A 53566-nucleotide genomic window follows, 5' to 3' on the forward strand; every position below is an offset into this window, starting at 1 on the left:
TCGCTTCCGGGTCACCGGAACGATCGACGCTTGCCGCCGTCGTCCTTCGATCACGTCCACGACGGCGGCCACCGTCCGAGGCGCGGGAAAGTCGAACGGTCTCAGTCGGCCCGTAGTTGGTCGCGGATCTCCTCGGGCACGCTCGGGTCGGCGAGCGTGCTCGTGTTGCCCAACTCGTCGTCGTTGGAGATGTCTTCGAGCAGGCGGCGCATGATCTTGCCAGAGCGCGTCTTCGGGAGGTCGTCGACGAACAGCACGTTCGCGGGACGGGCGAACTTGCCGATGCCGTCCTCGACGGCTCCGACGATGCGCTCGCGCACCGCCTCGCTCTCCTCGACGCCCTCCCTGACGGTGACGTAGACGTCGGGCACCTCGCCCTTCTCGGCGTCGTCGCGTGCGGCGACCGCCGCCTCGGCGACGTCGTCGACCTCCGCGACCGCGCTTTCGAGTTCCATCGTTCCGAGGCGGTGGCCGGCGACGTTCATCACGTCGTCGAGCCGACCGAGGATGCGGTAGTAGCCGTCGGTTCCCTTCACGGCGGCGTCGCCCGCCTCGTAGACCCAGTCCTCCGAGTCGTCCGAATCGGTGTCCGAAAAGCGCTCCCAGTACTCGGCGATGAATCGCTCGTCGTTGCCGTACACGGTTTGCAGCATGCCGGGCCACGGCCGCGTGATGGCGAGGTTGCCCGCCTCGCCGGCTTCGGCTCCGATCTCGTTACCCTCGTCGTCGAGGATAGCCGGCTCGATACCGGGCGCGGGACGGCCGGCGCTGCCGGGTTTCATGTCCTGGATCGCCGGCAGGTTGGTGATGAGGTGGCCGCCGTTCTCGGTCTGCCACCACGTGTCGACGATAGCGGCGTCCTCGCCACCGATGTGTTTGTAGTACCAGAGCCACGCCTCGGGCTGGATCGGCTCTCCCACCGTGGTCATGTGCCGGAAGTCGAAGTCGTAGCCCTCCAACTCCTCTTCGCCCCACTTCATGAACTGTCGGACTGCCGTCGGCGAGGTGTGGAAGATGTCGACGTCGTACTTCTCGGCGATATCCCACGTCCGGCCCTTGTGCGGGTAGTCGGGCGTCCCCTCGTACATGACAGTGGTAGTACCGAGCGCGAGCGGGCCGTAGACGATGTAGCTGTGGCCGGTGATCCAGCCGATGTCGGCCATACACCAGTAAGTGTCCTCGGGCTTGATGTCCTCGACGTACTTCGAAGTGCCCGTCGCGTAGGCGAGATAGCCGCCCGTCCGGTGCTGACAGCCTTTCGGCTCGCCGGTCGTCCCCGAGGTGTACATCAAGAAGAGGGGGTCTTCGGCGTCGCGGCTCACCGGTTCGACCGTCTCCCCGTGATGGTCGTCGAGGAGGTCCGCAACCATCGTGTAGTCGTCGCTGACGTCCACTTGCGGCTCGTCGTGGCGCGTCCACGCGAGCACCTCGGGGTCGCCGTCGACGGCCGCCATCGCCTCGTCGGCCTTCTCGATGTGGTCGAGGAAATCGCCCCGGCGGTAGTAGCCGTCGATGGTGACGACGTGGTCCGAATCGGCGCTGTCGACGCGGTTTGCGAGCGCGCTCGCCGAAAAACCCGCAAAGACGACGCTGTGGGGTGCGCCGATGCGCGCGCACGCGAGCATCGTGATGGGTAGTGCCGGCACCATCGGCAGGTGAATCGTCACCACGTCGTCCTCTTCGACACCCATCGAGCGCAGCGCGGCGGCCATCGCGTTGACCTCCCGATAGAGGTCCTGATAGCTGACGTTGCGCTGCTCGCCGTCCTCGCCCTCCCACAACAGTGCGGTCTGGTTCTTGCGCTCGTCGAGGTGACGGTCGATGCAGTTGTGGCTGGCGTTCAGTTTGCCGCCGACGAACCACTCGTAGAAGGGTGGGTTCGAGTCGTCGAGCACTTCGTCCCACTGCTCGTCCCAGTCGAGCATTTCGGCGTACTCTTCGAACCCCTCGGGGAACTCGTCGAAACGGTCGTAGACCGCCGGGTCGGCCATGTTCGCCTGCTCGACGAACTCCTCGGGTGGACTGAAATACTCCTGTTCGGCCAGCCGTGACTCGATAGTGATGTCTTCGTCTACCATTGTCGTTCGGCGTGCACTTCGGTGGAACGCCACATAGTAGTAACGGTGAGAAACCTCCGTCCGGTTTATCCAACCGACCGACGGCTCGCTACCGATCGATGTCAAGTGTGCCGAGAATCTCCGCTCGACCGCTCGGCGACCGATTGCAGCCGTGTGGGACGAATCAGGCCACGCCGACGGTCTCGCGGTAGGAGCCGTGGCGGCGCTCGAACAGTTCCATGATCTCGCCCATCGTCGTCCCGACCTTGACCGCATCGACGATGGCCGGCATGGCGTTGTCGCCGCTCTCGACGGCGCTCCCCAGTTCGTCGAGCGCGTCCTCGACGGCCGCGTCGTCGCGTTCGTCCTTCACCTCGGCGAGGCGCTCGCGCTGGCGATTCTGGACTTCGTCGTCGACGTGGAGCATCTCCGGTTTGGTGTCCTCGTCGGACTCGTACTTGTTGACCCCCACAACTGTTTCCTCGCCCGTCTCGACGCGCTCTTGGTACTCGAAGGAGGCGTCCTGGATCTCGCGGTGGAAGTAGCCCTGCTCGATACCGGCCAGAACGCCGTCCCGAACCGAACCGTCGCCCATCTCGCGGATCTCCTCGATGTACGCCATCGCCTTCTCCTCGGTTTCGTCGGTGAGGCTCTCGACGGCGAAACTCCCGCCGAGGGGGTCGACGATGTCGGCCGCACCCGACTCCTCGGCGATGATCTGCTGGGTTCTGAGTGCGACTCGCACGGCCTTCTCGGAGGGGAGCGCGAGCGCCTCGTCGTAGCTGTTGGTGTGGAGGCTCTGTGTGCCCCCGAGGACGCCGGCGAGCGCCTGGACCGTCACGCGCGCGACGTTGTTCAGGGGCTGTTGGGCGGTGAGGCTCTGGCCGGCGGTCTGGGTGTGGAACTTCAACTGCTTCGAGCGCTCGTCATCGGCGTCGTACCACTCGTCCATCACGGTCGCATAGATGCGCCGCGCGGCTCGGAACTTGGCGACCTCTTCGAACAGCGAGTTGTGCGAGTTGAAGAAGAAGGAGAGTTGGGGCGCGAATGCGTCGATATCGAGTCCCCGATCGAGCGCGTCCTCAACGTAGGCGAACCCGTCGGCGAGCGTGAAGGCGAGTTCCTGAATCGCCGTCGAACCGGCTTCACGGATGTGATAGCCAGAGATCGAGACGGGCTTGATGTTCGGCGTCTCCCCGACGGCGAACTCGATGGTGTCGGTCACGAGTTTCAGGGACGGGTCGGGCGGGATGACCCACTCCTTCTGGGCGATGAACTCCTTCAGCATATCGTTCTGCATGGTTCCCCGGAGCTTCTCGCGGGAGACTCCCCGCTGGTCGGCGAGCGCGACGTACATCGCGAATATCACGGGCGCGCTCGGGTTGATGGTGAACGAGGTCGAGACGTCCTCCAGATCGATGCCGTCGAACAGTATCTCCATGTCCCGGAGGGTATCGACCGCGACGCCCTCCTTGCCGACTTCGCCGTCGGCCATCGCGTCGTCCGAATCGATGCCCATCAGCGTCGGCATGTCGAACGCCGTCGACAATCCTGTCTGTCCCTCGTCGACGAGGTAGTGAAAGCGCTCGTTGGTCTCCTCCGCAGTACCAAAACCGGCGAACTGGCGCATCGTCCACGTCCGCCCGCGGTACATCGTCGGATAGACACCTCTGGTATAGGGTTCCTCGCCGGGGAGTCCCAGATCCTCGTCGTAGTCGACGTCGGCCACGTCGTCGGGCGTATATACCCTATCGACTTCGAGGTTCGAGACCGTGGCGAAGCGGTCCTGTCGTTCGCCGTGACGGTCGAGCACAGGGTCGAGGGTCTCGTCGGCCCAGCGCTCCTTGTCTTCCCGAATGGCTTCGAGGTCCTCGTCGTCGTACATGCGCACAGCGTTTGCGGGGGTCGTCAATGAAGGTTCCGGGCCGGGGGTGACTCGACGGCCATCGAGCGGTCGACGGCTTCACTCGTGGTTTTGCAGGCGCTCGACGCTTTCGATGAGCGGATGGTGGGCGTAGTCGACCACCGTGATGTCGTCGATGGTCGAGAGCCCCTCGTTGCGGGCGGTCTCGGCCATGCCGAGTTCGACCTGCTCGTCGACCACGATGACGTAGGCGTCCATCTCGTCGATGCCCGACTGGGCGGCGGCCTTGACTCTGTGATGACCGTCGGCGAGCAGCAGTTTTTCGCCCCCGTTGTCGATCACCACGAGGGGTTCGGTCAGTCCGTGTTCGAGTTCGTAGCTCCGGCCGTCGAGTTCGTCGCCGTAGACCTTCGACTGGGTGGGCGTCAGGTCGTCGAGCGAGACGCGCCGTCGCTCCTCGCGCGTCGCGACGCCGTGGATGTTCTCGAGCGTGCGCGAGAGTTTCCCGACTTTTTCCGGCGTGGCGCGCTCGATCTGGCTGCGCACGACGTCGGTGTTGGCGATGATGCCGATGAGGTTGCCGGCGTCGTCGACCACGGGGAGTTTCTGGATGCCCGAGCGCAGGATGACGCGCGCGGCGTCCGAGAGCGCCATCTCCGGGTGCGCGACCACGAGGTCGTCGGACATCACGGTGAAGACGAGCGCGTCGGCGTCGGCGAGCAGGAGGTCGCGGGCGCTGACGAACCCGATGCAGTTCCGGCCGTCACAGACCGGCAGGCCGCTGTGTGCTTCGCTCTCGGCGATACGGCGTGCGACCGCCGCGACCGTGTCGTCGGGCGAGACGGTGGCGACCTCGCGGGTCATGTAGTCTTCGACCCGTGGCTTCTCGCTTCCTTCGGCCATTGGTGAGCACTCGCCGTCGGTGGACAAAAGCCTCCCGCTCGGATGCCGGTTGGAAGCGCGCCCGTTCGTCGACGAAATCGCCCGACAGCGAAGCGATCGTGGGTCGTTCGTCACGCATCGTCCACAGCCGACGTATCAGCCGCGCGCCGACCCCGAGCCGTCGCCGTCGTCCTCGGCGAACGGGCCGGCCGAGCGCACGCTCGGGCGTGCCTCGATGGCGGCGAAGAACCGCTCGACGATGAGGTCGTGGACGATGTCGGTGAGTTCGTCCTCGTCGCTCTCGCCGAGCAACCCCAACGGGATCTGTGCGCCGGCCATGTCGGCGTGGCCGCCGCCGCTGCCGATCTGGTCGAAGGCATCTCGCAGAGTCTCGCCGATGTCGAGGTTCGCCCCGCGCGTTCGTCCCGAACAGTAGACCGTGCCGTCGATGATGCCGTAGACGAGCGTCGTCCGCACGCCCTCGATGTCGAGCAACTGGTCGGCCGACTGCGCGAGCGCGTCGCGCTCGTGGAGGTCCGCGATGTGGCTCACGAGCACCGACCCGCGAACTTCACGGTTGGAGATGGCTCGCGCCATCGTTTGCAGTGTCTCGGCGCTCATGCTCGGCGTCGCGATCCGTTCGAGTACCGATTCGTCCGTATACGGCATGAGGAAGGCCGCAGCCTCGAAGTCCACGGTCGAGACCTCGCGCCGGAAGTCGTCCGTGTCGACGCGGATCCCGTACAGCAGCGCGGTCGCAACGGTCTCCTCGACGTCGATACCCAACTGGCGGAGGTACTCCACGAGCAGCGTGCTCGTCGCCCCGACGTCGCTACGGAGGTCGACGAAGCGTGCCTCGACCGGCGCGCGCGGAGGATGGTGGTCGATGAGCACGTCCACGGGCGTGTCCTCGGGCAGTTGGTCGTTGACGCCCGGCCGCGAGTGGTCGACGAGTGCGATGCCCCCGTAGTCGTCGATATCGCCCGGTTCGAGCTTGCGGAGGTCGACGTCGAGGACGTTGACCAGCGCACGGTTCTCCTGATGGGTGATGTCGCCGAAGTAGCAGATGTCCGCCTCGCGGCCGGTCGTGCGTGCGATCTCACAGAGCGCGAGCGCGCTCGCTATCGCGTCGGGATCCGGGTTGTCGTGGGTGACGACCGCGAGCGACCCGTCGACCGAGCGCAACACCCGGCGGAGTCGCCGGGGCCGCATGCTCGCCTCGCCGATGCGCTCCATGAGGTCGCCGGCGACGGTCGCCTCCCCGTCAATGGTGCGGTCGGCGAGCGTCTCGATTTCCATCCTGACCTCGGCCGACGGCTCCTTGCCCGCGTACGCGAGCACGAAGGCGTCGGGATAGTGCTCGCGGACGAGGTCGGTAGCTGCTCGATTCACCGCGGGGTCGTCGGCGGCCACGACGACGATGTCGACCGGTCGCGCCACTCCATCGAAGGTTTCGGGGTCGGTCGGGTCGGCTCGTCTGGCGGCGACGCGGTCGCTGCGGAGGGTCTCGATGCGGTGTTCGTTCTCACAACAGACCAACACCGACCCCCGGCGGTCGGCGAGCGCGCTCACGAGCGCCCGCCCGACCGATCCACATCCCAGCACGAGCCGCGAGACCATGCGAACGGCTGGATCCCGCGACGGTTAAAACCCCCCACAAGCGGGATGACGACCCGTCCACCGTCGGGGTCGTTTCAAAGCCTTTGTAACGGCTGCCCGCCCAGAGACGATATGACCGAAACCGTCGTCGTCCTCGGCGCTGGCTATGCTGGTGCCGGCGCGATCATGAGTCTCGAAGACGCCCTCGGCGAGGGCACCGACCTCGTCTGGGTCTCCGACAACGACTACCACCTCGTGCTCCACGAGGCCCATCGCTGCATCCGCGACCCGAATGTCCAGCAGGACGTCACGATACCCGTCGAGGCGATCAAATCGCCGAGTACCCGCTTCATCGAGGGCGAAGTCACCGGTCTCGACTGTGACGAGCGCGAGATCTCCCTGGGAGACGGCTCGACGGTAGCCTACGACTACGCGCTCGTCACGCTCGGTTCGCAAACTGCCTACTACGGCATCGACGGGCTGAAAGAGCACTCGCTCACCCTCAAGGGTCTCGACGACGCCTTCGAGATCCACGACCAGATAAAGGAAGCCGCCCGCGACGCGACCGACGACGATCCCGCACGGGTCGTCGTCGGCGGTGCCGGTCTCTCCGGGATCCAGACCGCCGGCGAGGTCGCGGAGTTCCGCGACATGCACCACGCACCGATCGAGATCACGCTCGTCGAAGCGCTCGAAGAGATATTCCCGGGCAACGACCCCGAACTACAGGGTGCGCTCAGAAAGCGCCTGCTGGAGCGTGACGTCGAGATCTCGACCGACGATCCCATCACCGAAGCCGACGAAGAGGAGATCCACTTCCAGTCCGACGAGTCGCTCGCCCACGACGTGTTCGTCTGGACCGGGGGCATCACGGGCCGGGAGGCGATGAGCGACGCAAACTTGGAGAACGAACACAACCGAGTGAACGCCGACGCGACCTTCGAGACGAGCGACGATCGGGTGTTCGCGCTGGGCGATTCGGCCATCGTCGACCAGCCGGGAGGACCCTGCCCGCCGACCGCACAGGCCGCCTGGCAGGCCGCAGAAGTCGCCGGCGAGAACGTCGCCCGCGCGCTCCACGGCCAGCCCCTCGCCGAGTGGACCCACGAGGACAAGGGTACGGTGGTGTCGGTCGGCGACAAGGCCGTCGCCCACGACGTCGTCGGCGTCCCGGTCAACACCTTCGGCGGCCCGGCGGCGGAGTTCCTGAAGAAGGCTATCGCCGCGCGCTGGATCCGTGACGTCGGCGGGACGACACGGGCGGCGCGCGCGTGGTCGGACCTCTGAGAGCGCCTTCGACAGGACCTACGGGTTTTTCCGCGCTCGGCACCCACCGTCGAGCATGCGCGTCGCGCTGCTGTCGGTCGGTGACGAACTGCTGGCCGGCGACACGGTGAACACCAACGCCACGTGGCTCGGCACGCGTCTCACCGAACGGGGCGCGGACGTCGAGCGCGCGGTCGTCGTCCCCGACCGTATCGACGAGATCGCCGCCACCATCTCGACCCTCCACGACCGCTACGACGCCGTGCTCGTGACTGGGGGTCTCGGTCCGACCCACGACGATTTGACGATGGACGCCGTCGCGCGGGCGTTCGACCGCGACCTCGAAGAAAGCGACGAGGCGGTCGAGTGGCTCGAAGCACACGGTGGCTACGAGCGCGACGACCTCGCGGCCGGCACGACCGATCTCCCGAGCGGGGCGCGTGTCCTCCACAACGAGGCGGGCGTCGCGCCTGGCTGCGTCGTCGAAGGGGTGTATGTGTTCCCGGGTGTGCCAGACGAGATGAAGGCGATGTTCGAATCGGTTGCCGAGGAGTTTTCAGGGACTGTCAACACCGTCGAGTTCGTCTACGCCGACGAACCCGAGAGCGCACTGCTCGACAGAATAAAAGAAGTCCGCGAGCGCTTCGACGTTTCTGTGGGGAGCTATCCCGGCGAGCACGTCCGTCTCAAGGTCCAGAGCGCGGAGCAAGAGGAGGTCGCGGCGGCGGCCGACTGGCTCAGAGAGCACGTCACGCTCGTCGAGGAGTAGTCAGCGGTAGAGATACGCCCACCACACGGCGACGATGGCTAGTCCCGCGACGGTGACGGCGATACCGGCTCCGTTGATGATGCCCGTCTGCACGCCCTCCTGGAGGAGAACACCCGTGTCCATACGCGCCCTTGCCCGCCCGCCCCTTTAGGTCGTTCGAGTCGGACGGCTTTTGCCGGTGATAGTCGTACGGGAGATATGCGACGCCTCGGCTTCGTGGTGAATCCCATCGCCGGGATGGGCGGTCGCGTCGGACTGAAGGGTACCGATGGGAAGGTCACCGAGGCGCGCGAACGCGGGGCGGAACCGCGCGCACCCGAGCGCGCCCGCGAGGCACTCGAATCGCTGACCACCCACGAGGACGTCGAACTGCTCGCCGCGGGCGGCGCGATGGGCGAATCGGTCGCCACCGCGGTCGGTTTCGAGTGCGAGGTCGTCACCCATCCCTCCGAAGAGACGAGCGCCGAAGACACCCGCGACGCTGTTCGCGCGTTCGCGGAGGCGGGCGTCGACCTCGTGCTGTTCGTCGGTGGCGACGGCACCGCGGTCGACGTCGCCGAAACGCTCGCCGAACACGGTGAGGAGATACCGATATTGGGCGTGCCGGCCGGCGTGAAGATTTATTCCTCCGTCTTCGCGGTCTCGCCGCGCGCGGCCGGCCACATTGCGGCGACCTTCGAGCGCACCGCAACCCGCGAGGTCAACGACATCGACGAGGACGCCTACCGCTCGGGCGAGGTCCATACGGAGCTGAAGGCGCTCGCGGCGGTTCCCGTCGCCGAGGAGGTCCAATCGAGCAAGCAGCTCTCGGGCGGGAACGTCGAAACGCTCGCCGCGGGCGTCGCCGCCGACGCCGAGGCGGGCGTGACGTACGTGCTCGGACCCGGAAGCACGCTCGGCGCGATAAAACGCGAACTCGGGTTCGATGGCACACCACTCGGCGTCGACGTCTGGCGCGCTACGGACGAGGGTGGCGAACTGCTCGTCCGCGACGGCAGCGCCGACGAGATCGACGAGAGTCTCGGTGAGCACAACGTCGTGATGGTCTCGCCCATCGGCGGACAGGGGTTCGTCTTCGGGCGGGGCAACCAACAGATTTCCCCAGCCGTTCTCCGGGAAAGCGAAGTCGAAATCGTCGCCTCGCGGGCCAAACTCGACGATATCGGCGTGTTGCGAGTGGATACCGGCGACTCAGCCCTCGACGAGGACCTCCGTGGCTGGCGGCAGGTGCGCATCGGTCGCGTCGAGCGGCGGCTGCTGAAGGTCGTCTGACTCCGTCGCTAGTAGAAGGGGGAGGTACTTTAGTGGCGTATAGTGAAGATTAAGGCAACAGGGGGTCTCCGTGCCCGCATGGTCGAAACGCGAAAGGTCCAGCGGCTCGGTCCCTCGACGCTGGCGATGACGCTGCCCGCCGAGTGGGCGCGCGCACACGGCGTCGAGAAGGGCGACGAGGTGTCGCTGCGCTCGGGCGGGAAGGGTACTCTCACAGTGCTGCCCGAATCCGCTCAGACCGAGGAGTCACGGGCGACCATCCACGCCGCAAACATGGACGCGAGCGTGCTCGAACGCGCCATCGTCGCCCAGTACGTCCTCGGCCGTCGGGTCATCCACGTCGAGGTCGACGAGGGGACGCTCGACTCCTCGCACATCAACGCCGTCTACAACGCCGAAACCCAGTTGATGGGCCTCGGCGTCATCGAAGAAACTCCGGAGCGGATCGCCATCCGGTGTTCGGTCGATCCGGAGGACTTCACGCTCGACAACCTGCTCGAACGGCTCGAATCGACGGGTTCGACGATGCGCGACGAGGCGATGAAGGCGCTCGCGCTCGGCAACCCCGACTTCGCCGAGCGGGCGCTGAATCGCGAACGACAGGCGAACAAGATCTTCGTCCTCCTTCTGCGGCTGATCTTCACGGCCTACCAGAACCCCACCCTCGCGCGGGCGGTGGGTCTCGACGACGGCTTCCCGCTCATCGGCTACCGCTCGATCGCCAAGAACCTCGAACTCACCGCCGACAACGCCGAAGACATCGCCACGATCGCCATGGAGTCGCCGGGTCACACCCTCGACGTCGACGACGCGACGATGCGACGCATCAGGGAGTTCACCGACGCCGTCGACGAGATCTCCGAACTCGCGGTGCGGGCCGCCGTCGAGCGAGATTTCGGGATGACCGTCGAGGTGCGCGAGCGCTTCGCCGAGATCAACGACCGCGAGAGCGAGATCCTCGACGACCTGCCCGAGATGGGCAACGAGGCGCTGTTGCGGGTGCGCGAAGTGCTCGTCAGCCTCGCTCAAACGGCTCAGTACGCCGTCCGCAACGCCGAAATCGCCACGAACCTCGCGCTCAACGAGGAGTCGGTTCACACGACCATCACGTAGCCCGCCCCTATGTCCGATCGCGTCCCGTCATCGGTTTAGGCTCCCACCCCCTATCGCGACCGATGGACGACAGCGTGCTCGACGCCATTGGGTCGCCGCTGGTGCGAGTGGATTCGCCGCCGGGAACGACCGTCGCCGCGAAGGTCGAATCGAAGAACCCGGGCGGATCGGCGAAGGACCGGCCCGCGAAGGCGATGGTCGAGGCCGCAGAGCACGAGGGGCTCCTCGAACCGGGCGCACACATCGTGGAGCCGACCAGCGGCAACACGGGGATCGGACTCGCCGTGGTCGCGGCGGCGAAGGGCTACGACCTCACGGTCGTGATGCCCGCCTCGAAATCAGAGGAACGCAGGAACATCATGGCCGCCTACGGCGCGGACCTCGAACTCGTCGACGGGGAGATGGATAGCGCGAGAGAGCGCGCCGACGAGTTGGAAAGTCAGGGAATGGTCCAGCTCCGCCAGTTCGAGAACCCCGCGAACGCCCGCGCGCACTACGAGACGACCGCCGAGGAGATCCTGGAGCAGATCGACGGACGAAGCGTCGATGCGCTCGTCGCCGCGGTCGGTACCGGGGGAACGATCACCGGCATCGGCAGCCGGTTGCGCGAGGCGTTTCCCGAGATGGAGGTCGTGGCCGTCGAACCCGACACCAACGCCGTGCTCTCGACCGGCGAGGCGGGTGCGGACGACTTCGAGGGGATGGGACCAGGCTTCGTGAGCGACGTTCTCGATACCGACCTGCTCGATACGATCGAAACGGTGAGTCTCGACGCCGCCGAGGACGAGTGTCGACGACTCGCCGAGGAGGAGGGGATTCTGGTGGGCCAATCGAGCGGCGCGTCAAACGTCGTCGCCCGCCGGGTCGCCGACCGCCTCGCTGACGATGTCAGTAGTGGCGATACGGTCGATACCGACGACCCGCTCGTCGTGACCGTCTTCTGGGACAGCGGCGAGCGCTACATGTCGACGGGAATGTTCGAGCGGTAATCAGCCCGGACCTATCGGGTATATCGAAGGGAAACGGGTCCGATTCGCCGGTTTCCGAACGGCTTTTCGGCCGTCGACCCTTCGATTCGATGTATGTCTCAAGAGCAGTTCAGTCCCGACAGCGTCGAGCGCGCGAACGGCATGCCGATGCTCGGTCTCGGCACGTGGGAGAACGAAGACCCCGAACAGTGCGTCGAGAGCGTCCGGAGCGCCCTCGAAACGGGCTATCGCCACGTCGACACCGCACAGGCCTACGGCAACGAGGAGAGCGTCGGCGAGGGCATCGCACAGGCCGACGTCCCGCGCGAGGAAATCTTCCTCGCCACGAAGGTCTGGACGTCGAACCTGAACTACGACGACGTGATTCACTCCACGACCGAGAGCCTCGACAAACTCGGCGTCGAGTCGGTGGACCTGCTCTACACCCACTGGCCGGCCGAGGAGTACGACCCCGAGGACACGCTGGCGGCCTTCGCCGAACTCAAAAGTCAGGGAAAAATCGACCGCATCGGCGTCTCGAACTTCGAGCCCGAACACCTCGACAAGGCTCGGGAAGTGCTCGACGAGCCGATCTTCGCCAATCAGGTCGAGTGTCATCCGTTGCTGCCCCAGCAGGAACTCCGCGAGTACTGCGACGACCACGACATCGAACTCGTCGCGTACTCGCCGCTCGCGCGCGGGAAGGTCTTCGAGATCGACGAACTCTCCGAAATCGCCGACAAACACGACGCCAGCGAGGCACAGGTCAGTCTCGCGTGGCTCCGCGCGAAGGGCGTCACCGTGATCCCGAAGGCCACGAGCGACGACCACATCGAAGACAACTGGGCCTCCCTTGGCGTCGACCTCGACGACGAGGACATCGAGACCATCGACGACATCGACGAGCGAGAACGGCAGGTCGACCCCGACTTCGCGCCGTGGTAAGAACCGCTCGCGGCGACTGACCGGTTTACCAACCCTTATTCTCACAGCACTCCGAGGATGAGCATGGAGTTCGACCTCGGAAAGACGGTCGGGGCGTTCGTGGTGCTGTTCGCCATCATCGCCATCGGCACGTTCATGAGTCCGATGGCGAGTAGCACCGTGATGATGGTGCTCGGCGGTCTGCTCGTCTTCGGCGTCCTCACACTGTTCATCGGCATCCAGCACGGCGAGTACCGCGCGATGCGATAGCCGAACGGGCCAGCGGTCGCGGTCTTTGTATTGTCCACCAAGCCATCCTGATTCCGTGTTTTCCGTGCCAATAGAGTGCAATAGAAGGTTATTAGGATCCCGCCCGGACCGACCCTATGGAATACACGACCCTCGGCGACACGGGCATGGAGGTCAGTCGGATCTGTCTCGGCTGTATGGGCTTCGGCGGGGACGGCGGCGGCGAGATGTTCGACTGGACCGTCGACGAACCCGAAGCTACCGAGGTCATCGAGCGCGCCATCGACCTGGGTATCAACTTCTTCGATACCGCGAACATCTATTCGTACGGCGAGAGCGAAGAAATCCTCGGCAACGCGCTCGACGGATACGACCGCGACGAACAGGTCGTCGCCACCAAAGTCCACGGCCAGATGCGCGACGACGACCCCAATTCTGGAGGACTCTCCCGGAAGACCATCGAACAGGAACTCGACAACTCGCTCGACAGGCTGGGAATGGACACCATCGACCTCTACCAGATTCACCGCTGGGATTACGATACGCCCATCGACGAGACCCTCGGCGCGCTCGACGACGCGGTGCGCCGCGGCATGATCAGATACATTGGTGCAAGTTCGATGTGGGCCCGTCAGTTCGCCGACGCGCTCCATACGAGCGACAGGGAGAGCCTCGAACGGTTCGTGACGATGCAAAATCATTATAATTTTGTCTATCGCGAGGAAGAACGCGAGATGCTGCCGCTCACAGACGAGGAAGGCGTCGGCGTCATCCCGTGGAGTCCGCTGGCGGGTGGCTATCTCGCCCGCCCGCACGACCAGAGCGACGCGATGCGCGAGATGACCGCCGAGCGCTACGGCTCGCCCCAGAGCGAGGAGATCAACGAGCGCACCCAAGAAATCGCCGACGAAAAGGGCGTCTCGATGGCCCAGATCGGTCTCGCGTGGCTACTCCACAAAGACGTCACCGCGCCGATATACGGCACGACGAGCGTCGAGCACTTGGAGGATGCCGTCGAGGCGCTCGACATCGACCTTTCGGACAGCGACATGGAGTACCTCGAAGAGCCCTACGAACCGATGGCCGTGCTCGGCCACGAGTAGCGACCCCGACTCGAACGCCAAAACGACACGCTCGCCGTGTCGCCGGTTCACACGGCGGCGTGAAGTCACAAACTCTTTTAGCCCGCTAATTATATCTCATTACGCCATGTCAGCTCAGTTCCCCGAGTACCTCAACGTCGATTACGACGACGGCGAGGGCGATGATCCCGAAGACTACCCGACCATCGAGGACAAAATCGAGAAGGCCATCGCCGTCACCAAGCAGGGTCTCGAACAGTACGACAACCCCGCGGTGATGTGGACCGGCGGTAAGGACTCGACGCTCGTGCTCTACTTCATCAAGGAAGTCGCCGAGCGCTTCGACCTCGAAACCCCGCCCGCCATCTTCATCGACCACTACCAGCACTTCGACGAGATCCACGACTTCGTCGAGAAATGGGCCGACGAGTGGGACCTCGACGTGCGCTACGCGCGCAACGAGGACATCGGTAGCTACGTCGACGAACACGGTCTCGAACCGGGCGACGACATCGACATCAACGATCTCTCGGAGCACAACCAACACCACGTCCGGAACATCCTCGAATACGAGGAGGACACATTCCCGTTCCTGCTCGACACCTACGTCGGCAACCACCTGCTCAAGACGGTGGCGCTCAACGACGCCCTCGAAGAGTACGACGTCGACGGCATTCTCTCGGGGATTCGCTGGGACGAACAGGAAGCGCGCGCCAACGAGACGTTCTTCAGCCCGCGCCACGACCCCGACATCTACCCGCCCCACGACCGCGTCCAGCCGATCCTCCAGTTCGAGGAGCGCGACGTCTGGGACGCCTTCTGGAACTTCGTCGTGCCCGAGACCGTCGAGAACTTCCCCGACGAGGGCTACGTGCCACAGAGCGCCGACGACCTTCCCGAGGGTGTTTCTCACGAGGATATCCCCATCAGCCCGAAGTACTTCGCCGGCTTCCGCTCGCTGGGTAGCGAGATAAGTACGGAAAAGTCCGACGAGGAACCCGCATGGCTGCAGGACCTCGAAGGCACGACCGAGCGCGCGGGCCGCGCCCAGGACAAAGAAGACCTGATGGAGCGCCTGCGCGACCTCGGCTACATGTAGCACTTTTGCTACGCTCGCGGCCTTCGGCCGCTCACTCGCAAAACCTGCACTAAAAGCCTCGTCGTTCCCTGCGGTCACTCCTCGGCCCGCTCGCTCGTTTCACTCGCTCGCGGTCTGACGACTTCGCTTCCCGCACCCGCACAGCACCGCAGAAGCCCTCACTCACTTCGTTCGCTCGCCCTTCATCCGCCAGGAACCGCCCCACAACCGCGCAGCGACCGCGACCGCACCGCTCGGCGGCCGATGGCCGCTCCGCCGACCGCCACTGCCGGCCGCTCAGTAGAGGTCGTCGAGGTCCGCTTCGACGTGGCTGTGTTCGTCGGCCGGAAACTCGTCGTTCTCGACGGCTCCGACGTAGTCCGAGATCGCGCGCTCCATCTCGCCGCGCACGTCACCGAAGGATGCGGCAAACGGCGGGATGCGCTCGCCGAGTCCGAGCACGTCGTTGGCGACGAGTACCTGCCCGTCACAGTCCTGTCCCGCACCGATGCCGATGGTCGGAATCGAGAGCTGGTCGGTGATCTGGGTGGCGAGGTTCGCCGGCACGTGTTCGAGCACGAGCGCAAACGCGCCAGCATCCTCGTGGGCGTCGGCAAGCGCCGCAATCTCCTCGGCGGCCTCACGGCTGGTTCCCTGCCGCGCGTAGCCCAGTTGGTTGACCTTCTGGGGAGTGAGTCCGAGGTGGGCCATCACGGGAATCCCGAGGTTCGCGAGGCGTTCGGTCAACTCGATAGTATGCGGGCCACTTTCGAGTTTGACGGCGTGTGCACCTGCCTCCTTGAGCATCCGTCCGGCGTTTTTGATGCTCTCGGCTTCGTCGACGCCGAAACTGAGGAACGGCATGTCCGCGATGACGAGCGTCTCGTCGGTCGCACGCGCGACCGCGCCAGTCCGACTGGCGATTTCGTCTACCGTCACGGGAAGCGTCGAGTCGTACCCGAGGGATGCGTTGCCCATGCTGTCGCCGACGAGGATCGCGTCGACGCCCGCCCGCTCGCAGGCCGCCGCCGTCGGCGTGTCGTAGGCGGTCAGCATCGTCAGCGGCGCGTCGCCGGGACGGAACTCACCGACTGTCGTTGGCATGAACACATCTCACGCCCGGTGGGGGTTAAACGTATCCGAAACCCCCGACCACACGACTTATCGCCGCGCGCGCGGACTTCCCACCGTGCCCGACCCAGTCGAGACCTCAGACCCAGAGGGCGTCGACTACGGCTGGGTGATGCAGGTCACGTTCGTCCTCACCATCGTCGTCGGCGCGCCCGTGGTCGCCGTCCTCTCGACGGGCACGCCGCTCGACTCGTGGAACGCGCGCGTCTCGTTTGCAGTGCGCGTCGGCGCGGTCGTCTGGATTCTCGTCGCACTCTGCGTCTACGGCTACGCACGCCGAACCCAGACTCAGTAGCTCGTCGGCCCGTCGCCAACGTACGAAAACTGCGTGCCGGCACGCTCTGCGGCCTCCTCGTCGCCCGCCGAATCACCGACGAAAAGGGTATGCTCGGGCGTCGCGCCGAGTTCCTCGACGGCGGCCAGCAGCGGTTCTGGCGCGGGCTTTCGCTCGGGAACCGAATCGCGGCCGACGACGCTTTGCATCACTCCGTCGAGGTCGTGCTTTGCGAGCGCGATGCGACAGGCCTCCTCGCAGTTGAGCGAGCAGACCCCAATTGGAAGGCGGGTCTCGATCTCATCGGCGAAAGCCAGTCGGCGCGACTCGTGTGCGCCGTCGCGCTCGGCCGCGGCAATGAGCGACTCGACCTCGCTCTCGACACCCACTCCCTCGGCGGCGTCGAGCATGGCCCACGCATCGAGACCGGCGGGGTCGACGTCCTCGGTTTGCAGGACCTCGGCGATGTCCGCCTCGACGGCCTGCCAATCGACGGTGAGACGCACGAGCGTGCCGTCGAGGTCGTAGACCACGGCTTCGACGTCGTCGGGGACGGTGACGGTCATACCGGAGCGAGGATAGGACGCGGGAAGTCGGCTTCGATTAGTCGAGCAGTTCGCGCGCGATGACGTTCTTCTGGATGTCGGTCGTCCCCTCGTAGATGGTGGTGATCTTCGCATCGCGGTAGAGGCGCTCGACACCGCCCTCAGTGGTGTAGCCGTAGCCACCGTGGATCTGGACGGCCTCGTTGGCCACCTCGACGGCGCTCTCGCTGGCGAACCACTTCGCCATGCTCGCGGCCTCGCGGTACCCCTCGCCCCCGTCGGCCCGCCGGGCCGCATCCCGCGTCAGCAGCCGCGCGGCCTGCGCCTTCGTCCGCATCTCGGCGAGTTTGTGGCGAATCGTCTGAATCTCACTGATAGAATCGCCGAACTGCTCGCGCTCCTGGGAATAGGCGAGCGACTCGTCGAGTGCGTGCTGGGCGAGACCCACGGCTTGGGAGGCGATGGCAATGCGTCCCCCAGTCAGAATCGACAGCGCCGCCGACAGCCCTCGACCCTCCTCAGTCAGTCGGTTCTCGGCCGGAATCCGTGCGTCGTCGAAGGTCAGGCTCGTCGTGTCGCTCGCGCGCAGGCCGAGTTTGTCCTCCCTGGGACCGACCTCCAAGCCTTCGGTATCCTTCGGAACGAGGAACTGCGTGATGCTTCGGTCGTCCTCGCGGTCGGTCTTCGCGAAGAGGATGATGACTCCGGAGCGCTCGCCGTTGGTGATCCACTGTTTGTCGCCGTTGATGACGTACTCGTCGCCATCGCGCCGTGCCTCGGTGCTCATCGCGGCGGGGTTCGAGCCGGCATGCGGCTCGGAGAGCGCGAACGCGCCCACTGGGCGGCCATCTACCATCTCGGGCAGCCAGCGCTCGCGGTGGTGTTCGTCGCCGAACTCGGCGATACAGGAGGTGGCGAGACAGTGGACCGACAGCGCCGTCGCCACGGCGAGCATTCCGCCGGCGAGTTCCTCGTTGACGATGCTGTAGGTGAGCGAATCGGCATCGAAGCCGCCATACTCTTCGGGCGTCGTCAACCCCGTCATGTCCAGTTCGGCGAGCCCGTCCCAGACGTCCTCAGGAAAGCGCTCCTCGCGGTCGGCCGCCTCGGCTTCCGGTCGGATCTCCTCGCGGGCGAACTCCCGCACCGTGTCACGAATCGCGCGCTGTTCGGCGGTGAGGTCCATATCCCCGAATACGAGCGGGCGGGCAAAAGCCGTCCGCTCCACAGACCCGTTCAGGAATCGACGAGCGTCACGTCGAGACGGTCTTCGAGCGCTTCGACCAGCGACCCACCGACATCGGCGCGGGCGGCCCGCCCGTCCTCGATCGCGTCGAGGCTCTGCGGGTCGGCGTCGAGTTCCGCGGCCAGCTCTTCGGTAGAGAGGCCCGCCTTCTCGCGCGCGCCCCGTGCCCGGTCGCCGTAGCCCGAGACGAGATACGGCAACTGGTCGCGGTCGTAGTTCGTCCCCTCGCGCTCCCAGTGGCTCGAATCACCCGTTTGGGAATCCGCGAGTTTGGCGACGTTTCTGGCCGCCCGCTGTCGGCTGTTACGTTCGCGGCCGCCGGAACCTCCGCCTCCACCACTTCCGCCTCCGCCGCTTCCGCCACCCCCGCGCTGCGACCGGCGATCCCCTTCACCGTGGGGTACGCAGTCGGGGCAGAGATCGAGTTCCGCCCCAGCGACCGTCGCCGCCGTCAGGTCGTCGGTCGTCTTTCCACAGAGTTCACAGCTCCCGCCACCACCCGCCGAATCGCCGGTGGAGTATTTTGCCATACCGCGTCTTGGTGGGTGAGCGGTATAATTCGTCCGCCCCACTTTTTTACTCCTCGGGTGGCCTCCCTGCGGTCGGCCACCACTCGTCGCAAAAACCTGGACTAAAAACTCCCGCTCGCTCCCGTCGGTCGCTCGCGGTTCGATATCTATCCCTCCGCTACCGCCACCGCAACAGCCCACATACCTCTCCAACCGATTCGCTTCGCTCGTTGCACTCGTTCGCTCATCCACCGTCAGAGCTTTGCTCTGACGAGCCTGCACTCGCTTTGCTCGTACAGACCTCGCGCGAGTCGTGTGCTTCGCACACTCCCGCGCGCCACCGCTACCGACTCATCTGGCCCGGAGTTACTGCTCGGCTTGCCACTCCTCGATACACTCCTCGTCACAGAAATGGAGATCCTCGTTTGCCTCGGCATCGTCGTCGAGCGTTTCCCATTCGAGCGGGTCGAGACGCGCGCCACAGTTTTCGCACGTCGCGCGCTCGGTCTCTCTACCGGGATTCGGCGTCGTGTCGCTTGGCTCGTCCATCGGTCGTGGAACGCTCTCGACACACTCCAGTCCATCGACTGCCGCGCCCACTCATAAACAGCCACTCATTCCGGGAGCAACGGATTTCACGGCGGCCCGCGAGCGTCCATGCGCACATGGATTTCGGACTCGACGACAAGACGGCACTCGTCACCGGCGGCGGCGGACGCATCGGCAGCGAGGACTGTGAGGTTCTCGCCGAGGAAGGCGCGGAGGTCGTCGTCCTCGACGTGGACGAAGAGGGTGCGGAGACCATCGCCGACGGCATCGAAGACGACGGTGGCACGGCCCACGCCGTCGAGTGCGACCTGACCGACCACGACGAGGTCGCCTCGACTATCGACGCCATCCGCGAGGAGACGGGTGGAATCGACGTGCTCGTGAACAACGCCGGGATGGTCGACGCCCGCGCACGGGTCGGGGACTTCGAGGACGACATCTGGGAGCGCGATCTGGCCGTGAACCTCACCGGCTCGTACAACGTCACCCGCGAGGTCTTCCCGGCGATGTGCGAGCGCGGCTGGGGGCGCATCATCACCATGTCCTCGATGGCGGGCTGGCAGGGCGGCTTTGGCCAACTTTCCTATTCGGCAACCAAGGCGGCACTCATCGGCTTCGGCAAGACGCTCGCGCTCGAAGGCGCTCAATCCGGTGTGACCTCGAACGTCGTCGCGCCGAGCATCGTGGTGGGTGCGCTCGCCGACCTCCCACCAGACCAGTTGGAGGAGGTCGACGAACACTTCGCGCGCATCGCCAAGGCAACTCCCATGCGCCAGCTCGGCCGCGAGGCGGACGTCGCCAATCTGGTCGCCTATCTCGCGAGCGAGCAGTCGAGCTACATCACCGGCCAAGTGGTCGGCGTCACCGGCGGTATCGACCTCTTCACGTTCTGAGCGGCGCTCCGGGTTCGTTTCGCAAAAATCGTGGTCGAGGTTCAGTTCGCGTATTTCTCGTCGGCGAACTCGGCGTCGGGGTTGCCCGCGAGGTCGGTCAGCTTGACGGCGGCGTCGGAGTACTGGAGGATCTTCTGCATGTCGCCGTCGAGTTCGAAATCGCCGCCCATCAGCCCGTCGATGACACCCATCTCCTGTTTCAGCAGTGCTTTCCAGTTGTCGGTGGTCGCCGACAGGAGAAAGCCCTCGTCGACCTCGTCGGGGTCGTCGATGAGTCTCGCGCCAGTACATTTGCCGTCTTCGAGACCCAAGAACGCGTGGCCGACGTGGCCGTCGCCGCCGTCTTCTTCGACGTACTGGTCGAGTTCCTCTTGGAGGTACGCGGGCATCTCGTCGGTGTTCATCTCGTCGATGGGCATCTCGGTCATCTTGAAGACGAAGTCGCCGTTGAAATCGGTGCCCCAGCCCTCGCTCACCTCCGCGTACTCGTCGTCTCCATTGATCTGGTCTTCGTACTCGGCGAACCACGCCTGACTCGGGAACAACAGCGGGTCCGGATCGTAGTCGACATCAGTCATTGAATGACACCGGTTGACGATTCGCAGCCACACCAATGAAGATTCCTCGGTGCATTCGCGGCCATTTATATACTTGACGAGCGTACCGCGCGAAAGCTATATGCACTCGGTGTGCCCACTCGTGGTATGCGGTACGTCACCTTCGTTCTCATCCCGCCCGACGGCGGCCTCCACCCCTCCGACCGACGACTGGCCGAGGACGGGGACGTGACGCGCACGGCGCTGCACAACATCAATCGCCTCGACGACGGGACCGCCGTCACGCTCTACCAACTCGACGGTACTGTCGAGCGCGTCGACGAAATCCTCGCCGACTGTCCGGAGGTGCTCGCCTACAACGTCTCGGCGACCGGCGACAGCGTCCACGCCTACATCCACTTCGAGACGAACGCCACCGTCGCCGGCCTGCTCGCCGTGCCCCAATCGCACGAGATCGTCCTCGACACGCCCATCGAGTACACCCCACGGGGTGGACTCCGCATGACCGTCATCGGCGAGGAGGCGACGATCCGGGAGACGATAGCGACCGTTCCCGACGACGTGCGGCTCAAACTCGAAGAAACAGGGGAATACGAACCGAGCGCCAGACGGCTGTTCGACCGGCTCACCACCCGCCAACAGGAGACCCTTCGAGTCGCCATCGAGGCGGGCTACTACGAGGTCCCGCGCCGGGCGACACACGCCGACGTCGCCGAGGAACTCGATAGGACTGGGGGCACCGTCGGCGAACACCTCCGCAAGATCGAGGCGGCGGTGCTCACCGCCATCGTCCCATAACCACTTTTTTACTTGCTACGAGACGGCGAAGCCGTCTCGGCATCACGAGAGGCGCTTCGCGCCTCTCGAACGACTTCGCGCTCGTTCGCAGTGAACTGCGCTCACTCCGTTCGCGCGGATGCTACACTCACCACACCGAACCGCCGCCGCACAGCACCGCCGAAGCCCGCACCGCCGCACATCGCCCCAGCAGATTTATGCTCACCACCGGAGCAGTTCACACCGTTACCATGACCGACCCGACGGAGCCACCGGAACTCGCCCGCGAGGACGTGCTGAGGCTCGACGACCCACAGTTCACGGACGACAACGTCGCGCTCGTCACCGGTGCTGGCTCGGGCATCGGCCGGGCGACCACACTCGCGCTCGCCCACAATGGCTTGACCGTCGCGGCGACCGACGTCGACGAAGACGGTCTCGACGAGACGGTCACCAAACACGACGAACTCGATCTCGACGGGGCGGTCGAGACGGTCGCCGGCGACCTGACCGACGATGGAGACATCGAGCGTGCCGTCGAGCGGGCGGCCGACTGCGGGCAGATTCGCTTTCTAGCGAATATCGCTGGCCTGCAAACGGTGGCTCCAATCGAGGAGTTCCCGATGGAGAAATATGACATGATGCAGGAGGCGATGCTCCGCGCGCCGCTGGCCCTGACGAAGGGCTGTCTCCCCCACATGCGCGACGGTGGCGGCGGCGCAGTGGGGAACATGTGCTCGATTCACGGTCACTACGTCACCCGCGACAAGGTCGCCTACAACATGGCGAAGTTCGGCCTCCGGGGTCTCACCCAGTCCATCGCCGCCGAGGGCGACGGCGACGTCCGCGCCTTTTCCTTCTCGACGGCCTACGTGAAGACGCCGCTCGTCACGGACCAGATCGCTGACACGGCTGAGGAGCGGGGCATTAGCGAACAGGAAGTCGTCGAGGACGTCATGCTCGGCGAAGCGAGAGTCAAGGAGATGATGGACCCCATCGAGGTGGCGAACGTCTTCACGATGGGCTTTTCCGAGCACGCGAGCCACCTCGACGGTGGCGACCTCCTCTTCGACGGCGGCTACACGCTGACCTACTGACTACGCCTCTACCGCCAGCAACTCCGCCGCCACACGCACCATCTCGCTGGCGTCGGCCTCGCGGAGGCGCTCGTCGCCGAGCAGGAGGCGCAGGCGCGGGCGGCCGACGTCGATGGGCACTTTCTCGGTCTCGACGAGACCTGCCTCTTCGAGGCGCGTCTTCTTGCGCGAGAAGGTCGCCCGGCTGGCGACGCCGACGTTCTCGCCCCACGTGCTGATGTCGTACAGCAGCGCCTCGTTTCTGGCGGCGGCGAGCAGGCTGACGTCCACCACGTCGAGGTCGCCCGCCGACTCGGCGAGCGCGACGCGCATCGCCTCGAAATCCGCGGCCAGTTCCGCACCGAACTCGGTTTCGAGCGTCTCCCGGACCCGCGACAGCGGCGGCGTGCGCAGGGTGAACGGCTCGGCATCCGTCCAGCGGTTGGCGTACTCGTTGCGCGCAGCACCGACGAACTCGGCGTCCTCGGTGGCGAGTCCGGCGGTCCGTTCGTCGGTGACGACGAGCGAGACGACCCGCTCGTCGGTGAGCAACAGCGGCCCGCCGAGGCGCTCGGCGCTCGTTCGCAGCGACAGCACCTCGTCGGCGACCAGATCGGCGACGGTGCTGGCGTCGGTGAACCCGCTCACCGTCTCCTTGAGCACCGACTCCGTGGCCAGCAGGCGAACGGTCGACGCGCTCTCGGGCTCGGAGAGTACCGCTACCAGTCCGTCGATGACCGTCGGCGACGGGCCGACGATGAGCAGTTCCTCGGTATCGCCGTCGAGAACCGCACGGCAGACGTCGGCGACGTTCTTTTCTATCCGGGTGGGCTGCATTGTGGTGTTCATCCGAATAGGACAATGGACGGCGCTCACGTAACGAATCGGTCTAGCTGTTTAAAACGAGTGTTCGGCGGGAGTGCGAGCGCCCCGTGCTCTCGGTCAGTGGAGTTTGAGTTCGATGCGCCGGTCGTCGGGGTCGCGGACGTAGGCCGCCCAGTCGCGGCCGTACACGCCAAGTCGTTCGCGCGGCTCGCCTTCCTCGACCTCGATGCCCGCCTCCCGGAGGTCGTCGAGCAGCGTCGTCATCGTCTCCCGCGTATCGGTCTCGTTCGAGCGCAGCAAGATACAGACGTGCTCGCCGTCGACGTCGAACGGTTCCTCCGTAGGGACGAGATGGAGGTGTCGACCGCCGGCGGCCACAGCGACGAACGGCAGTTCGTCGCGCTCGAAGCGCTCGCGGTCGCGGACTGGGAGTCCGAGCAGGTCGTGGTAGAACCCGAGCGCCCTGTCGATGTCGCCGACGCGGATGGCGACGTGGTCGAGGTCGACCGGTTCGAACGTCATACATAGAAGTGAGTCTCGGCGGGACAAAAGCCCGCGGGCCGGTAAGTGCGACCCGGCAATTCATGGCCGCCGAGCGCGACCGCACGGTATGACTTCCGCATCACCCGAGCGGTTCGCGCCGGCCATCGACGGGCACACGCACCTGATGCCCGAGCGCCTGATGGGCGCGATTCGTGGCGCGCTCGCCGAACAAGCCGGCTGGCAGTTCGACCATCCGACCACTCGGGAGGGGATGGAAGCGCAGTTCCGGGAAGCGGGCGTCGAACGCTACATCGCGCTGCCGTACGCCCACAAGCCGGGTATGGCCGCCGACCTGAACGAGTGGGTGCTCGACCGCGCCGCCGGCTCCGAGATGACCATCCCGTTCGCCACCGTCCACGGCGACGACGACGTCGAAACCGTCGTGAAAGAGGCGTTCGCGGCCGGCGCACGCGGGCTGAAGTTCCAGTGTCCGGTCCAGAAGAGCGGACCGGCCGACCCGCGCCTCGATCCGGCCTTCGAACTCGCTGCCGAGTACGACAAACCGATCCTCTTTCACGCCGGTACCGCACCCCTATACGAGGACAGCCCGCATGTCGGCATCGAGGCGTTCACGGAATTCACCGAATCCTACCCCTCGGTGCGTGCGGCCTGTGCCCACATGGGAGCCTTCGAAACTGACGAATTCCTCGCGCTCGCCGAAGACCACGACAACGCCTTCCTCGACACCTCCTTCGTCATGTCGACCGAAGCCGAGCAATACGTCGGCTCGGCGATCGAGGTTCCGAACGAGCGGCTTGAAGCGCTCTCGGAGTCGATCTTCTATGGGTCGGACTACCCGAACATCCCCTATCCCTACAAGTGCGAGCGCGCCGAGCTGTTGGACCGGAACCTCTCCGAGAGCGCGTTTCGGGACCTCTTCGCCCACACGGCCGAGCGCTTCCTCGGCGAGCGCTGAGAGCGGGCGACGAAACGGCTTTCACCGGTCCGGCTGTCCCTCTGCTGTGACGCAGGTCTGTCTCGTCGGCGGCGATTGTGATGTCCGCTACGAACTGCTCTCCCGGGAGACCGCCCGGCGAGCGCTCTCGACGTACGATCTTTCCGAACCTTACACGAACACGCTACAACTCACGACCGTGAGCCTCGGCGCGGCGGTCTCCCTTCTGAACGACCTAAACTGGTATCTCGTCCGCTTTGCGAGCGACGCGCTCGTTCTCGAACCCTCGATCACCGAGGATGAATGGCTCTCGCGCCCGTTCGCCGAGGCAGTGCGCGACGGTCACATCGACCCCGACGAGACCGGCCATGCATACAGAATCTATCCTATCGAGGACGGGGCGCTCGCCGAGCCGACGGTTTCGACCGAACCGAACCACGAAGACGGACTCGTCGTCCGCATCACCGACGACGAATTCGACGGCTGAGAATCAGTCGGCCTGAGTGGGGTTTTCGAGCGCGCTCTCGATCGGCTCGTCGCCGGCCAGAATCTCGAACGTCTCGCCGTGGGTGCTCGCCATGTCGAGGGCAGCGACCAGTGTGTGAGCAACGTTGGCACGAGTGATTTCGCCGCGGTCGAGTTTCCGTGCCGCCCGGATTTCGTCGGTCGCGGGGTCGTCGGTCAGCGCACCGGGCCGGACGATGGTGTACGTCAGATCGGATTCTTGGAGACGGGCGTCGGCCGCCTGTTTTGCGAGCAAGTAGTCGTAGAGCGCGTCGGGACTGTCGTCCGGACTGTCGGCGTTCATCGAACTGAGCATGACGAACCTATCGACACCTTCGGCTTCGGCGGCCTCGATCATCCCGATCGCGCCGTCGCGGTCGACGCCCTCGACGTCCTCGCCACCCGACCCGGCCGCGAAGACGATGGCGTCGTGGCCGGCCACCGCGTGCGTGACGTCCTCGGTCAGGTCCGCGACGACCGTCTCGACGCCGAAATCCGCCATCTCTCCTGTCTGTGACTCTTTGCGAACCATCGCCGTCGCTGCGTGGTCGCTCTCGCTCAGAAGTTCAGTAATGTGCTTGCCGACCCCGCCGTGTGCGCCCGCGATGAGTACGTTCACACCATCCATTCGGTCGGGAGCGCCCTAAACCGTCGGTTTCGGCCGTCAGTAACCGCGCTCGACGAGATACTCCGCCAGCCCGCAGAGCAGTTCGCGCGCCTCGTTTTCGGGGAGGACGTCCAGGTGGGATTTCCCCCGTTCGACGAGGTCGCGGCTCAGCGTGCGCGCGTACTCGATGCTGCCCGCCTCCTCCAGGACGGCGACGGCAGCGTCGATCTCCGCTTCGGTCACCGCTTCCGGGTCGTCGGTTTCGACGAGCGCCTCGACGTCGACACCCTGTTCGCGGGCGTGGAGCGTGACCGCCGTGCGTTTGCCCTCGACGAGGTCGCTGCCGCGCTGTTTGCCCAACCGTTCGCTCGGCACCGTGAGGTCGAGCACGTCGTCGCGGATCTGGAAGGCACGGCCGACGTCGAGACCGTACGCCCCGAGCGCGTCGGCGGTCTCCTGATCCGCGCCGAGCAGGAGGGCAGGGATCCGTGCGGCCGCCGCGTAGAGGACGGCGGTTTTCTGCTCGACCATGTGGATGTACTCGTCGGTCGTGACGCCAGCGCGGCGCTCGAACTCGACGTCGAGCGACTGACCCTCACAGATACGCGTACAGGTCTGTGCGAGTTCGGAGAGCGCCTGCACCGTGCGCTCGGCCGGTGCGCCGGTTTCGAGCATGAACTCGAAGGCCTTCGCGTAGAGCGTGTCGCCAGCGAGGATCGCCGTTTCGTTGTCGAAGGCCCGATGAACGGAGGGCACGCCCCGTCGGAGGTCGTCGGCGTCCATGATGTCGTCGTGAATCAGCGTAAACGACTGGATGGTCTCGATGCTCACCGCCGCCGCCATCACGTCGATGTCGCGTTCCCCGTCGAGCGTCGGGACGGTCTCGTACGACTCGCTCGCCGCGCCGTCGACGAGCGCCTCGGCGACCAGCAGCGTCAGCGCGGGCCGGAGGCGTTTGCCACCGGCGTCGAGCAGGTGCCGCGAGGCTCGGTAGAGCCGTTCGGGGTCCTCGATGGGCAGGCGCTCGTCGAGCGCCGCGTTGACCAGTTCTCGTCGGGTCTCGATGGCCGCCTCGACCGCCGACGCGCTCATTCGACCAGCGAGATGACGTTGCCGTTGCGCGTCGCGTGGAGGTCCCGACCCATCCGGTAGCCCTGACTCTCGGCGAGGTCGATGTACCGCGCGAGATGCTCCATGTCGTTGTGGGCGGGAATCACGTGGTGGGGCTGAATGGCGTTCAGCATCTCGTAGTGGCCCTCTTGGGACATGTGTCCCGAGACGTGGACGTCGTCGTAGATGCGTGCGCCCTGCATTCTGAGCAGTTGTTCGGACTGGTAGCGCTGGCCCTCGTTGGTCGGCTCGGGGATGACGCGCGCGCTGAAGATTACCTTATCGCCCTCGTCGAGCTGGTAGGGCGTCTCGCCCCGCCCCATTCGGGTCAGCATTGCGCGCGGCTCGCCCTGGTGGCCCGTGACGATGGGCAGGAAGTTCTCCTTGCCCTCGTTCATGATTCGTTTGAATGTCCTGTCGACGGACTGGCGATGGCCGAACATGCCGAGGTCGTCGGGGAAGTCCACGAAGTCCAGCCGCTCGGCCGTGCCGGAGTACTTCTCCATCGAACGTCCGAGGAGCACGGGCTGACGGCCGATGTCCTTGGCGAACTCGACGATGGAGGTCACGCGGGCGATCTGGCTCGAGAAGGTGGTGGCGACGATACCGCCATCGTAGTCCTCCATGCTGTACAGCACGTCCTTGACGTGGTTGCGTGCGTGTTGCTCGCTCGGCGTGCGGCCCTTGCGCCCGGCGTTCGTACAGTCCTCGATGTAACAGAGCACACCCTCGCCCTCGCGACCGATCTCGCGGAAGCGGTCCATGTCGATGGGGTCGCCGATGACGGGCGTGTGGTCCATCCGTTTGTCCAGCCCGTAGATGATCGAGCCCTCTGGCGTGTGGAGCACGGGGTTGATGGCGTCGATGATGGAGTGAGTGACGTTGACGAACTCGAGTTCGAGTCCCTCGCCGATCTCCATCGTCTCGCCGGCATCCATCTTCACGAGGTCGTTGCCCACCCCGAACTTCTCCTCGCTTTCGACCTGCTGTTGGACGAGTTCGATGGTAAACGGCGTCGCCACCACCGGTGCGTCGTAGCGATGGGCCAGTTTCGAAATGGCCCCGATGTGGTCGAGGTGGCCGTGAGTCGGGACGATGGCCTGCACTTCGCCATCCAAATCGGACATGACCCTGTCGTCGGGAATCGCGCCCATGTCGATGAGGTCGAGGCTGTGCATCCGTTCGGTCTCGACGTTGTCGTGGATGAGAACCTTCGAGAGGTTCAACCCCATGTCGAAGACGACGATGTCCTCGCCCGCCCGCACGGCCGTCATCTGCCGGCCCACTTCCTCGTAGCCGCCGATTGTCGCAATATCGATTTCCATAGTTGTTGCTCCCGAGCCGCCCGCGCGCACGAAGGACTGGCTGGCCGGTCGCGTGACCCGCCCGCCCGCCCCGAACCGCACCCGGGGCGGTCTCTCGGATACGCGACGCTATGGGCAGGGGTGGTATAAACCCCGTGGCTCGCCCCGCACCCAACCTCAGCCGACCCGCGTTCCGGGCGACTCGCCGTCGAGAAATCTCTCTAATCCGTCCAGCCCAAACACCGACGCCGGCGCGTCGAGTTCGAGCAGCGCCCGCACCTTCGCGGCCATCCCACCCGTCACGTCGGTCGCGTCGCTACCGCCGAGCGCGTCGCTCACCGCGGCGAACGACTCGATGCGGTCGATGACGACTCCCTCAGAGTCGAACACACCCGGAACGCCCGCACACAGCCCCACGCGCTCGGCATCGACCTGTTCTGCGAGCGTCACCACGAGTTCGTCGCCACTCACCACGGTGACGCCCGCTCCCGCGTGAGCGATGACATCTGCCTGCACAGTCGGCACGAACCCCTCGGCGAGCATCGTCTCGACCGGCATCGAAAGGGATAGCTCCCCGTCCTCGTCACGGGCGGCCGCCGAAAGAGGATGAATCGGCAACGCAGGGACGTCTCGCTCGTGGAGGACGGCGAGCACCGCGTCGTTCAGCCGCCCCATCGCGTCGTGGACGGCGAGCGCGCCGGCGGCGTCGTGACTGCCCGCCTCGCTGCTGATACCGTGCTCGCTGGCGTGGTGATGGCCGAAGCTCCCGCCGCCGTGAACGAGAATCAACTGGCCGTCGTAGCCCGCGACCGCTTCGGCTGCCCGCGCGAGGTGTTCCTCGTCGAGCGTCTCCGGGCGCTGCTTGTCGGTGATGACGCTCCCGCCGAGTTTGAGAACCACGGTCATTCCGCTTCGCTCCATTCCCTGCCGTTTGCTCGTGGTTCGAAAGGCGCGAAGCGTCTTTCGTCATCTCGGAAGACCTGCGGTCTTCCGATGACTCTTCGAAGTGCCGAAGGCACTTCGAGATCACGAAACGGGTTCGCCGTTTCGAACGATTTCGCTCGCAAAGACAGCGTCATCCGTCCTCCCGGCGCACGCCATCGAAGTCGAGTTCGGCGCGGAACGACTCCACACAGCCCGGCGTGTAGCCGAGCGCCGTCGGGCTCGCCTCGCTCTCGTCGAGGGCGACGATGCAGCCACCGCCGCCCGCGCCGGTGAGTTTCGCGCCGTGCGCGCCCGCTTCGCGGGCGGCCCACACCATCGCGTCGAGCGAGCGCGCCGACACCCCGAGCGCGCTCAGGAGACCGTGGTTGACGTCCATCAGCCGCCCGAGTTCGTCGATGTCGCCTTCCGCGAGCGCGCGCTCGCCCCGACGGACGAGATCGCCGATGGATTCGACCGTACTGGCGGCGAAATCGTACTCCTCGCGCAGCGCGCGCACGCCCGCGACCAACTCGCCGGTGTCGCCTGCACCGCCATCGTACCCGATCACAAATGGAAGGTTCGGCGCGTCGAGTTGCCGGCAGTCCTCGCCCTCGACGCGGACTGCACCGCCCATCGCCGAGCAGAACGTGTCCGCACGCGAGGCCTCGCCCGATTGGACCTCGTGTTCGACCCGGTAGGCCCGGTCTGCGAGTTCCTCGGGGGCGAGGGAAACGCCGAGTTCGCGCGTCGCGGCGTCGATGCCCGCGACCACGACCGCCGCCGACGAGCCGAGCCCCGCGCCGAGCGGGATGGCGCTCTCGATGGTCACGTCGAATCCGATCTCCGGTTCGTCGGCCGCGTCGCGGGCCTGTGCGACCGCGCCATCGACGTAGCCCGTCGCAGCCTGGACCAGCGATTGGGGAACGTCGACGTCGGGTGCGCCGTCGCCGCCGTACTCGACCGTGAAGCCATCGAGTGAGAGATCGCCAGCATCGACGCGGAGCCGACCGTCCGAGCGGGCCGTAACCTCGACCGTCGCGCGGCGCTCGATTGCGCAGGGCACTGCGGGTTCGCCGTAGACCACCGCGTGCTCGCCGAAGAGATAGACCTTGCCGGGGGCGCTGGAAACGGCCATGTGACCTTCTCGGGTGGCGGGCCTAACAGTAGTTGCGAATGCATCGGCTAACCGGTGGATTCCTGGAGCAGTGAAAGAGATCCGTGAACTGCTATCGTCGAACGACGGTCCGCCCGTGATCGCTTTTCAGATGCCTTCCTCGAAGTCTTCGAGCGCGTAGCCCGGCTCGCCGCCGGTGCGGTCGACGGTTTCGTTGGCGAGCAGCCAGTAGACGACCGACAGCGCCCGTCGACCCTTGTTGTTCGTCGGCACGACGAGGTCGACGTTGCTCACGGAGTTGTTCGAGTCACACATCGCGATCACCGGAATCCCCACGGTGACGGCCTCCGTCACGGCCTGCGAATCACCGATGGGGTCGGTCACGACCAGTACATCCGGTTCGATGTAACCGTCGTAATCAGGATTGGTCAGCGTGCCCGGGATGAATCTCCCCGTTCTCGCGCGCGCGCCGATGGCGTCGGCGAACTTCTCGGCCGGGAACCGCCCATACTGGCGCGAGGAGGCCACGAGCACGTTCTCGGCGTCGTAGTTCGCGAGGAAGTCCGCCGCCGTGCGGACCCGGTCGTCGGTCTGGCCCACGTCGAGGACGTACAGGCCGTCCGTGCGCACGCGGTGGATGAACCGCTCCATGTCCTTGGTCTTCTGCTGGGTGCCGATGTGGACACCGGCCCCCAGATAGTCCTCGACAGGAATGAGGAGGTCCGCCTCGTCGGCGGTCATCACGTCCTCGTCGAAGGTCGGACCGGCCTCGTCGGTCTCGGTCTCTTGGTCGTCGCTCGATTCGTCTCTGACGTCTGTGTCGGGGTCCTCGGCGGGATTCGCGCCGGCCTCGCCGGTCGGCTCCTCCTCGATCTCCGCTTCGGCCGCCTCGAGACCCTCTTCGTTGTCGCTCATGCGGTTTCCTCGATTCTGATGAGTTCGTTTAACTTGACTGTTCGCTCGCCGCCGACCGCGCCCGTCTTGATGAACGGGGCGGCCGTCGCCACGGCGAGGTGTGCGATCGTCGCGTCCTCGGTCTCGCCCGACCGATGGGAAATCACCGGTGTGAGACCGCTCTCGACGGCGCGCTCGACGGCATCGAACGCAGCCGACAGCGTGCCGATCTGGTTGGGTTTCACGAGAATCGCGCTCGCCGACCCCGCCTCGATGCCGCGTTCGAGGCGCTCCGTGTTCGTCACGAACAGGTCGTCGCCACAGATCAGCGTCTCACCGACTTGCTCGGTGAGATCGGCGAATCCAGCGAAGTCCTCCTCGTCGAGCGGGTCCTCGACGTAGACGAGGCCGTACTCGTCGGCGAGAGTAGTGATATACTCGACCTGCTCGTCGGGCGTGCGCTCAACGTCGCCGTAGCGATAGACGCCCTCGTCGGCGTCGTACAGCTCCGCTGCGGCCACGTCGAGACCCATGCCGATGGCGAAGCCGACCTCCTCGGCCACCCGCTCGGTGGCTTCGGCGACGATCTCGAACGCTTCCTCGTCGTCGATGGCCGGTGCCCACGCGCCCTCGTCGCCCTTCGCGGCGGGAATCCCTCGCTCGTCGAGGAGGTTCCGAACCTCGTCGTGGACCTGCGCGTTGGCGAACGCCGCGTCCGTGACGCTTGGCGCGCCGACCGGTGCGGCGAGGAACTCCTGGATGTCCGTCGCGTCGACCGCGTGTTCGCCGCCGCCGATGACGTTGCCGAGTGGAGTAGGAAAGTCGTTGCCGCGGAAGGCTCCACCCAAATGCTGGTACAGCGGTGCGCCGAGCGTGTCGGCGGCCGCCTTCGCACTCGCCATCGAGATGGCTACCGCCGAGTTCGCGCCGATCGTCGAGAAGTCACCCGTACTGTCCGCGGCGCGCAACGCGTCGTCGATCGAGCGCTGGTCGCCGGCGTAGACTTGCCCCTCGATGCGCGGGACAGCGTGCTCGCGGGCGGCCGCGATGGCCTCGCCGGCGGGCAACGAGGTCGCCTCGTGAGCACCCGTGCTCGCGCCGCTCGGGGCCGCCGCCCGGCCGAACCCGCCCGACTCGGTCGTGACCTCGGCTTCCACAGTCCTGTTCCCGCGCGAATCGAGTATCTCGCGCAGGCGAATCTCGGTGACGAGCGTCATCGCTCGCCCCGCTTGACCGTGAACGGCAACACGTCCGCGTCGTACTCCTCGGCCGCGATGAGGATGGGTTCGGTACTCTCCGTTCGGACCAGCACGGGTGCGCCGTAGGCTATCTGCAGCGCCCGCGCGCCGATGATGCGTGCCTTTTCATACCTATTGTAGCGTTGACTCGCCATCGACATCACTGATAGGGAGCCACGATGTCCACGAGGTCGGTGTGCGAGACGAGCATGCGCCGACAGCAGTGCCGACTCACCCCGAGGTCGTCGAGCACCTCGCCCGGGTCCTCGCCCTCCTCGACGCGGGACTCGAAGGCTTCCCAGTGCTCGCCGACGACGTTACCACACGTGAAACACCGCACGGGAACCATCATCGTCGTGACTCTTCCATTGCTCCGTTCATGTTAGCGGTAGGACTTCTGATAGCGCGCCCGTGCACCCGGTCCGCCCCACTTTTTCGACTCGGACTGGCGGACGTCGTTCACTAGTAGAGAACGGTCGAACTCCATGTACGCATCCCGGAGTTCGGCGTCGTTTCCGTGCTGGACCAACCCACGTGCGATGGCCGTCCGCACCGCGTCGGCCCGCCCGACCGTGCCACCGCCACGAACGTCCACCGAGATGTCGACGTCCTCGCGCTGTTCGTCGGCGATGCGGAACGGTTCGAGCATTTTCAATCGTGCGAGTTCCGGTTCGGCCAGTTCGACGGGCTGTGCGTTCACGCGCACGCGACCCTCCCCATCCGAAACGGTCGCGCGGGCGATGGCGGTCTTCTTCTTGCCTGATGTGTTTGTTACCATGATAGTTACCACGTGACGTTCGCGCCGAGGTTCTCGCTGACGTCGCCGAGCTGGACGAACTTGATGTTCGAGAGCCGATCCAACGACGTGCCCTCCAGCACTTCCGTGTCGTCCTCGAAGGGATTGCCGACGTAGACCCGGATGCTCTCGAAGGCATCGCGGCCGCGCGGACGCTTGTACGGCAGCATGCCCCGGATCGAGCGTTTCATGATGCGGTCCGGGCGTTTCGGGTAGTACGGCCCGCTGTCGGAGCCGAGTTCGGCACGCTTTTCGAAGACGCCCATCACGTCGTCGTCGCTGCCGGTGATGACGGTCTCTTCGGCGTTGACCACGGCCACCCGTTCGCCGTCGAGGGCGCGCTCGGCGACCTGACTGGCGACGCGCCCGAGGATGCAGTCGCGTGCGTCCACGACGACATCGGGTTCGAACTCGGCGCTCATCGGATCACCCGCACGTTCGAGCCGTCGGGGTTGCGTTCGAGCACGTCTTCGAGTCTGACCGACTCGCCGACCTGTTCGATCTTCGTCTCGGCCGTGCCCGAGAAGTCGACCGCCGCAACAGTGATCGATTTTTGGAGCACGCCGCTCCCGAGGACTTTCCCGGGGACGACGACCGTCTCGTCTTCGTTCGCGTAGCGTTCTATCCGCCCGAGGTTCACCTCGGCGTACGTTCGCCGGGGTTTTTCGAGGCGGTCGGCCACGGCCTGCCAGACGGGGCTATCCCGCTCGCGGGCGGCCGACTGTAACTCGGCGATGAGACTCGTGAGTCTCGGGTTCGTTTTGTTCATAAGTTCTCCCAGAAACCATGCAGGGAGCAGGATTCGAACCTGCGAACTCCTACGAGACAGCGCCCTGAACGCTGCGCCGTTGACCTGACTTGGCTATCCCTGCACGCGAAATCGTCTTGCTTCCGTCCCCACAAATCGGTTTCGGTCGCCGGCACGCCGTACTGGCCGCTCTCTGTGGCCAGCGACGCGGGCGACCGTGACCGGTTCGTGGGGCGATACATCACAGTTGAACGGCCTCGCTCAGTTCGTTCGCGCGCGCTTCGAGCGAATCGACCGCCGCGAGCACCAGTTCCTCGACGCTCATCGAGCCGTCCGTCTCGACGTGGAAGACGAACGCGTTCGGGACGTCCCGCACCTCCATCTCTTTGCCCGGATAGCGCTCGGTGAGGTCGTGGCCGAACTCCTCGGTGGGAATCAACTGGCCGTCCTCTTCGATCACTCCCCGAAGGATGTTCGGTTCCTCCTCGGCGAACTCCTCGCGGTCGCCGACTTCCTCTACCGTCTGGAGATTACGATAGCCGACGGCCACGCCACCCTGATGTTTGGCGTGGGCTTTCCCGGTATCGAGGACGGCCTCGGCCTCGACTTCGAGGCGCTGGCCCTCCTTGAGTTCGATGATGGGGACGTTCTGCTCGGCTGGCTCGACCATCGCGTCCATACTTTGAAGATCGCCCGAGTAGGCCGTGTCGGGCCCCGACACGTCGAGACCGAGGGTGACGCTCTCGCCCACCTCGAACTCGTCGGGCGGTGCGTTCAGGGGCACCATCCCCAGTCGGTGGCCGATCTGCTCGTCGAACATCACCGAGGAGTTCTCGACCATTCGCACCGTATCGATCGAGAGGGTCGGCACGTCCGCGACCATCGCCCGGCGGATGCCGTTGGCGAACGCGGGCGTGATGCCGCGCACGAGGAATCTGGCCTCGCGCTCGTCGCGGTCGACGAACTCGACGTCGTACTCGGTGCTCATCGGTTAGAACCCGCTCGATTTGGGGGCGCGTGTCCCGTCGTGGGGGATCGGTGTGACGTCCTCGATGCGCCCGATCTCGAGACCCGCCCGCGCGAGCGCCCGGATGGTCGCCTGTGCGCCCGGTCCGGGACTCTGCTGAAGGTTGCCACCGGGACCGCGAAGCTTGACGTGCACGCCCTCGATACCTTGGGCGAGCACCTCCTCGGCGACGGTCTCGGCCATCTGCATCGCCGCATAGGGCGACGCCTCGTCACGGTTCTGTTTGACGACCGTGCCGCCGCTCGACTTGGCGAGCGTCTCGGCACCGGTCTGGTCCGTGACGGAGACGATGGTGTTGTTGAACGAGGCGAAGACGTGGGCGACCGCCCAGCGCTCCTCTTCCTCGGCGCTCATTCCTGTCCCTCCGCGCGTTCGGGATGCAACTCATCTTCGAGCGGACTCCGCTCGTCGAAATCGACGTGGTCCTCTTCGACGGTCGCAACCTTCCGCGAGGGAGCCGTCACCCGCGCGTCGCCGACGACGATATGCCCATGTGAGACGAACTGGCGGGCCTGTTTCGGCGTGTTCGCCAGCCCGTTGCGATAGACCACCGTCTGCAGGCGGCGTTCGAGCACGTCGGTGACTTCGAGACTCAGCACGTCGTCGATGCTGTCGGTCTCCGAGAGAACCCCGAGCCGTCGGAGTCGGTCGAGGAACTCCTCGCCCTCGCTCTCGGCCTCGTCGGCGTCGCCCTGGGCGTCGCCGAGCAGTCGTCGTGCCTCCTGGCGGAAGCCACGGAGTTCGGACTGCGCGCGCCAGAGTTCCTCCTTGTTCGCCAGGCCGTAGCGCCCGACGAGATTGGACTCCTCGGCGATGCGCTCGCCCTGGAAGGGGTGGTTCGGCGTCTCGTAGCCTTTGGTGTTGGAGCCGAGGGCCATCTTACTCGCCCTCCGCCTCCTCTTCCATCTCCTCCTGGAGCGCTTCGACGTTCACGCCGATGGTACCCTCGCTTCGGCCGGTGGATTTGGTGCGCTGACCGCGGACCTTCTGGCCGCGCTCGTGGCGCACACCTTTGTAGGAGCTGATCATCTGCATGCGGTTGATGTCCTGCTGGCGCGTCAGTGAAAGGTCGTTGCCAACCTCGTGGGTCGCCTCGCCCGTGAAGTAGTCCTTCGGGCGATTAGTAAGCCACGCCGGCACGTCCGACGCGAACTCCTCGACGTGCTCAACGATGGATTCCACATCGTCGTCGTCGAGTCGGCCGAGGGTCGCCGTGCGGTCGATGTTCGCCTGTTCGGCGATGATGCGAGCGGTGCGCCGGCCGACGCCGTTCATGCCGGTCAGCGCGCGCTCGACGCTTTTCGTCCCGTCGAGGTCGGTTTGGCCGATGCGGACGAAGTAACGGATGTCCTCCTCCTCTTCGTCCTCGGCCGGTGTGTCTGGGTCTTCTGCACTCATTGATGGGTCCTGAGCGTCGTGGCGGGGATTCGAACCCCGGAGGCTGTGCGCCACAGAGTTAGCAACCCTGCGCCTTGGGCCAGGCTTGGCTACCACGACCCGTTTCGTAGGTGCGCCCTCACGGACTCGGGGGTCAGCCCCCTACAGTACGTCGTATGCACTCTATCCCGACGCGGGTATTTAAGAACAACGAACCGCCCCGGCGCGGGTCCCAATCCTTATCGCTCGCGCAAGGTTGGGTTCGGCATGAACGAATCCGACGTGCGCTCGCTGCTTGCCGAGGTCGAGGACCCCGACCTCGGCACGGACATCGTCTCGGGGAACCTCGTCAACGAGATCCGTATCGAAGAGGGCGTCGCCCACGTCTCGCTCGCACTCGGTGCACCCTACTCGCCGACCGAGAGCGGTATCGCGGCCCGCGTGCGCGAGGTACTCGATGCAGAGGGGATCGAGAGCGAACTCACCGCCGCTGTCGAGCGCGACGAGGAGGTGCTGCCGGGCGTGAAGAACGTCATCGCCGTCGCCTCGGGCAAGGGCGGCGTCGGCAAGTCCACCGTCGCCGTGAACCTCGCGGCCGGTCTCTCCCAACTCGGCGCGCGCGTCGGCCTGTTCGACGCCGATATTTATGGTCCGAACGTCCCGCGGATGGTCGGCTCCGACGAGCGCCCGCAGGCCACCGCCGAGGAGCAACTCATCCCGCCCGAAAAGTACGGCATGAAACTGATGAGCATGGACTTTCTGGTGGGCGAGGACGACCCCGTCATCTGGCGCGGCCCGATGGTCCACAAGGTACTGACTCAGTTGTTCGAGGACGTCGAATGGGGCGCGCTCGATTACATGGTCGTGGACTTGCCCCCGGGAACCGGCGACACGCAGCTCACTCTCCTCCAGAGCGTGCCGATTGCGGGCGCGGTCATCGTCACCACTCCTCAGGAGGTGGCCATCGACGACGCCCGGAAGGGATTGGAGATGTTCGGTAAGCACGATACTCCTGTATTGGGTATCGTCGAGAACATGAGCGGGTTCGTCTGCCCGGATTGTGGCAGCGAGCACGACTTGTTTGGAAGGGGCGGCGGCCGCGAGTTCGCCACCGACGTCGATATGCCCTTCCTCGGCGAGATACCGCTTGACCCGCGCGTGCGGGAGGGCGAGGATGGTGCACCACTCGTCCTCGGCGAGGGCGAGGCCGCCGAGGCACTTCGGGAGTTCACCGCAACCACCGCGAACAACGTCGGCATCGTCCACCGAAACCGGCGACGAGAGTAGCTCAGACCGATGCGACGTCCAGTTCCTCGAAGCTCCAGAGTCGGATCTTCGCCTCCACGAGGTCGCGCTGCTCGCTCAGGTCGTTCTCGTCGAATTCTTCGATGACCCGACGGCTCTCCCGTCGCATGCGTGCTTCGAGATCGGTCTGGTCGGGTTCGTCGCGCACGTCGTTGAGCAGCGCCTCGAAGTCCTCGCGGATGTCGAGGGCGGCCCGAGCGGCGTTACAGCGCGCGAGCGGGTTGAGACCCATGTCGAGCACTAGTTCGCGCACGAGTCCCCAGTCGTTCGCACAGAAGTGGATCGACACCTCGCCGACGATGTCGCGCCAGGCGATCGGCCCCGAATTCTTCATGAGTTGGACGGCGCGTGGGGGCAGATCGATGCGCGCAGTCGTATCGGTATCGCCGCAGAGACAGCAGGGTTGCTCGGTCTTGCCGGTGTACACGGTATCGGTAGGGACCGAGAAAGGATGTGTCCGCCGCTTGCGGCACTCGACGCGGTGAAGGGAATCGCTTAACAGCGCGCACAGGACAGCACAGGTATGAACGATGGCGAGCGCCGACGGCTCGTGACGCGCAACACCGCCGAGATCGTCACCGACGAGGAACTCAACGAGTTGCTCGACGGTGATCCCACGGTGTATATCGGCTACGCGCCGACCGGTGAGATGCATATCGGCCACTTCACGACCATCCGCAAACTCGCGGACTTCCTCAGGGCAGGTCTCGACGTCACAGTATTGATCGCCGACCTCCACGCCCACCTCGACGACGAGAAGAGTCCCTTCGAGCTGCTCGACGCGCGCACGGCCTACTACCGCGAGGCGATCGAGGGGATGGTCGCGGCGGCCGGTGCCGATCCCGACGAGATCACGTTCGTCGAGGGCCGCGAGTTCGAACTCGATGCTGACTACTCGCTCGAACTACTCAGGATGGCCGCCGACACCACCATCTCGCGGGTGCAGCGCGCCGGCAGCGAGGTCGTCCGCCAGTCCGAGAACCCCAAACTGGGCGGTCTCATCTACCCGCTGATGCAGACCCTCGACATCGACGCGCTCGACGCCGACATCGCCTACGGGGGGATCGACCAGCGTGGCATCTACATGCTCAGCCGCGAACTGTTCGCCGACCGGGGTGAAGAACCTCCAGTCTGTGTGTTCGCGCCACTGCTCGCGGGGCTTTCGGGCGGGAAGATGAGCGCCTCGGACGCGACCTCGAAGGTCAATCTCACCGACGATCCCGATACCGTCGCCGAGAAACTCCAGGGCGCGTACTGCCCGCAGGGCGAGGTCGAGGACAACGGCGTGCTCGAATACATGGAGTTCCTCGTCTTTCCGATTCTCACCGAGCGCGACGAGACCTTCGAAATCGAGCGTCCCGACGAGTACGGCGGCGATCTCACCTACGAGAGCTACGACGATCTCGAAGCCGACTTCGCGAGCGGCGACCTCCATCCACAGGACCTGAAGAACGCCGCCGCCGAATACGTCTCGACCGTTATCGATCCCGTTCGCGAGCACATCGACGCCGACCGATTGGCCGAGGCCTACCCCGAGAAGGGCGACTGATCCGCGGGACTGGCCTACCGCCATGCGCCGGCGCGGGCAAACGATTCAGGTGCGACCGGCCCCTTCGTCAAGCATGGCTCCAGCAACGCCCGGCATCCACCACGCTACCGCGATCGCCGGCGACCCCGACGAGAACGTCGCCTTCTTCCCCTGGACCGGCGACGGCCGCCCCGGCGCGTTCGGCGCGGGCCAGACGCGGACGGTCGCCTACCGGACTCCCGAGGAATCCATCGATTTCTGGGCCGAGCGACTGGTCACGAAGGGTATCGACTACGAGCGCACGGAGCGCAACTGCCCAGCTTTAACCGGCCGCCGGTCGATAGTGACTGAGAATGGACGATAGTGATCAGGGCATCCCGTCGCGCGTCACCGAACCGTTCCGCTTCGCGTACGACGCCCCGAGACTCCGGTGTGGCCGCCACAGCGCCGACGAGTTGGGCGAAGAACTCGCGGCCCAGGGTCTCGAACGCGCGCTCGTCGTCAGCGGGCGGACCGTCGGCACGACATCGGCCGTCATCGACCCCGTCAGGGAAGGTTTGGGCGAGCGCCTCGCGGGCGTTTTCGCGGAGACGACGCCCGAAAAGCGGCTCTCGACGGCCGCCGCCGGAGCCGAGCGAGCGCGCGAACTGGACGCCGACTGCATCGTCGCGCTCGGCGGCGGCAGCAGCCTCGACGCCGCCAAACAGGTGAGTGCTCTCGTCGCGCGTGTGGCCGCGACGGACGACGATCCGGCGACCGTGTACGACGCCGCAGGAACGGAACTCGCCGAGACGGGAACGCTCGCCGTGCCAGAGGCAGCCATACCGATCGTTGCGGTGCCGACGACGCTCGCGGGGGCCGACGTCTCGCAAGGTGGCGGCATCACGGCGACGCCCGATGGCGGACTCGTCGCCGAATCAGTGGCTGGCGGTCTCTCGGACCCCAAACTGCTGCCGACGGCCGTCGTCGCCGACCCCGCGCTAATCGCCACGACGCCCGACGACGTGCTCGCCGCCTCGGCGATGAACGGCTTCGACAAGGGTATCGAGACGCTGTACGCCAGCACGGCGACGCCGGTGACCGACGCCACCGCCGTCCGCGGGCTCTCGCTCTTCCAGGACGGGCTGCTCGCGTTCGGTGACGGCATTCACGACCCGTGGGTCTTCGACGCGCTTGCTCGTGGCAGCCTGCTCGTCCAGTACGGCATCTCGCGGCCCGACGCGGGCACGCTCTCGCTGATCCACGCCCTCGGCCACGGCCTGACACGCGGTTATCCCGTCCAGCAGGGGGCGGCCCACGCCATCGTCGCACCCCACGCCCTCGACTACCTCTTCGAGCGCGTCGACGGCCGGCGGGACCTACTGGCCGAGGCGCTCGGCGTGGCCGACGTTAATGACCCGACCGACGCCATCGTGACCGCCGTCGCGGACGTTCGGGACGCGCTCGGGCTGCCGACGCGGCTCCGGGACGTCGATGGACCGGAACCCGAGGAGTTCCCGGCGGTCGCCGAGGACGTCCTCGCCGATGGTTTCATCGCGAACGTGCCCACCGGACTGGACCCGACGAGCGAGGGAATCGAGGCGATACTGGCGGCTGCGTGGTAGCCACAGCGGTTCGAGGCATCGCATCAACCCCACCCGGAACGCTGCTGTCGATGGAGGAGGGCGTTCAGTCGCGCGCCGGCGTGTACGCCTCGTTGTAGTCCACACAGTCGTGGAGGCCGTCCTGCTCGAAGCGCTTGATGTGGCCGCCGACGACGTAGAGCGTGCCGTCGATCACCCCCGAGGTCGCCCCGCCGCGGAGGTGGGTCGGCTCCGGGAGGTCGGTCTCGAAGCTATCGGCGACGGGATCGTAGCGGTGGGCGATCGGTTTGTACCGCTCGACCGTCGATTCACCCTCCCAGAACATCCCGTGGGTGAGATAGGCCTGGCCGTCGATGATCGGGTTCGAGTGGGTCGCGTAGGTGCCCGATCGGGGGAGGGGTTGTGCGCGCTCGAACTCCTCGCGCTCGAAGTCGTACCTGAAGTTCGAGTCGGTCGGCCCGGTCGTTCCCGACAGCCCGCCGATGGCGTGGAGATACTGTTCACCATCGACCGACAACAGCGCGACCGTCGGCCAGCGCTTGGCTTCGGGCATCCGCGCGAGGTCCGCGTCGGCCACCTGCTCGGCCTCGGGATCGAACGTCCAGAGTCGGTGCTCGTCGTAGGTTCCCGGCACGTCCTCGCCGTCGAAGCCGTGATCGGTGGCGGTTTCGGGGTCGTGTGCGCCGGTGCCCCCGCCCACACAGTAGATCAGTCCGTCCTGTGGATTGTACACCCCGCCCATCACCCAGTTCGGGTACGGACAGCGGGCCGTGAGTGCCGTCCAGCCGTCGCCGGGTCGGTAGCGGAAGATCGCGTCCGACGGCGAGCCGCCCTCGTAGGGCGCGTCGGTGGGCGCGCCGCCGAAACTGTATAGTGTATCCTCGGTCGCCACGCCACAGGGACCCCACAGTTGTTCGGGAAGGTCCGGCAGTCGCTCCCACGACCCATCGGCACCCGCCGTCGGGGCGTAGGCGAAGGTCCGCGCGACTGCCTCCAGCCCGACGCCGGTCTCGATGCCGCCGAAAAAGTGGAGTTTGCCGTCGAGTACGCCCCCACCCGCATCGCTCCCGACGACCGGCAACGGAGCCTGCTCGGTCCAGCCGGTCGCGGACGCGGCGGCGGTCGTGGTGGGTTCGGCGGTTCGGGTCGGCGCGGGTTCGGACGTTCGCGTTGTGGCTGTCGCTTCGGGCGTTCGGGTTGCGGGCGGGTCGGCCGTCGCATCCGTCGCGGTGCGGTTCGCCGTCCGTGTGCCAGCCGTGGTCGGCGTTGCAGCCGTTTTTGCGGGTGTCGCGGCTGGCGCAGTCGTGGGTATCGACTGTTCCTGTGTGGTGGGGCGCGTTTGCTGGCTCTCAGAGGTCCTGTCACCGGTCGTCTTCTCGGATTCGGAACTATCCGTTCCACCGCCGAACAGACAGCCAGCGCTCGCGCCGAGCGCGCCGACGCCGAGCACACGCAGCGCCGCTCTGCGTGAGCGACGCGGTCGGTCGTCTCGGTCGCCCACGCTCAGGCCGCGTCCTCGTCCTCTTCGATGAGTTCCGGGTCCGAAAGCGCGCTTTCGAGGCTTCCGAGACCGTTCAACCACTCGGCGACGGGACCGTAGCCGACGTCCTCGACGAGCTCGGGGTCGAGCGTCGCGCCGTCGACGATGCGCGTACCGGCGCGCGCACAGTGTTCGAGCGCGTCGTCGAACTCCTCGTCGGCTTCGGCGGCGCTCGCGGCGTCGAGATGGCTCTCGATGGCTTCCTCGTCGGGCCCTTCGACGACGTACAGTTCGGCCGTATAGAAGACACAGATGAGCGACGTCTGGACGCCGTCGACCAGCAAGAGCGTCTCCTCGTCCTCGATGTCGACGTCGGCGAGCACGATGTCACGGGTGTCGGCGAGTTCCTTGAGCGCCATCTCCTCGTCCAGCTCCCCGTCGTCGTAGGCGGCGATGATCTTCGTGACGGCGATGGCCGCGTCCTCTTGGAGGTTCCAGAGCAGTCGGGCGGCGTCCTCGTCGTCGGGGTCGAGGTCGGTCTCGCGCAGGCGGTCGAGCCAGTTCTGCCAGCGCTCTTCGGTGTAGAACTCGTCGGGGGGTGCGCTCATACCCGCTTCGAGCGCTTTGCTGTTGATAGGCCTTTTCGTTACCCGAGCGTCTCGATACCGTACACCTTCCGTGGCGTCTCGACGTGGGCGGTTCGCACCGCGTCGTCGAAGCCCTCCTCGCACAGCCACCGCACCCGCCGCGGAACGGTTTTGGGTCCCAGCACGGCCCCCGGGCGCTCGGGATCGTCGATGAAATCGGTCTCCATCAAAAAGAGGTCACCCCGCTCGGCGGCTTCTTCTAACCGACTTTTCTCGCTCATTACACTTGGTATCGGCCCAGCGAGTCGTCCGCCAGCGTAGTGTTTGACCACTCGATGTGAAGGCAGGCCGCGCTCGTCGGCCCAGTCGGTGATCTCCGTGAGGTCCTCGCTCGCCTCGGTGTGGAGTTGGACCGCACAGTCGTACTCGGTCCCGAGCGCGAGCGCGTGTTTCAGGACTCTGTTCGAGGCGTCCCAGATTTCGTCGGGGACTTCGTAGTGCGGTCGGCCGGATTTCAGCGCGAGCGCTTTCGAGGGAACGTACTCGGCGGCGATGTCGAGACCCGCCCGCATCAGTTCGCCGGCGGCGTCGGGATCGAACCCGCGCTCGGTGAGTCGGGTGACGAGTCCCGGATGCACGCCCAAAACGGGCCACGCCCGTCCATCCAGAATCTCGCTGGCCTCCCTGACGACGTCGATGGTGGTCTCGAAGGCCGCTCGAAAGTCCGCGGGTTCCTCGACGTCGACCCCGAGCGTCCACGAGGGTTTGTTGACGACGAGCAGATGGGTGCCGCCAGCGCGCGCGAAGTCTTTGACGGCCTCGATACCCCGACCGTGGTCGGGATCGAGATGGAGATGGTTGTCGAGAACCGGTGTGTCGAAGTCCATACCCGTTCTCTGTGGGTGCCGCCCCAAATCGGTTACCTATTCGAGCGTCGCGCTGTCGTGGGCCGCGTTGCGCAGCGCGTCCGACCGCCCGTGTGCGCCGGGCGCGATGGCGAACGTCTCGACACCGCGACGGGCGGCGTGTTCGAGCACCGGCTTGAAGTCCGTATCGCGCGAGGCGATCGTCAGAACGGTGAAATCGTCGATGGCGGCGGTCGCGTCGACCGCGAGTTTCACGTCGACGTCGCCACTGGTGATGCAGACTTCGAACCCGCGGGCCTCGGCGGCCTGAATCAGTCCCGGCGTGGCGTGTTCGTCGAGATACAGCCGGGCGACGGCGAGGCGACCGCGTTCGGCGGCGAGCGCGCGGACGTCGTCGAGGTCCACGTCGAACTCGCTTCTGAGCACGTTCGGGCCGTCGACGAACAGTCCAACTGCTGGCTCGTCGCTCGATTTCGACACCGCCTCGCGGAGCCGCTCGCGCATACGCCGGCTTCCGCGAGGACGGACAAAGCCGTGCCGGTGTACGGTCGAGGGCGAGCACTCACGGTCCATCGACGAGTAACGTGTATCGAGGTATATTGCATTATTTATTTAGTAAGATTTAACTCGATAGGATGTGCTCGTGTGGACGCATCATGGTTGAGAAACCCACACTCGACCGGCGAACGGTACTGAAAGCACTCGGCGCGGGGACGCTGTTTTCCGGGATGGGCGTCGCGTCGGCGGCTCCCGGTCGTCAGCCCGGCCCGAAGAAAGACGAGATCCTCGTCGGCGTCTCGACGTCGACGAGCGATATGGAGGCGACTGTCAAACGGGCCGTCCCCGGCAACGCACGCATCGTCCACAGAAACGAGACCCTTAGCTACGTGGCGGTGCAGTTCCCGAGTCAGGCCCCCGACCACGCGAAGGAGAACTTCGTCGACGCGATGACGAAAAAGGACGAGGTGAAGTACGCCGAGTCGAACGCGACCCATCAATCGCTCGCCACGCCGAACGACCCGCGCTTCGCCGACCAGTACGCGCCCCAGCAGGTCAATGCACCCGCGGCGTGGGACACTACGCTCGGCGACGCCAACGTGACGGTCGCCGTCATCGATACGGGGGTGCAGTACGACCATCCCGATCTGGCCGGGAACTTCGGCTCCGAGAAGGGGAAGGACTTCGCCGACAACGACGGCGACCCGTATCCCGACGTGCCCGCAGACGAGTATCACGGCACGCACGTCGCCGGCATCGTCGCCTCGAACACCGACAACGGAACCGGTGTGGCCGGCATGGGCAACTCCACACTCCTGTCGGGGCGTGCACTCGACGAGGGCGGGTCGGGGTCGACCGCCGACATCGCCGACGCCATCGAGTGGGCCGCCGACCAGGGTGCCGACGTCATCAACATGTCGCTCGGCGGGGGTGGCTACACGAACACGATGAAAAACGCCGTCTCGTACGCCCAGTCGAACGGCTCGCTGGTCGTCGCCGCGGCGGGGAACAACGGGACGGGGAGCGTGTCGTACCCGGCGGCGTACAACGAATGTCTCGCCGTCTCGGCGCTCGACTCGAACGAGAACCTCGCCTCCTACTCGCAGTACGGCAACGAGATCGAACTCGCCGCACCGGGTTCGGACGTGCTCTCGACGACGACCGAAACCCGTGGGAGCTACGAGAAGCTCTCGGGCACGTCGATGGCGACGCCAGCAGTTTCGGGCGTCGCGGGGCTGACGCTCGCCCAGTGGAACCTCACCAATAGTGAACTCCGAAGCCACCTGAAGAACACGGCGGTCGATGTCGGACTTCCCGCCGACGAACAGGGGTCGGGCCGGGTCGATGCCGCCAATGCGGTCTCGACTGATCCCGGAAGCGGCGATGGCGGCGGTGGTGGTGGCGGAGGCGGTGATGGCGGAACGTCGACGAGCACGTCGGTCGACGGCTCGCTATCGAGTTCCTACGACTCGAAGTGCTGGTCGTACGGCTTCGAGTACGGTTCACCGTCGCAGGTCGTCGTCGAGATCGACGGGCCGGCGAACGCGGACTTCGACCTCTACGCGAACGACGGGACCGGTTCGTGTCCGACGACGGGCAGCTACGACTACCGCTCGTGGACGCCGGACAGTCAGGAGACGATCACCATCGACAGCCCGGACACGTCGAGCGCGCTGTACGTGCTCGTGGACTCGTACTCGGGCGGCGGGAGCTACACGCTGACCATCACCGAGACCGCCTGACCGTCCTGTCGGACTCACGCTCGCCACACCCATCGCCAGCAAGGTGGATATTGAAGTTCTCGGGTCCCGAAAGACGGGGTATGAGCGAGGACGACCCACACGAGCGCGACGTCACGCTCGCAAAGGAAAAAGAAGAGGAAGAGAACGAGAGCGAGGAGGCGAAAGAGGCACGCGAAGAGGAGGCCGAGCGGGCCCGCGAGGAAGCCGCCGAGGGCGAGGTCGACGTCGAATCCGAAAAGCGGGAAGCAGCCGCCCGTGAGGCCGAGAACCCGGACAACCACCGCGACGAACCGCCACACAGCAGCTAATACGGTTAGCGGCGGTTCGTATTACTTTTCGGCGGCACTCCGAAGCGTATCGAGGAGTTCCTCGTGTGCGTGGCCGTTCGAGGCGACCAATCCGTCGCTGTCGTGACGCCACGGCTGGCCCGCGAGGTCGGTCACGCGCCCGCCGGCCCGGCGAATCATGTGCGCGCCCGCGACCGTATCCCACGGGCTCATCCTCGTCGTGGCGACGGCGGCGTCGAACGAACCGCCAGCGACCGCCGCGAGCGTCGCTTGCGCGCAGCCGAATCGACGGATATCGCCGAAACACTCGGCGAGCGCGCCCACCGTGGTTCCGAAGTCCCCGCCGAGGAGGATCGGCGCGACCGCGAACGTCTCGGGGTCCTCGCGCGCGCTCACGCGAACCGGGTTGCCGTTGAGCGTCGTCTCCTCCCCGTCGGCGAGATACGTATCGCCGAGTGCCGGAAACACCGTGGCCGCCGCGACCGGTTCGCCGTCGGCCACCGCTGCGACGCTGGTTCCCCAGACTCGTAACCCGCGGACGAAGTTGCTCGTCCCGTCGATGGGGTCGATGATCCACGCCGGCCCGTCCTCTGGCACGGTCTTCCGGGCATCCGACTCCTCGCCGACGATGGCGTCGTCCGGAAATCCCTCGCGGATGCAGTCGACGGTGCGACGCTGGGCGGCGCGGTCGGTTGCGGTGACGAGGTCGGTTTTGTCCGATTTCGTCTCCACCGAGAGGTCGCCACGGAACGCTTCGAGCGCGACGCTCGCGCCGACGTCGGCCGCTCGTGTCGCGCACTCGGCCCGGGTCTCTGTCATGACGGACGCGACGACGCCGGGGAGTAAAAATCGGTCGCCGGAAGCAAACCATTAGACCCCGCGGCGCGAGGCCCCGGTATGACGCTTCGCACACCGCCGCTTGCCAGTAGCCACGAGGCCCGCGACGCAACGGTCACGGAGTTCGGCGGCTGGGAGATGCCCGTCGAGTTCGACTCGATCCGCACCGAACACGAGAGCGTCCGCGAGCGGGTCGGCAAGTTCGACGTCTCGCACATGGGCGAGATCGTCGTATCCGGCCCCGACGCCGACGAACTGATGAACCGACTCACCAGCAACGACGTGCGCGCGGTCGACGCCGGCGGGGCCCAGTACGCGGCTATCACCGATTCCGAGGGAGTGATCCTCGACGACACGATGCTGTACCGACTGCCCGAGAGCCACAGTGATGAGTTCCTGTTCGTCCCGAACGCGGGCAACGACGTCGCGATGGAAGAGCGGTGGAACGCCCACCGCGAGGAGTGGAATCTCGACGCCACGGTCGAGAACCGGACCGAGGAGTACGCGATGATCGCGGTCCAGGGACCCGACTCGGCCGACCTCGTCGCCGAGGCGACCGGCGACGATGCGCTCGCGGAGCTCCCGAATTTCACGGCGACCGATGCGACGATTGCCGGGAGCGAGGGGCTGCTCGCGCGCACGGGCTACACGGGCGAGGACGGCTTCGAGGTGATCTTCCCGTGGGCGGATGCAGAAGCGGTCTGGGAGGCGTTCGACTGCCAGCCCTGCGGGCTCGGCGCGCGCGACACGCTGCGCATGGAGGCCGGACTGTTGCTCGCCGGCCAAGACTTCGACAGTGACGAGAACCCGCGCAACCCCTACGAGGCGGGCATCGGCTTCGCGGTCGACACCGATACCGAGTTCGTCGGTCGGGACGCGCTCGCGGCGGTCGAGGAGTCGGGACCCGACGAGCGACTCGCGGGCTTCGAACTCGACGAGCGCGCGGTGGCCCGCCACGGCTACGAGATTCGAAACACCGAGGGAGAAGCAATCGGCACGGTGACCAGCGGGACGATGGCTCCCTACTTGAACACTCCAATCGGGTTGGGCTACGTGCCAACGGAGTACACCGAGCCGGGAACCGAGGTCGCCGTCGTCGTTCGCGGCGAGGCGAAAGATGCACATATCAGGGCGCTCCCCTTCTACGAACGATGAGCTTCGACGTTCCCGACGACCGCCGGTACATGGAGAGCCACGAGTGGGCCAGCGCGGATGGAGACACTGCCCGGGTGGGTATCTCCGATTTCGCACAGGACGAACTCGGCGACATCGTCTTCGTCGAGTTCCCCGACGAGGGCGAGGAAATCTCCCACGACGAGCAGTTCGGCGTAGTCGAGTCCATCAAGGCGGTGTCGGACCTCTACTCGCCCGTCTCGGGCACCGTGAGTGCGACGAACGACGACCTGCTCGACACGCCCGAACTGCTCAACGACGATCCCTACGGCGAGGGCTGGATGCTCGAAGTCGACCTCGGCGACGACAGTGGTATGGACGAACTGCTGAGCGCCGACGAGTACCGCGACCAGATCGAGTAATTCCCCGAGACCGACGGTCTGATATGGGCCGCGTTCGGACCGTTCGATAGCAGATGTCCGCATACAGCACGGGAGGACGGCGATGAGTGAGACCGGCCGGGGAAGCCCGTTCGCGCCACACACCGACTCCGAGACGGCGGCGATGCTCGATGCGGTCGGGGTCGATAGTGAAGCGGCGCTGTTCGACATTCCGGAAGAGGTTCGCTTCGACGACGAGTTCGGCATCAGACCACGAGACGAGCGCGAGATCAGACGGGAGGTACGGCTCCATCTCGACCGCGACGACGACCTCACGGAGTTTCTGGGTCGCGGCCACTACGACCACTACGTGCCCTCGATGGTCGATCACCTCGCCGACCGCTCGGAGTTCCTCAGTTCCTATACGCAGTACCAGCCCGAGGTCGCGCAGGGATTCCTCCAGTCGCTGTTCGAGTACCAGTCACTACTGGTCGAACTCACGGGACTGGAGATAGCGAACTGCTCGATGTACGACGGCGCGAGCGCGCTCGGCGAGGCTGCGACGCTCGCGCTGCGGGTGCGCTCGGTGGATGGCAATCGGGTACTGATACCGGAACTGCTCGCCGAGGGGCGGCGCGCAGTCCTCGAAAACTACCTCGCCGGCACCGATGCCGTCGTCGAAACGTACCCGATGGACGACGGCAACGCCGACTGCACTGAACTCGAAGCGGTGCTCGACGACGACTGTGCGATGGTCTACGCCGAGAATCCGACCGTCAGAGGCACCATCGAGGAAGGTCTGGAAGAGATCGGGGACCTGGCCGACGAGCACGGCGCACTGTTCTGTCTCGGTTCGGACCTCGTGGCGCTCTCGCTACTCGAAGAACCGGCACGTGTCGGGGCTGACGTGGTGGTCGGCGACGCGGCGCTCGGACTGGGTGCGAGCGGCGGGTTGGGTCTCGGACTGTTCGCCACACGTGAAGAATTCCTCCGGCAGGTTCCGGGGCGGCTGGTCGGTGCGGGCGAGGACAGTAGTGGTAAACGAGCGTACACGCTGACCCTCCAGACCAGAGAGCAGCACATCCGGCGCGAGCGCGCGACCTCCAACATCTGCACGAATCAGGCGTGGGTGGCGCTCAGGGCCGCCATGCACGCCGCATGGCTCGGTCCCGACGGACTGGTGAATCTCGCCGAGGACTGTGTGACGAACGCGAGCGACCTCGCCGAACGGCTGGACGACGTCGAGGGTGTGGACGCGCCGGCCCACGACCGCCACCACTTCCGGGAGTTCGCCGTCCGCACCGACCGGCCGGCGGCAGACGTCAGAAAAGACCTCGAAGGCGAGGGCTTCGCGGTCCACGCCATCGACGAGCATCTGGTGCAAATCTGTGTCACCGAGACGAACACCGGGCAGACCGACGATCTCGTGGACGCCTTCGAGGTGGTCGCATGAAACACGGTCGGACGCTCCGCGTCCTCCCCGCCTCATGCTCACCACGGAGGTTCGCATGAGATACGACCAAGCCCGGTGGACGCGCGAGGACGGCGACGGGAGCGAGGACACCTACGAACCGCTGCTCGCCGAGAAGCGCTCGGCGGAGGTCGCGGTCGAGGACGGACCGCTGCCCGACGACCTCACTCGCGAGTCGGTCGACCTCCCCGACCTCTCGGAGCCGGAACTCGCCCGCCACTACACGCGCCTCTCACAGATGAACTACGGCGTCGAGAGCGGGCCGTTCCCGCTCGGCAGCTGTACGATGAAGTACAACCCGAAGTTCACCGAGGACGTGGCGGCGCTGCCGGGGGCAGGGATCCACCCCGCGCGCTCGGCGGCGAGCACGCAGGGCACGCTCGAACTCCGCCATCACCTCCAGTCGTATCTCGCGCGTATCGGCGGCATGCACAGTGTCACCCTCCAGCCACCCGCCGGGGCCGCCGGCGAGTTCACGGGGATCCTGGTGGCGAAAGCCTACCACGAGGAGCACGGCAACGACAGAAACGAGATCATCGTCCCCGAGAGCGCTCACGGCACGAACTTCGCCAGCGCGGCGCTCGCAGGGTACGACGTCGTCTCGCTGCCGAGCGCCGAGGACGGTCGCGTCGACGTGGAGGCGCTCGAAGCGGCGGTAGGAGACGACACGGCGGCGCTGATGCTTACCAACCCCAACACGCTTGGACTGTTCGAGCGCGACATCGAAGAGATCGCCGACATCGTCCACGACGCCGGGGGACTGCTCTACTACGACGGCGCGAACCTCAACGCGCTCTTGGGTCGTGCGCGACCGGGCGACATGGGCTTCGACGTGATGCACTACAACGTCCACAAGACGTTCGCCACACCCCACGGCGGCGGTGGACCGGGTGCCGGGCCGGTGGGCGTCGTCGAGGAACTCGCCCCCTACCTCCCGACGCCACAGATCGGAGAATCCGATGGGGAGTACGAGCGCGTCGAGCCGGAGCACTCGATCGGGAAAGTGCACGAGTTCGACGGCAACTGGCTCGTATTGCTCAAGACCTACGCCTACATCGCCCGGCTCGGCGATTCTGGACTTTCAGACACGAGCGCGAAAGCCGTGCTGAACGCGAACTATCTCGCCAGCCAGATCGACTACGAAATCCCGTTCTCGCCGTTCCACCACGAGTTCGTCGCCAGCGCCGGCCGGGATGCGGCCGACGTCGCAAAGCGCATGCTCGATTACGGCGTGCATCCGCCGACGACGAAGTGGCCCGAAATAGTGGACGAGGCGCTGATGACCGAACCGACCGAGGCCGAAAGTCGGGCCGCGCTCGACCAGCTCGCGCGCGCGTTCGACCGGGCGGCCGCCGACAGCGACGAGGCGCTCGAAACCGCGCCCGAACGGACCGCGGCGGGCCGCATCGACCAGGCGGACGCCGCCCGGAACCCGCGGCTGTCGTGGCAGGCGCTGTTCGAGGAGTAGTTCACAACTCATCACCGAGTGAGCCGCTGTGTTGCTAAGGTTTAGTAGCGCTGCGGTCGGCGGTTGGTATATGACCGTCGTCAGTGTCTCGATGCCCGAGGAACTGCTGAACCGAATCGACGAGTTCGCCGACGATCACGGCTATACCGGGCGCAGCGAGGTGATCCGTGACGCCGCGCGTGATCTTCTCGGGGAGTTCGAGGACGCACGACTCGAGGAGCGCGAACTCATGGGCGTCGTCACGGTGCTGTTCAACTACGAGACGACGAGCGTCGAGGAGCGACTGATGCACCTGCGCCACGAACACGAAGCACTCGTCGCCGCGAACTTCCACAGCCACGTCGGCAACCACTACTGCATGGAACTGTTCATTCTGGATGGCTCCTTGGAAGCGATCTCGGCGTTCGTCGGGAAGATCCGCGCGACGCAGAACACCCTCAGCGTGGATTATTCGGTGATGCCGGTCGACGACTTCGCCGGTCCGCTCGCCGACAGCGAGTGAGCGGTGACGGTCCGTGACAGTCGTCATGGAACATCGACCCCGGCCAGATAGATTTATGTGGTCGTGTCACAGTAGTACATAGTATGCCAGCGTGTCCGCTCTGTGGCGAGACCGTCTCCGAAGGACGGCCGCGCCACCGCGTCACCCTCGAGATCGAGGACACGACGCGCTCGACGAAACAGTTCATGGGTAACGAAGCCGAGGTCAAACGCTACTGCATCGACCGGCAGCTCTGTCCCGACTGCTGGGACGACCTGCGCACGAAACTCTCGTAACGGCTCTTTTCACGACGCTCGTTCACGGCGCGGACAGCCGCGCGTGCGTGCCGCCGGGCAGCTCTCGCTCGCTCGCGCTAACTATTGTACTGGTAGTTGGTAACAACGCAAATACGATAGCCCCCCAAAGCCGTTTCCATGGCTGCTAACCGTTATTATCGCCCAAATCGAAAAATATGATTGTATTTAGCACATAGGCGATGAAATAAGATTTTTATTATTCGTGTAGGATATATTCGAAAATATTCATATTCGAGGGGCGCATGGGTGTAATCGTCATGTCCGATGACCAACTCCGAACGTACCTGCAACGCCACCCGAAAACGCTCGCCGCGCTGTTCAGCCTGACCGTGCTGCTGTCACAGATGGGATCTGTGGCGGCCAATCATACCGGTATAGCTGGCCCGTAGCTTAGAGAGATTCAAGATCAACGCTCTGACTCCATCGTAGCCTCCCTTGTATTAACAAGGGGATGTTCTCAAGCGAGAGGAAACTTGCAAGTTCGTTCTTAGAGATGCTGAACGATTCAATGATCCCAGCTGAAATATAGTGTTCTGAGTTGCCGCCGATTTCTGGTCGTACGATACTTCCAATACCTGCCCGCGAAGTGGGGTAGGCTTTGTATCTTACCTCAAATAAGCCATCATTTCGTTCAATTTCACACAAGTTCGGATGGAAGTGCGCAACCTGCGCAATCGCTAATCCACCATCACCAACCACCAGATATTCATCGCCCATGATGCTCTCGCCGCGGGCGATGTCGAGCGCAGCGCGCAGCGGGAACCCGGCGTTGAGCAGGCGTGCGAGCGCCCGCCCCATCTTGATGCCCTCGCTATTGAGGATGTCCGAGAGGGTGACGATCCCGCCGATGGCTCCACCCTCGATGAGCGCCATCCCCTGTCGATACGATTGGCAGGCGTTCAGCAAGAAGGCGTCCATCCCCACTGAATCGAGTTCTCGTGCGTCGAGGCGGCCGTCGGCACACGCGAACCCCTCGCTATCGACGTGGCCGCCAGGTCGACGTAAAACCATTACCCCCGCAGACAACGCCGCCAATA

The 53566-nt window shown here is 65.6% G+C and carries 63 protein-coding genes, 2 tRNA genes and 1 pseudogene; 28 read left to right on the top strand and 38 right to left on the bottom strand.

Features of this window, described 5'->3' with window-relative positions:
• Positions 1-101 precede the first annotated feature (101 nt).
• The 4 genes from acs to ACP97_RS07760 form a co-directional block, all read right to left on the bottom strand.
• Positions 102-2078 (bottom strand): acetate--CoA ligase, encoded by a 1977-nt coding sequence (gene acs / locus ACP97_RS07745; RefSeq protein ID WP_049997264.1) that lies wholly within the window; start codon positions 2076-2078, stop codon positions 102-104.
• A gap of 163 nt (positions 2079-2241) precedes the next feature.
• Positions 2242-3942, bottom strand: a complete 1701-nt coding sequence (locus tag ACP97_RS07750; protein ID WP_049997265.1) for an acyl-CoA mutase large subunit family protein — start codon at positions 3940-3942, stop codon at positions 2242-2244.
• Between the two features lie 78 nt (positions 3943-4020).
• Positions 4021-4824 (bottom strand): CBS domain-containing protein, encoded by an 804-nt coding sequence (locus ACP97_RS07755; protein ID WP_049997266.1) that lies wholly within the window; start codon positions 4822-4824, stop codon positions 4021-4023.
• 135 nt (positions 4825-4959) lie between these two features.
• Positions 4960-6423: a DHH family phosphoesterase gene (locus tag ACP97_RS07760; protein WP_049997267.1), complete on the bottom strand. Its 1464-nt coding sequence runs from the start codon at positions 6421-6423 to the stop codon at positions 4960-4962.
• Positions 6424-6534: 111 nt separating this feature from the next.
• Between ACP97_RS07760 and ACP97_RS07765 the strand changes: the two genes are divergently transcribed.
• Positions 6535-7689 carry an NAD(P)/FAD-dependent oxidoreductase gene (locus ACP97_RS07765; protein ID WP_049997268.1) on the top strand — a complete coding sequence of 385 codons (1155 nt, stop codon included), beginning with the start codon at positions 6535-6537 and terminating at the stop codon, positions 7687-7689.
• 55 nt (positions 7690-7744) lie between these two features.
• Positions 7745-8437, top strand: a complete 693-nt coding sequence (locus tag ACP97_RS07770) for a competence/damage-inducible protein A (RefSeq protein ID WP_049997269.1) — start codon at positions 7745-7747, stop codon at positions 8435-8437.
• Here ACP97_RS07770 and ACP97_RS21015 read toward each other — a convergent pair whose 3' ends face one another.
• Positions 8438-8560 carry a hypothetical protein gene (locus ACP97_RS21015; protein WP_272913437.1) on the bottom strand — a complete coding sequence of 41 codons (123 nt, stop codon included), beginning with the start codon at positions 8558-8560 and terminating at the stop codon, positions 8438-8440.
• A gap of 75 nt (positions 8561-8635) precedes the next feature.
• Here ACP97_RS21015 and ACP97_RS07775 point away from each other — a divergent pair, with 75 nt between their 5' ends.
• From ACP97_RS07775 to ACP97_RS07805, 7 genes are all read left to right on the top strand, one after another.
• Positions 8636-9709, top strand: coding sequence for an ATP-NAD kinase family protein (locus tag ACP97_RS07775; protein WP_049997270.1), 1074 nt, complete (start codon positions 8636-8638; stop codon positions 9707-9709).
• Positions 9710-9787: 78 nt separating this feature from the next.
• Positions 9788-10822 (top strand): phosphate signaling complex PhoU family protein, encoded by a 1035-nt coding sequence (locus ACP97_RS07780; protein WP_049997271.1) that lies wholly within the window; start codon positions 9788-9790, stop codon positions 10820-10822.
• Between the two features lie 62 nt (positions 10823-10884).
• Positions 10885-11811: a PLP-dependent cysteine synthase family protein gene (locus ACP97_RS07785; protein WP_049997272.1), complete on the top strand. Its 927-nt coding sequence runs from the start codon at positions 10885-10887 to the stop codon at positions 11809-11811.
• 93 nt (positions 11812-11904) lie between these two features.
• Positions 11905-12735, top strand: a complete 831-nt coding sequence (locus tag ACP97_RS07790; protein ID WP_049997273.1) for an aldo/keto reductase — start codon at positions 11905-11907, stop codon at positions 12733-12735.
• Positions 12736-12798: 63 nt separating this feature from the next.
• Positions 12799-12984: a DUF7333 family protein gene (locus ACP97_RS07795; protein ID WP_049997274.1), complete on the top strand. Its 186-nt coding sequence runs from the start codon at positions 12799-12801 to the stop codon at positions 12982-12984.
• A 116-nt stretch (positions 12985-13100) separates the two neighbouring features.
• A complete protein-coding gene (locus tag ACP97_RS07800; RefSeq protein WP_049997275.1) occupies positions 13101-14066 on the top strand; it encodes an aldo/keto reductase in 966 nt (321 codons plus the stop codon).
• A gap of 106 nt (positions 14067-14172) precedes the next feature.
• Entirely contained in the window at positions 14173-15144 is a 972-nt protein-coding gene (locus tag ACP97_RS07805; RefSeq protein WP_049997276.1) for a phosphoadenosine phosphosulfate reductase family protein, read from the top strand.
• Positions 15145-15420: 276 nt separating this feature from the next.
• On the opposite strand, the gene panB is transcribed toward ACP97_RS07805, so the two are convergent.
• Positions 15421-16227, bottom strand: a complete 807-nt coding sequence (gene panB / locus ACP97_RS07810) for a 3-methyl-2-oxobutanoate hydroxymethyltransferase (RefSeq protein ID WP_049997277.1) — start codon at positions 16225-16227, stop codon at positions 15421-15423.
• A gap of 85 nt (positions 16228-16312) precedes the next feature.
• Between panB and ACP97_RS07815 the strand changes: the two genes are divergently transcribed.
• The gene (locus ACP97_RS07815) at positions 16313-16549 is read left to right on the top strand and encodes a DUF5822 domain-containing protein (protein ID WP_049997278.1); all 237 of its coding nucleotides are present in this window, start codon (positions 16313-16315) and stop codon (positions 16547-16549) included.
• Here ACP97_RS07815 and ACP97_RS07820 read toward each other — a convergent pair.
• The 4 genes from ACP97_RS07820 to ACP97_RS07835 form a co-directional block, all read right to left on the bottom strand.
• On the bottom strand, positions 16543-17094 hold the full coding sequence (locus ACP97_RS07820; protein WP_049997279.1) for an HAD family hydrolase: 552 nt from the start codon (positions 17092-17094) through the stop codon (positions 16543-16545). The two genes, ACP97_RS07815 and ACP97_RS07820, sit on opposite strands and share 7 nt — an antisense overlap.
• Positions 17095-17131: 37 nt before the next feature.
• Positions 17132-18259, bottom strand: a complete 1128-nt coding sequence (locus tag ACP97_RS07825) for an acyl-CoA dehydrogenase family protein (RefSeq protein WP_049997280.1) — start codon at positions 18257-18259, stop codon at positions 17132-17134.
• 50 nt (positions 18260-18309) lie between these two features.
• Positions 18310-18849, bottom strand: a complete 540-nt coding sequence (locus ACP97_RS07830) for a helix-turn-helix domain-containing protein (RefSeq protein ID WP_049997281.1) — start codon at positions 18847-18849, stop codon at positions 18310-18312.
• A 345-nt stretch (positions 18850-19194) separates the two neighbouring features.
• Positions 19195-19428, bottom strand: a complete 234-nt coding sequence (locus ACP97_RS07835) for a hypothetical protein (protein WP_237561127.1) — start codon at positions 19426-19428, stop codon at positions 19195-19197.
• 65 nt (positions 19429-19493) lie between these two features.
• Between ACP97_RS07835 and ACP97_RS07840 the strand changes: the two genes are divergently transcribed.
• Positions 19494-20270, top strand: coding sequence for an SDR family NAD(P)-dependent oxidoreductase (locus ACP97_RS07840; protein WP_049997282.1), 777 nt, complete (start codon positions 19494-19496; stop codon positions 20268-20270).
• A gap of 41 nt (positions 20271-20311) precedes the next feature.
• Here ACP97_RS07840 and ACP97_RS07845 read toward each other — a convergent pair whose 3' ends face one another.
• Entirely contained in the window at positions 20312-20848 is a 537-nt protein-coding gene (locus ACP97_RS07845; protein ID WP_049997283.1) for an SCP2 sterol-binding domain-containing protein, read from the bottom strand.
• Between the two features lie 126 nt (positions 20849-20974).
• On the opposite strand from ACP97_RS07845, the gene ACP97_RS07850 reads away from it, so the two are divergent.
• Positions 20975-21625: a helix-turn-helix domain-containing protein gene (locus tag ACP97_RS07850; RefSeq protein WP_049997284.1), complete on the top strand. Its 651-nt coding sequence runs from the start codon at positions 20975-20977 to the stop codon at positions 21623-21625.
• A gap of 230 nt (positions 21626-21855) precedes the next feature.
• Positions 21856-22701: an SDR family NAD(P)-dependent oxidoreductase gene (locus ACP97_RS07855; protein WP_049997285.1), complete on the top strand. Its 846-nt coding sequence runs from the start codon at positions 21856-21858 to the stop codon at positions 22699-22701.
• Here the strand turns inward: ACP97_RS07855 and tbsP are convergent, their stop codons facing one another.
• Both tbsP and ACP97_RS07865 read right to left on the bottom strand, forming a co-directional pair.
• Positions 22702-23517, bottom strand: coding sequence for a transcriptional regulator TbsP (tbsP, locus tag ACP97_RS07860; RefSeq protein WP_154019976.1), 816 nt, complete (start codon positions 23515-23517; stop codon positions 22702-22704). It abuts the gene before it with no gap.
• A 105-nt stretch (positions 23518-23622) separates the two neighbouring features.
• Complete coding sequence (locus tag ACP97_RS07865) at positions 23623-24027, bottom strand: VOC family protein (protein ID WP_049997287.1); 405 nt, start codon at positions 24025-24027, stop codon at positions 23623-23625.
• A gap of 88 nt (positions 24028-24115) precedes the next feature.
• On the opposite strand from ACP97_RS07865, the gene ACP97_RS07870 reads away from it, so the two are divergent.
• Together ACP97_RS07870 and ACP97_RS07875 are read left to right on the top strand one after the other, a co-directional pair.
• A complete protein-coding gene (locus ACP97_RS07870) occupies positions 24116-24964 on the top strand; it encodes an amidohydrolase family protein (protein WP_079977590.1) in 849 nt (282 codons plus the stop codon).
• A 46-nt stretch (positions 24965-25010) separates the two neighbouring features.
• A complete protein-coding gene (locus tag ACP97_RS07875; protein ID WP_049997288.1) occupies positions 25011-25430 on the top strand; it encodes a DUF5804 family protein in 420 nt (139 codons plus the stop codon).
• Between the two features lie 3 nt (positions 25431-25433).
• Here ACP97_RS07875 and ACP97_RS07880 read toward each other — a convergent pair whose 3' ends face one another.
• From ACP97_RS07880 to ACP97_RS07965, 18 genes are all read right to left on the bottom strand, one after another.
• On the bottom strand, positions 25434-26066 hold the full coding sequence (locus tag ACP97_RS07880; protein ID WP_049997328.1) for an SDR family oxidoreductase: 633 nt from the start codon (positions 26064-26066) through the stop codon (positions 25434-25436).
• A gap of 45 nt (positions 26067-26111) precedes the next feature.
• Entirely contained in the window at positions 26112-27146 is a 1035-nt protein-coding gene (gene idsA3 / locus ACP97_RS07885; RefSeq protein WP_049997289.1) for a geranylfarnesyl diphosphate synthase, read from the bottom strand.
• Complete coding sequence (locus tag ACP97_RS07890; RefSeq protein WP_049997290.1) at positions 27143-28489, bottom strand: ribonuclease J; 1347 nt, start codon at positions 28487-28489, stop codon at positions 27143-27145. Before ACP97_RS07890 ends, idsA3 begins: the two co-directional genes overlap by 4 nt.
• A gap of 156 nt (positions 28490-28645) precedes the next feature.
• Complete coding sequence (locus tag ACP97_RS07895; protein WP_154019977.1) at positions 28646-29374, bottom strand: isopentenyl phosphate kinase; 729 nt, start codon at positions 29372-29374, stop codon at positions 28646-28648.
• 169 nt (positions 29375-29543) lie between these two features.
• Positions 29544-30527: a mevalonate kinase gene (mvk, locus tag ACP97_RS07900; RefSeq protein ID WP_049997292.1), complete on the bottom strand. Its 984-nt coding sequence runs from the start codon at positions 30525-30527 to the stop codon at positions 29544-29546.
• Between the two features lie 126 nt (positions 30528-30653).
• Complete coding sequence (rpsB, locus tag ACP97_RS07905) at positions 30654-31421, bottom strand: 30S ribosomal protein S2 (protein WP_049997293.1); 768 nt, start codon at positions 31419-31421, stop codon at positions 30654-30656.
• The gene (eno, locus tag ACP97_RS07910; protein ID WP_049997294.1) at positions 31418-32617 is read right to left on the bottom strand and encodes a phosphopyruvate hydratase; all 1200 of its coding nucleotides are present in this window, start codon (positions 32615-32617) and stop codon (positions 31418-31420) included. Before eno ends, rpsB begins: the two co-directional genes overlap by 4 nt.
• A complete protein-coding gene (locus ACP97_RS07915) occupies positions 32614-32793 on the bottom strand; it encodes a DNA-directed RNA polymerase subunit K (protein ID WP_049997329.1) in 180 nt (59 codons plus the stop codon). The genes eno and ACP97_RS07915 overlap by 4 nt, the downstream gene beginning before the upstream one ends.
• Positions 32794-32798: 5 nt before the next feature.
• The gene (locus ACP97_RS07920) at positions 32799-32990 is read right to left on the bottom strand and encodes a DNA-directed RNA polymerase subunit N (RefSeq protein WP_049997295.1); all 192 of its coding nucleotides are present in this window, start codon (positions 32988-32990) and stop codon (positions 32799-32801) included.
• A gap of 30 nt (positions 32991-33020) precedes the next feature.
• Positions 33021-33416, bottom strand: a complete 396-nt coding sequence (locus ACP97_RS07925) for a 30S ribosomal protein S9 (protein ID WP_049997296.1) — start codon at positions 33414-33416, stop codon at positions 33021-33023.
• A gap of 5 nt (positions 33417-33421) precedes the next feature.
• Positions 33422-33856 (bottom strand): 50S ribosomal protein L13, encoded by a 435-nt coding sequence (locus ACP97_RS07930; RefSeq protein ID WP_049997297.1) that lies wholly within the window; start codon positions 33854-33856, stop codon positions 33422-33424.
• The gene (locus ACP97_RS07935; protein WP_049997298.1) at positions 33853-34203 is read right to left on the bottom strand and encodes a 50S ribosomal protein L18e; all 351 of its coding nucleotides are present in this window, start codon (positions 34201-34203) and stop codon (positions 33853-33855) included. Before ACP97_RS07935 ends, ACP97_RS07930 begins: the two co-directional genes overlap by 4 nt.
• A gap of 18 nt (positions 34204-34221) precedes the next feature.
• Positions 34222-34306: transfer RNA gene (locus ACP97_RS07940), tRNA-Leu, on the bottom strand.
• Between the two features lie 117 nt (positions 34307-34423).
• Positions 34424-35170: a DNA-directed RNA polymerase subunit D gene (locus ACP97_RS07945; RefSeq protein WP_049997299.1), complete on the bottom strand. Its 747-nt coding sequence runs from the start codon at positions 35168-35170 to the stop codon at positions 34424-34426.
• Between the two features lie 3 nt (positions 35171-35173).
• Positions 35174-35563, bottom strand: a complete 390-nt coding sequence (locus ACP97_RS07950) for a 30S ribosomal protein S11 (RefSeq protein ID WP_049997300.1) — start codon at positions 35561-35563, stop codon at positions 35174-35176.
• Positions 35560-36087, bottom strand: coding sequence for a 30S ribosomal protein S4 (locus ACP97_RS07955; protein WP_049997301.1), 528 nt, complete (start codon positions 36085-36087; stop codon positions 35560-35562). The genes ACP97_RS07950 and ACP97_RS07955 overlap by 4 nt, the downstream gene beginning before the upstream one ends.
• Position 36088: 1 nt before the next feature.
• Complete coding sequence (locus ACP97_RS07960) at positions 36089-36607, bottom strand: 30S ribosomal protein S13 (RefSeq protein WP_049997302.1); 519 nt, start codon at positions 36605-36607, stop codon at positions 36089-36091.
• 14 nt (positions 36608-36621) lie between these two features.
• Positions 36622-36706: transfer RNA gene (locus tag ACP97_RS07965), tRNA-Ser, on the bottom strand.
• Positions 36707-36853: 147 nt separating this feature from the next.
• Here ACP97_RS07965 and ACP97_RS07970 point away from each other — a divergent pair.
• Complete coding sequence (locus ACP97_RS07970) at positions 36854-37873, top strand: Mrp/NBP35 family ATP-binding protein (protein WP_049997303.1); 1020 nt, start codon at positions 36854-36856, stop codon at positions 37871-37873.
• 1 nt (position 37874) lies between these two features.
• Here ACP97_RS07970 and ACP97_RS07975 read toward each other — a convergent pair whose 3' ends face one another.
• Positions 37875-38318: a hypothetical protein gene (locus ACP97_RS07975; RefSeq protein ID WP_049997304.1), complete on the bottom strand. Its 444-nt coding sequence runs from the start codon at positions 38316-38318 to the stop codon at positions 37875-37877.
• Between the two features lie 96 nt (positions 38319-38414).
• Between ACP97_RS07975 and ACP97_RS07980 the strand changes: the two genes are divergently transcribed.
• The 3 genes from ACP97_RS07980 (at position 38415) to ACP97_RS07990 (ending at position 41023) form a co-directional block, all read left to right on the top strand.
• Positions 38415-39440: a tyrosine--tRNA ligase gene (locus ACP97_RS07980; RefSeq protein ID WP_049997305.1), complete on the top strand. Its 1026-nt coding sequence runs from the start codon at positions 38415-38417 to the stop codon at positions 39438-39440.
• Positions 39441-39513: 73 nt separating this feature from the next.
• Positions 39514-39783, top strand: a complete 270-nt coding sequence (locus ACP97_RS07985) for a VOC family protein (protein ID WP_049997306.1) — start codon at positions 39514-39516, stop codon at positions 39781-39783.
• Positions 39773-41023 carry an iron-containing alcohol dehydrogenase family protein gene (locus ACP97_RS07990; RefSeq protein ID WP_049997307.1) on the top strand — a complete coding sequence of 417 codons (1251 nt, stop codon included), beginning with the start codon at positions 39773-39775 and terminating at the stop codon, positions 41021-41023. The genes ACP97_RS07985 and ACP97_RS07990 overlap by 11 nt, the downstream gene beginning before the upstream one ends.
• A 64-nt stretch (positions 41024-41087) precedes the next feature.
• Here ACP97_RS07990 and ACP97_RS07995 read toward each other — a convergent pair whose 3' ends face one another.
• The 4 genes from ACP97_RS07995 to ACP97_RS08010 are packed head-to-tail and all read right to left on the bottom strand — an operon-like array spanning position 41088 to position 44439.
• Positions 41088-42503, bottom strand: coding sequence for a Kelch repeat-containing protein (locus ACP97_RS07995; RefSeq protein WP_049997308.1), 1416 nt, complete (start codon positions 42501-42503; stop codon positions 41088-41090).
• Between the two features lie 2 nt (positions 42504-42505).
• Positions 42506-43090: a DUF2150 family protein gene (locus ACP97_RS08000; RefSeq protein WP_049997309.1), complete on the bottom strand. Its 585-nt coding sequence runs from the start codon at positions 43088-43090 to the stop codon at positions 42506-42508.
• A gap of 38 nt (positions 43091-43128) precedes the next feature.
• The gene (locus tag ACP97_RS08005; RefSeq protein WP_049997310.1) at positions 43129-43956 is read right to left on the bottom strand and encodes a TatD family hydrolase; all 828 of its coding nucleotides are present in this window, start codon (positions 43954-43956) and stop codon (positions 43129-43131) included.
• Positions 43957-43992: 36 nt separating this feature from the next.
• Entirely contained in the window at positions 43993-44439 is a 447-nt protein-coding gene (locus tag ACP97_RS08010) for an NYN domain-containing protein (protein ID WP_049997311.1), read from the bottom strand.
• Positions 44440-44591: 152 nt separating this feature from the next.
• On the opposite strand from ACP97_RS08010, the gene ACP97_RS08015 reads away from it, so the two are divergent.
• A complete protein-coding gene (locus ACP97_RS08015) occupies positions 44592-46175 on the top strand; it encodes a S8 family serine peptidase (protein WP_049997330.1) in 1584 nt (527 codons plus the stop codon).
• A gap of 80 nt (positions 46176-46255) precedes the next feature.
• Positions 46256-46483: a hypothetical protein gene (locus ACP97_RS08020; RefSeq protein ID WP_049997312.1), complete on the top strand. Its 228-nt coding sequence runs from the start codon at positions 46256-46258 to the stop codon at positions 46481-46483.
• Positions 46484-46504: 21 nt separating this feature from the next.
• Here ACP97_RS08020 and ACP97_RS08025 read toward each other — a convergent pair whose 3' ends face one another.
• Entirely contained in the window at positions 46505-47281 is a 777-nt protein-coding gene (locus ACP97_RS08025) for an inositol monophosphatase family protein (RefSeq protein WP_049997313.1), read from the bottom strand.
• Between the two features lie 78 nt (positions 47282-47359).
• Here ACP97_RS08025 and gcvT point away from each other — a divergent pair, with 78 nt between their 5' ends.
• The 7 genes from gcvT (at position 47360) to ACP97_RS21020 (ending at position 52918) form a co-directional block, all read left to right on the top strand.
• Positions 47360-48454, top strand: coding sequence for a glycine cleavage system aminomethyltransferase GcvT (gcvT, locus tag ACP97_RS08030; protein ID WP_049997314.1), 1095 nt, complete (start codon positions 47360-47362; stop codon positions 48452-48454).
• Complete coding sequence (gene gcvH, locus ACP97_RS08035; protein ID WP_049997315.1) at positions 48451-48834, top strand: glycine cleavage system protein GcvH; 384 nt, start codon at positions 48451-48453, stop codon at positions 48832-48834. The genes gcvT and gcvH overlap by 4 nt, the downstream gene beginning before the upstream one ends.
• 82 nt (positions 48835-48916) lie before the next feature.
• A complete protein-coding gene (gene gcvPA, locus ACP97_RS08040; protein ID WP_049997316.1) occupies positions 48917-50245 on the top strand; it encodes an aminomethyl-transferring glycine dehydrogenase subunit GcvPA in 1329 nt (442 codons plus the stop codon).
• A gap of 55 nt (positions 50246-50300) precedes the next feature.
• Positions 50301-51731: an aminomethyl-transferring glycine dehydrogenase subunit GcvPB gene (gene gcvPB, locus ACP97_RS08045; protein ID WP_049997331.1), complete on the top strand. Its 1431-nt coding sequence runs from the start codon at positions 50301-50303 to the stop codon at positions 51729-51731.
• A 70-nt stretch (positions 51732-51801) separates the two neighbouring features.
• A complete protein-coding gene (locus ACP97_RS08050; protein ID WP_049997317.1) occupies positions 51802-52233 on the top strand; it encodes a nickel-responsive transcriptional regulator NikR in 432 nt (143 codons plus the stop codon).
• A gap of 83 nt (positions 52234-52316) precedes the next feature.
• Entirely contained in the window at positions 52317-52508 is a 192-nt protein-coding gene (locus tag ACP97_RS08055; RefSeq protein ID WP_049997318.1) for a hypothetical protein, read from the top strand.
• A 278-nt stretch (positions 52509-52786) separates the two neighbouring features.
• Positions 52787-52918, top strand: a complete 132-nt coding sequence (locus ACP97_RS21020) for a DUF7503 family protein (RefSeq protein WP_272913438.1) — start codon at positions 52787-52789, stop codon at positions 52916-52918.
• A 1-nt stretch (position 52919) separates the two neighbouring features.
• Here ACP97_RS21020 and ACP97_RS08060 read toward each other — a convergent pair.
• Positions 52920-53566: pseudogene (locus ACP97_RS08060) on the bottom strand (hypothetical protein); the annotation flags it as partial.

This window comes from Halococcus sediminicola (assembly GCF_000755245.1).
Classification (GTDB): domain Archaea; phylum Halobacteriota; class Halobacteria; order Halobacteriales; family Halococcaceae; genus Halococcus; species Halococcus sediminicola.

What these genes read in the sequence shown, in the direction of transcription:
- acs (WP_049997264.1), bottom strand. Translation starts at nt 2,078, where the DNA reads ATGGTAGACGAAGACATCACTATCGAGTCACGGCTGGCCGAACAGGAG.
- ACP97_RS07750 (WP_049997265.1), bottom strand. Translation starts at nt 3,942, where the DNA reads ATGTACGACGACGAGGACCTCGAAGCCATTCGGGAAGACAAGGAGCGC.
- ACP97_RS07755 (WP_049997266.1), bottom strand. Translation starts at nt 4,824, where the DNA reads ATGGCCGAAGGAAGCGAGAAGCCACGGGTCGAAGACTACATGACCCGC.
- ACP97_RS07760 (WP_049997267.1), bottom strand. Translation starts at nt 6,423, where the DNA reads ATGGTCTCGCGGCTCGTGCTGGGATGTGGATCGGTCGGGCGGGCGCTC.
- ACP97_RS07765 (WP_049997268.1), top strand. Translation starts at nt 6,535, where the DNA reads ATGACCGAAACCGTCGTCGTCCTCGGCGCTGGCTATGCTGGTGCCGGC.
- ACP97_RS07770 (WP_049997269.1), top strand. Translation starts at nt 7,745, where the DNA reads ATGCGCGTCGCGCTGCTGTCGGTCGGTGACGAACTGCTGGCCGGCGAC.
- ACP97_RS21015 (WP_272913437.1), bottom strand. Translation starts at nt 8,560, where the DNA reads ATGGACACGGGTGTTCTCCTCCAGGAGGGCGTGCAGACGGGCATCATC.
- ACP97_RS07775 (WP_049997270.1), top strand. Translation starts at nt 8,636, where the DNA reads ATGCGACGCCTCGGCTTCGTGGTGAATCCCATCGCCGGGATGGGCGGT.
- ACP97_RS07780 (WP_049997271.1), top strand. Translation starts at nt 9,788, where the DNA reads ATGGTCGAAACGCGAAAGGTCCAGCGGCTCGGTCCCTCGACGCTGGCG.
- ACP97_RS07785 (WP_049997272.1), top strand. Translation starts at nt 10,885, where the DNA reads ATGGACGACAGCGTGCTCGACGCCATTGGGTCGCCGCTGGTGCGAGTG.
- ACP97_RS07790 (WP_049997273.1), top strand. Translation starts at nt 11,905, where the DNA reads ATGTCTCAAGAGCAGTTCAGTCCCGACAGCGTCGAGCGCGCGAACGGC.
- ACP97_RS07795 (WP_049997274.1), top strand. Translation starts at nt 12,799, where the DNA reads ATGGAGTTCGACCTCGGAAAGACGGTCGGGGCGTTCGTGGTGCTGTTC.
- ACP97_RS07800 (WP_049997275.1), top strand. Translation starts at nt 13,101, where the DNA reads ATGGAATACACGACCCTCGGCGACACGGGCATGGAGGTCAGTCGGATC.
- ACP97_RS07805 (WP_049997276.1), top strand. Translation starts at nt 14,173, where the DNA reads ATGTCAGCTCAGTTCCCCGAGTACCTCAACGTCGATTACGACGACGGC.
- panB (WP_049997277.1), bottom strand. Translation starts at nt 16,227, where the DNA reads ATGCCAACGACAGTCGGTGAGTTCCGTCCCGGCGACGCGCCGCTGACG.
- ACP97_RS07820 (WP_049997279.1), bottom strand. Translation starts at nt 17,094, where the DNA reads ATGACCGTCACCGTCCCCGACGACGTCGAAGCCGTGGTCTACGACCTC.
- ACP97_RS07825 (WP_049997280.1), bottom strand. Translation starts at nt 18,259, where the DNA reads ATGGACCTCACCGCCGAACAGCGCGCGATTCGTGACACGGTGCGGGAG.
- ACP97_RS07830 (WP_049997281.1), bottom strand. Translation starts at nt 18,849, where the DNA reads ATGGCAAAATACTCCACCGGCGATTCGGCGGGTGGTGGCGGGAGCTGT.
- ACP97_RS07840 (WP_049997282.1), top strand. Translation starts at nt 19,494, where the DNA reads ATGGATTTCGGACTCGACGACAAGACGGCACTCGTCACCGGCGGCGGC.
- ACP97_RS07845 (WP_049997283.1), bottom strand. Translation starts at nt 20,848, where the DNA reads ATGACTGATGTCGACTACGATCCGGACCCGCTGTTGTTCCCGAGTCAG.
- ACP97_RS07850 (WP_049997284.1), top strand. Translation starts at nt 20,975, where the DNA reads ATGCGGTACGTCACCTTCGTTCTCATCCCGCCCGACGGCGGCCTCCAC.
- ACP97_RS07855 (WP_049997285.1), top strand. Translation starts at nt 21,856, where the DNA reads ATGACCGACCCGACGGAGCCACCGGAACTCGCCCGCGAGGACGTGCTG.
- tbsP (WP_154019976.1), bottom strand. Translation starts at nt 23,517, where the DNA reads ATGCAGCCCACCCGGATAGAAAAGAACGTCGCCGACGTCTGCCGTGCG.
- ACP97_RS07865 (WP_049997287.1), bottom strand. Translation starts at nt 24,027, where the DNA reads ATGACGTTCGAACCGGTCGACCTCGACCACGTCGCCATCCGCGTCGGC.
- ACP97_RS07870 (WP_079977590.1), top strand. Translation starts at nt 24,116, where the DNA reads ATGACTTCCGCATCACCCGAGCGGTTCGCGCCGGCCATCGACGGGCAC.
- idsA3 (WP_049997289.1), bottom strand. Translation starts at nt 27,146, where the DNA reads ATGAGCGCGTCGGCGGTCGAGGCGGCCATCGAGACCCGACGAGAACTG.
- ACP97_RS07890 (WP_049997290.1), bottom strand. Translation starts at nt 28,489, where the DNA reads ATGGAAATCGATATTGCGACAATCGGCGGCTACGAGGAAGTGGGCCGG.
- ACP97_RS07895 (WP_154019977.1), bottom strand. Translation starts at nt 29,374, where the DNA reads ATGACCGTGGTTCTCAAACTCGGCGGGAGCGTCATCACCGACAAGCAG.
- mvk (WP_049997292.1), bottom strand. Translation starts at nt 30,527, where the DNA reads ATGGCCGTTTCCAGCGCCCCCGGCAAGGTCTATCTCTTCGGCGAGCAC.
- rpsB (WP_049997293.1), bottom strand. Translation starts at nt 31,421, where the DNA reads ATGAGCGACAACGAAGAGGGTCTCGAGGCGGCCGAAGCGGAGATCGAG.
- eno (WP_049997294.1), bottom strand. Translation starts at nt 32,617, where the DNA reads ATGACGCTCGTCACCGAGATTCGCCTGCGCGAGATACTCGATTCGCGC.
- ACP97_RS07915 (WP_049997329.1), bottom strand. Translation starts at nt 32,793, where the DNA reads ATGGCGAGTCAACGCTACAATAGGTATGAAAAGGCACGCATCATCGGC.
- ACP97_RS07920 (WP_049997295.1), bottom strand. Translation starts at nt 32,990, where the DNA reads ATGATGGTTCCCGTGCGGTGTTTCACGTGTGGTAACGTCGTCGGCGAG.
- ACP97_RS07925 (WP_049997296.1), bottom strand. Translation starts at nt 33,416, where the DNA reads ATGGTAACAAACACATCAGGCAAGAAGAAGACCGCCATCGCCCGCGCG.
- ACP97_RS07930 (WP_049997297.1), bottom strand. Translation starts at nt 33,856, where the DNA reads ATGAGCGCCGAGTTCGAACCCGATGTCGTCGTGGACGCACGCGACTGC.
- ACP97_RS07935 (WP_049997298.1), bottom strand. Translation starts at nt 34,203, where the DNA reads ATGAACAAAACGAACCCGAGACTCACGAGTCTCATCGCCGAGTTACAG.
- ACP97_RS07945 (WP_049997299.1), bottom strand. Translation starts at nt 35,170, where the DNA reads ATGAGCACCGAGTACGACGTCGAGTTCGTCGACCGCGACGAGCGCGAG.
- ACP97_RS07950 (WP_049997300.1), bottom strand. Translation starts at nt 35,563, where the DNA reads ATGAGCGCCGAGGAAGAGGAGCGCTGGGCGGTCGCCCACGTCTTCGCC.
- ACP97_RS07955 (WP_049997301.1), bottom strand. Translation starts at nt 36,087, where the DNA reads ATGGCCCTCGGCTCCAACACCAAAGGCTACGAGACGCCGAACCACCCC.
- ACP97_RS07960 (WP_049997302.1), bottom strand. Translation starts at nt 36,607, where the DNA reads ATGAGTGCAGAAGACCCAGACACACCGGCCGAGGACGAAGAGGAGGAG.
- ACP97_RS07970 (WP_049997303.1), top strand. Translation starts at nt 36,854, where the DNA reads ATGAACGAATCCGACGTGCGCTCGCTGCTTGCCGAGGTCGAGGACCCC.
- ACP97_RS07980 (WP_049997305.1), top strand. Translation starts at nt 38,415, where the DNA reads ATGAACGATGGCGAGCGCCGACGGCTCGTGACGCGCAACACCGCCGAG.
- ACP97_RS07985 (WP_049997306.1), top strand. Translation starts at nt 39,514, where the DNA reads ATGGCTCCAGCAACGCCCGGCATCCACCACGCTACCGCGATCGCCGGC.
- ACP97_RS07990 (WP_049997307.1), top strand. Translation starts at nt 39,773, where the DNA reads ATGGACGATAGTGATCAGGGCATCCCGTCGCGCGTCACCGAACCGTTC.
- ACP97_RS08000 (WP_049997309.1), bottom strand. Translation starts at nt 43,090, where the DNA reads ATGAGCGCACCCCCCGACGAGTTCTACACCGAAGAGCGCTGGCAGAAC.
- ACP97_RS08005 (WP_049997310.1), bottom strand. Translation starts at nt 43,956, where the DNA reads ATGGACTTCGACACACCGGTTCTCGACAACCATCTCCATCTCGATCCC.
- ACP97_RS08010 (WP_049997311.1), bottom strand. Translation starts at nt 44,439, where the DNA reads ATGCGCGAGCGGCTCCGCGAGGCGGTGTCGAAATCGAGCGACGAGCCA.
- ACP97_RS08015 (WP_049997330.1), top strand. Translation starts at nt 44,592, where the DNA reads ATGGTTGAGAAACCCACACTCGACCGGCGAACGGTACTGAAAGCACTC.
- ACP97_RS08020 (WP_049997312.1), top strand. Translation starts at nt 46,256, where the DNA reads ATGAGCGAGGACGACCCACACGAGCGCGACGTCACGCTCGCAAAGGAA.
- ACP97_RS08025 (WP_049997313.1), bottom strand. Translation starts at nt 47,281, where the DNA reads ATGACAGAGACCCGGGCCGAGTGCGCGACACGAGCGGCCGACGTCGGC.
- gcvT (WP_049997314.1), top strand. Translation starts at nt 47,360, where the DNA reads ATGACGCTTCGCACACCGCCGCTTGCCAGTAGCCACGAGGCCCGCGAC.
- gcvH (WP_049997315.1), top strand. Translation starts at nt 48,451, where the DNA reads ATGAGCTTCGACGTTCCCGACGACCGCCGGTACATGGAGAGCCACGAG.
- gcvPA (WP_049997316.1), top strand. Translation starts at nt 48,917, where the DNA reads ATGAGTGAGACCGGCCGGGGAAGCCCGTTCGCGCCACACACCGACTCC.
- gcvPB (WP_049997331.1), top strand. Translation starts at nt 50,301, where the DNA reads ATGAGATACGACCAAGCCCGGTGGACGCGCGAGGACGGCGACGGGAGC.
- ACP97_RS08050 (WP_049997317.1), top strand. Translation starts at nt 51,802, where the DNA reads ATGACCGTCGTCAGTGTCTCGATGCCCGAGGAACTGCTGAACCGAATC.
- ACP97_RS08055 (WP_049997318.1), top strand. Translation starts at nt 52,317, where the DNA reads ATGCCAGCGTGTCCGCTCTGTGGCGAGACCGTCTCCGAAGGACGGCCG.
- ACP97_RS21020 (WP_272913438.1), top strand. Translation starts at nt 52,787, where the DNA reads ATGTCCGATGACCAACTCCGAACGTACCTGCAACGCCACCCGAAAACG.